The organism is Halopseudomonas sp. (assembly GCF_036961105.1).
In the GTDB taxonomy this organism is placed as follows: Bacteria; Pseudomonadota; Gammaproteobacteria; order Pseudomonadales; family Pseudomonadaceae; genus Halopseudomonas.
Window position 1 is genome coordinate 1 of record NZ_JBALWW010000027.1, and the last position, 42,594, is coordinate 42,594.

The window sequence follows — 42,594 nt, forward strand, 5'->3', positions numbered from 1 at the left end:
ACCACGCGCTTAACGGCAACGAGGATTTTCATGGACGTTAGTCCTCCACAAGTCTTGAGACGCCCGCGGGCGCATGACATTAAAAGGGCTGCATAGGATACCGGGCAGAGTGAGCGCCCGAAAGTGCAAATTGTCGCTTTGCTGGACAAAAATGCCGGGCTGGCGACCGATTGACGCCAGCCCGGCTGTCCGGAAGGAACTTACGCGACGCTCAGTTGCGCAGCATAGGCTTCCAGGTGGTGGTCGTCATCACCGAACTGGTGGCTGATCATGACCAGACGCTTGGCGTAGTGAGCACCGTTGTATTCCCAGGTCATGGCGATACCGCCATGCAGCTGGATGCACTGTTCGGCGACATAACGGCCAGCGCGGTTGATGACGAACTTGGCGGCGGCCAGCTTGGCACTGCGCTCGGCGCTGTCTTCGTCGTCAGCCAGGCAGGCTGCCAGGATCGCCATGGAGGTGGCGCGCTCCAGCTCGCTGATCATGTCGACCATGCGGTGCTGCAGTACCTGGAACTTGCCGATCACCACGCCAAACTGCTTGCGGGTTTTCAGGTAGTCGAGCGTCAGATCGCAGGACGCGCGCATGGCGCCAACGGCTTCGGCACACAGGGCAGCGATGGCGCGGCCGCTCTGGTAGCGAATGGCGTCAAAGGCCTTGCCGGCTTCGCCGAGCAGCTCGCCCTTGGCGTTGTCGAGGAACAGCTCACAGGCCTTGCGGCCGTCAACGGTGGCATACACACGACGGCTGACGCCGGCGCTGGTCGGGTCGACCAGGAACAGGCTGATGCCCTGCTCGTCGCGGCTGTCGCCAGCGGTACGGGCAGACACCAGGATCTTGCCTGCGGTCTGGCCGCCGATGACCACGCCCTTGCGACCACTCAATGTCCACTCGCTACCATCCTGCTTGGCAGTCGTGGTGACGTTGGCCAGGTCGTAATGGCTGTTCAGCTCGTCAAGTGCGACAGCCGCCTGCAGTTCGCCGCTGGCAATGGCGCCCATCAGCTCTTCTTTCTGTGCATCGCTACCCAACTGGCCAATCAGGCCACCCGCCAGAATCACGGATTCCATGTAGGGCTCAAGGCAGATGCCCTTGCCCAGCTGTTCCATGATCAGCATGGTTTCCACGCCGCCGCCGCCAAAGCCGCCCAGCTCTTCGGCGAAGGGGATGGCGGTCAGACCCAGCTCACCCATCTGCTGCCAGAAGGCAGTGCTGAAGCCGGCTTCGCTTTCGCTGAATTTGTTGCGGCTCTCGAAGTCGTACACGTCACGAACCAGGCGCTCGGCAGTTTCCTGCAGCATCTGTTGTTCTTCGGTCAATTTGAAATCCACGGTCGGCCTCCTCAGAGCTCAAGAATCATTTTTGAGACGATGTTCTTCTGGATCTCGTTGGATCCGCCGAAGATCGACAGTTTACGCATGTTGAAGTACTGCGAGGCCGGCGAGGCCGCGTAGTCGTCGACGAGCAGTTCGCCGTCGTAGTCCAGGTCCAGCTCTTCCGGCAGGAAGGGCAGGGCGTAAGGGCCCAGCGCCTTGCGCATCAGGTGCGTGATGGTCTGGCGAATTTCGGTGCCCTGGACTTTCAGGATGGAGCTTTCCGAGCCGGGTACACCGCCCTCGGAGGCCGCTGCGACGATGCGCAGGGTGCTCATTTCCGCCGCCATCAGCGACATTTCGATTTCTGCGATCTGGCTGCGGAACAGGGTATCTTCGATCAGCGGCTTGCCATTCTTCTGCTGCTTGGAAGCAATGCGCTTGAGGTTGCTCATTGCTGCCTTGGAGGCGCCGATGCCGGCCAGGCCGGTACGCTCGTGGGTGAGCAGGTACTTGGCGCAGGTCCAGCCCTTGTTCTCTTCGCCCACCAGGTTCTCGACCGGAACCTTGACGTCATCGAAGAAGACTTCGTTGACTTCGTGGTCGCCGTCCAGGGTCAGGATCGGACGCACGGTGATGCCGGGGGTAGCCATGTCGATCAGCAGGAAGGAAATACCGCGCTGTTGCTGGGCTTCAGGGTCGGTACGCACCAGGCAGAAGATCCAGTTGGCGTGCTGGCCCAGGGTGGTCCAGGTCTTCTGACCGTTGACGATGTAGTGATCGCCATCGCGCACGGCGCGGGTCTTCAGCGAGGCCAGGTCGGAACCGGCGCCCGGCTCGGAGTAGCCCTGACACCACCAGTCGGTGCCATCAAGGATGCGTGGCAGGTAGGTCGCTTTCTGCTCTTCAGAGCCGAACTTTATGATCACCGGCGCCACCATGTTGACGCCGAAGGGCACCAGACGCGGTGCGCCGGCAGCGGCGGACTCTTCGTCAAAGATGTGCTTCTCGATCGGGCCCCAAGTAGTGCCGCCGTGCTCAACCGGCCAGCCCGGCGCGTACCAGCCGCGCTTGGACAGAATCTTCTGCCAGCGCTCGTGGTCTTCCTTGCTCAGGTGCTTGGCCAGTTTGACCTTCTGAGCGATGTCGGCAGGCAGCTCCTGTTTCAGGAATTCACGCACTTCGTCGCGGAAGGCGAGCTGTTCTGGAGAAAAATGAATTTCCATTGTCAGTCCTCGTGGTAATACGGGTAACCGGCAGCCGGTATCGGCGCCGGATGCCCTGATTTATCAAAGATCGGCGAACTTGCGACCTTCTTTGGCCAGTTTTTCCAGCAGGGCGGCGGGTTTCCACCAGGCGCCATGCTGTTCATGAAACTCACAGATTTTTGCGTACACGCGATCCAGGCCCACGGCGTCAGCGTAGAACATGGGACCACCCTGGAAGGCCGGGAAGCCGTAACCATTGAGGTAGATCACGTCGATGTCGCTGGCGCGCTGAGCGATGCCTTCTTCGAGGATCTTGGCACCCTCGTTGATCAGGGCATAGATGGTGCGCTCGATGATGTACTCATCGGACAGTTCGCGGCGCTCGATACCCTGCTCTTTTGAAGCAGCTTCCAGCAGCGCCGGCAGTTCCGGGTTCTCCAACGGGGTACGGGAGCCCGCTTCATAAACATAGAAGCCTTTGCCGGTCTTCTGACCCAGCATACCGGCTTCGGCCATCTTGTCCAAAACCACCGGCAGCTTGAATTCGGCTGGCAGCGTCTGACGCTGGCGGGTGCGAATGCTCAGGCCGATGTCCAGGCCAGAGAGATCACGCATGGCGAAGGGGCCCATGGCCATGCCGAACTTGCGCAGCGCGCCGTCGACCTGCGCCGGCGTGGCGCCTTCTTCGACCAGAAACTCGGCTTCGCGGCCGTACTGAAAAACCATGCGGTTGCCGACAAAACCGTCGCACACGCCGACCGGCACGGCTACTTTCTTCAATTTCTTGCCGATCGCCATGGCGGTAGCCAGCACGTCGTTGGCGGTTTTCTCGCCGCGCACCACTTCCAGCAGGCGCATGACGTTGGCCGGGCTGAAGAAGTGCAGGCCCACGACGTCTTCGGGGCGCTTGGTGAACTGGGCGATTTCGTTCAGGTCGAGCGAGGAGGTGTTGCTGGCCAGGATCGCGCCCGGCTTGCAGTTGGCATCCAGTGCTTCGAAGACTTTCTGTTTGACGCCCATCTCTTCGAATACGGCTTCGATCACCAGATCCACGTCGCCCAGGTCGGCGTAATCGGTCACGCCGCTGATCAGCGCCATGCGCTTTTCCAGTGCCGCTTCGTTCAGGCTGCCGCGCTTGACGCTCATGCCGTAGGTGTCGCGGGCACGTTGCATGGCCTTGTCGCGGGCCTCGGCAGTGATTTCCAGCACCTTGACCGGGATGCCGGCGTTGGCAAAGCACATGGCGATACCCACACCCATGGTGCCCCCACCGATCACGGCGGCGGACTGGATGTCGCGTACGGGGGTGTCCTTGGGCAGATCATCGACCTTGGAGGCCAGACGCTCGGTAAAGAAGGCGTGTACCAAAGCTGCGCGCTGTGGCGAGACCAGGCATTCAGCAAATAGCTCACGCTCGCGCTTCAGACCCTCGGCCAGCGGCAGGGTGAAGGCGGCCTCGACTGCGGAAACGCAGCGCTGCGGCGAGAACAGGCCGGGCATCTTCTTTTCGATCTCGGCGCGCTTGGCCGCGACGGCTGCGGCGTTATCGACGCCTTCGAGCTTGTCTGTACGCTCGCCTGTGCGGCGTGGGCCCTTGCCTTCGGCAAGCAACTGGTCGGCATAGGCCAGGCCAGCGGAGAGCAGGTCGCCTTCAATCAGTTGGTCGACCACGCCCAGCTCCAGCGCTTCGGTCGCGCTGATGGGCGCGCCGCTGACGATCATGTCCAGTGCCTTGGCAACGCCGGTCAGGCGCGGCAGACGCTGGGTGCCACCGGCGCCCGGCAGCAGGCCGAGTTTGACTTCCGGCAGACCGACCTTGGCGTCCTTGCGAGCAATACGGTAATGGCAGCTGACGGCCACTTCCAGACCACCGCCCAGGGCGGTGCCGTGGATCACGGCGACGCTGGGCTTGCTGCCTGCTTCGATGTCATTGACCACCTGGGGCAGGCTCGGCTCCTTCGGCGGCTTGCCGAATTCCTTGATATCCGCGCCGGCGATGAAGGTTGAGCCCTCACAGACCAGCACAATAGCCTTTACTTCGGGGTCGGCTTCAGCCGCCTTGAAGCTGTTCTGCAGGCCTTCACGCACGGCAATGCCGAGTGCATTGACCGGGGGATTATTGACGGTAATAACCGCAATGGCGCCTTTGCGTTCAAGAGTGACCACGTCCGACATGCTTGACCTCCGTAGGTATGGCTAAGTGCGTTTCACTATTTGGCTATTTCGCTGTTTCGCTATGCGAAATAATGAAACCATGTTTCGCTAGGCAAAATACAAAAAAACAAATGCTTTGTCGATGCCCCTTTTGCGCGAAATGGGGGTTTATCAGTAAAGGTGATGAATCGCCACCGCGCTAGGCGCGGGGGCGATTCATCACGGCGGCAAGCCTCAGGCTACAAGCGGCAAGCCAGGATTAAACCAAGGGTGGATGGGCTGAGCGCACGTGTTTAACTTGTCGCTTGCAGCTTGCAGTGAGCGGCTGGGCGCTAAACGCCCAACCGCTCGATGTCTCTGGCCAGCATGGCCAGTTGATGTGCCAGCTGATTCTGGACTTTCTCTTCCGAGACCAGGTAGGAAGGCGCTCCGCAGGTCAGCACCATCAGGCTGCCATCCTGCAGATGCAAGGGTACGCCGGCAGCGTTGACGTTGCGGTCCCAATCGCCGAGCGAGAGACAGAAACCGTGCTTTTCGTACTCGGCGAAGCTTTTCTGCAGTGAGGCTTCCAGCTCGGGCCAGCTTTCCGGATTACGCGCTTTAAGAGCATCCATCACATGGCTGCGCTCTTCGTCCTTCATGGCAGCAAGGTAGGCGCGGCCGGCGGCGGTGGTGGCCAGTGGCAGACGCACGCCGACATCCATGCGCAGGGACGTGGTTTCCGCCGGTCGGCAGTTTTCCACGTAGATCATCGACAGGCGGTCGCGGCAGGTGAGGCCTACCGAGGTATTGGTGGTGCGGGCGAATTCGTCGAGGTAGGGCTTGGCCAGCTGGCGCACGCGTAAATTGGATACATAGGCGTAGCCCAGGGCGAGCACGCCGGAATCAAGCTGATACTTCTCCAGCTGCGTGGAATAGCTCAGGTAGCCCAGCTTGGTCAGGGTGTAGGTCATGCGCGAGACTGTGGGTTTGGGCAGGCCCGTGATGCGGGCGATATCCTGGTTGCCCATGACCACCGCGCCCTGGCTGAATGCGCGCAAGACGTCCAAGCCACGAGACAGCGCCTCTACAAATTTGCGATCCTTCGCGGTGACGGGGGCGTTGCTGTTTTCGTGCTCTTCATTCATTTGCTTGGTTACCTTGCTGGCGCATCCTGGTGTTCTGGCCGATGTACGGCGCTCTTACTGTTCGATGCTTGTCTATTATTGTTGTCGATCAGCCGCGAAACATACCACGATAGGGCGTTCTGCACAGCGAGACTCTCGAGAGATTGTCTCGATCATTGCACACTAAGGCCCGATAGAATAGCATATTTTGGTACTTCATTCCGCTGTGCAAAATATACGTCCGATAAAGCGCGGCTCAAAATAATAGTTCACTAACGAGGTTCAGATGCCAACCGTCCACTACGCCGTCGGCGCCCAGCTGGCTGAGCTGGGTTACACCACCCTTTTCGATGTACTCGACGGCTCCTGTGCGCGGTACGGCGATCGTCCGGCATTCTCCTGTGGTGGCGATACCCTTACCTACAACCAACTGCGCGGCCGCGCTGATGCTTTTGCTCGCTATCTGCGCCATCACGCCCGGCTGGAGCCGGGTGACCGGTTGGCAATCCAGTTGCCCAACCTGCTGCAATACACAGTAGCGCTGTTCGGCGCGTTGCGCGCGGGCCTGGTGATCGTCAATACCAACCCGCAGTACACCGCCTACGAGACGCGCCACCAGTTCGCCGACTCCGGCGCCAAGGCGGTGGTAGTGCTCGACAAGCTGCTACCGCTGGTGCGCAAGATCCAGGGCTCTACGGACGTCGAGCAACTGATTGTCACCAGTGCCGACGACCTGACCAATCCGCGATACGACAGCGCCGAAGCGGACGAAATGCGCTTCATGCAGGCACTGCGCCTGGGTGATGAGCTACCGTCGGTGGAGGCCGAGCGCGGCCTGGATGATCTGGCGATGTTGCAGTACACCGGGGGTACCACGGGCGTTTCCAAGGGTGCGATGCTGACCCACCGAAATATTCTCTGCAACGTGCTGCAGGCGGTCAGCATTCTCAAGGAAGGCGATGTTGAATACGGCAAGGAGGTGCGTATCTCGCCGCTGCCGCTCTACCATATCTTCGCTTTTACGGCGAACTGCATCGCCTCGGTGTTTACCGGTTTCCACAGCGTGCTGATCAGCAACCCGCGCGACCTGGATGGCATGATCAATGATCTCAAGCGCCATTCCTTTACCTTGCTCACGGGCATCAACTCGCTGTTCGTTTCACTGATGAACCATCCCGAATTCGACAATATCGACTTCAGCCGCCTGAAATGGGTCAACTCCGGCGGCGCGCCACTCAATACCGAGATTGCCAAGCGCTGGCAAGCACGCACGGGCAGTGTCATCCGTGAGGGCTATGGCCTGACCGAAACCTCGCCGGTAGTCGTCGCCTCCACCGCCAACACGCCTTACAAGGAGGGCTTCATCGGCCAGCCGGTAATAGACACCGAGCTCAAGACGGTCGATGAAGACGGCGTCGAGACCCCGCGCGGCGAACCCGGTGAGGTGCTGATTCGCGGGCCTCAGGTAATGCAGGGTTATTGGCACCGTCCGGATGAAACCGCGGCCACTTTTACCGAGGATGGCTGGCTGAAAACCGGTGACATAGGCGTGATCGACAACCAGGGCTTCCTCAAACTGGTGGACCGCAAGAAGGACATGATTCTGGTGTCCGGCTTCAATGTGTATCCCAACGATGTGGAGGATGCCCTGATGCGTCACCCCGGCGTGCGCGAGTGTGTGGCGGTGGGCGTGCCGGACGAGCGCACCGGTGAGGCGATCAAGGTCTACGTCAGCCTCAATGATGCCGAGCTAGATGAGGCGGCGATCATCGCCCATTGCCGCGAACATCTGACCGGCTACAAGATTCCCAAGCACGTGGAAATACGCGAGGATCTGCCCAAGTCGTCGGTCGGCAAGCTGCTGCGTCGCGTGCTGCGCGATGAGGCTCGCGGCGAGACCAAGGCGTGAGCGCTCTGACGCTGCAGATAGCCGATGGGGTAGCGCTGATCAGCCTGGATGATGGCAAGGTGAATGCCCTGTCGGAAACCATGCTGGAGCAGTTGTTGGCGGCGATAACCGAGGCGGCTCAGGCCGATGCTGCGCTGCTGGTAACCGGACGCACCGGTTGTTTCAGTGGCGGCTATGATCGCAAGTTGATCGATGCCGGGGGGCCAGCCTGTGACGCCATGCGGGCGGCGGGCGACCGACTGACCCTGGCGCTGCTGGATTATCCAGCGCCGGTGGTGATCGCCAGCAGCGGGCATGCGATGGCCAAGGCCGCGTTCGTGCTCTTGCTGGCTGATTACCGCGTAGGGGCAGAGGGCGCGTTTCGCATCGGGCTGAACGAGGTCGCCATTGGTATGACCATGCCGGACGGCGCCATGGCCCAGGCGCGGGCCAGGTTGGCGCCGCAGTGGCTGAATCGCTGCGCACTGCAGGCCGAGTATCTGAACCCCGAGCAGGCTCTGGCCGCAGGCTTTCTGGATGAGCTGCAGCCAGCCGAGCAACTGCTGGCGTCTGCGATGGAAAAAACCCGTCAGTTGGCCGCGCTGGACCGCCGCGCCTACCGCGAGACGCGCGCGCTGTTGCACGCGCCGCTGCGCAACCAATTGGTTCAGCTGTTCGGCTGAGCCGTGCGCCTGCGCCCCGCCGTTCGGAGCGCAGGCATTTCCGCTTTATTCCTTGTAGTAGGCCACCTGCGTCGAGGTCAGCAGCAAGGTGCCGTCTTCACTCCACAGATGCGCCACCTGATCCGAATAGTTGTTGTGCATGCGGGCGGAGCGCGCCTGTCCAAGCAGTGGCCGATCGCCGCTGGCAGTCAGTTGCGCCGCATCGGCATGGAAGTAATGCGTCATGGATACAGTGCCCGCTGGCGTAAAGCGTTGGCGGCGATGGAAAATGCGCGGTGCAAAAACGTCACCCATCGCGGTCAGCGAGGCGAAATCCAAGGGTCGAGGCGGGTTGTCGCGGGTCCACAGCAAGGTATCGGTACCTTCGCGGCCTTCCTTGATCGGTTCGGACGGGTGGAAAAGACCGGAGACATAGCGGAAGTCATAATGCTGGAACCAGGGCCTTTCGGTGCGGATCTGTTGCGGCAAGCTGTCTGCGGCTGGCGCTGCAGGCATGGGTTCCTGTTGTTCTGACCAGGTGTCGCGGCGGGTGGCAAAGAAGGCCGTACCGCTGGTCACCACTTCGCCCCCCTGTCGTTGCAGCAGAAGCCAGTGCTGGGTAGAACGGTTGGTGCGAATTGGCAGGGCCTCGATTTCAAATGTTCCCGGCTGTACCGGGCCGGCAAAATTGATGGTCAGAGAAATCGGCTCGCCAAGGCGTGCGGGGTGTTGCAGTGCTGCGTTCAGCAGGGTGGCGGCCGTCAGGCCGCCAAAGGGGCCAACCATATTCTGGTACTCATCGCTGGTGGTACCACTGAACAGGTTGGCGGCTTGAGATTGCAAGGTGATGGCCCGATCGAATGCATGGCTGGCGGGCTTGTAAATGTCCATTGGAGTGGTTCCGATCAAGGTAAAAGGGTAGTGGCTGTCAATATGATGGTCATAATAATCAGCGTGCGAGTCAGCCTGCAATCAAGCTTGGCGAGGTGAATCCGCTGTCATGCGCGCGGGCGATGTGCTTCGGCATCAGCCTCAGGGAAGGCGAATTGGGGGTGGGGTAAAGCGGAGCCGGTGCCCCGGCGCAGAAGGGCTGCGCCGGGAACCAAGGGTTTAGCCGCGCTGATAGGTACCGATCAGGCGGTTCATGGCCGTGGCGTTGGGCTCGATCTTTTCCAGTAGTTTCCAGAGGCTGAGGTCGGCTGGCAGGTTCGGCTCTGCATCCAGTGCGATGATCCAGAAGTAGTACTTGTGCTGACCGTGGCCTTCGGGCGGCATGGGACCGTTGTAACCGGGCTTGCCGAAGTTGTTCTTGCCCTGGGTGTAGGCATTGCAGCCTTCTGGCAGTTCGGTAACGTCACTGGGAATGTTGTAGTAGACCCAATGGACGAAGCCATAAGTGCCGTTGGCAGAGATCAGCGGCGCGTCGGGATCGTGGCAGATCACGGCAAAGCTCTTGGTGCCCGCCGGGGCGTTTTTCCAGCTCAGCGCGGGGGATACATCTTCACCCTCGCCGGTGTACTTGCTGGGAATAGCGCCCTCGGCAGCAAAGGCCGCGCTCTCGAGTGTCAGATCGTTGGAAAAGGCAAATCCCATGGTGTTCTCCTTGAATTTGGCGCGAAAGTTGTCTCAATACTACTCAGGGTGCGACAGCATGCAAGGCGCGGCGGTTCACCGCATCAATGCGCTGAGCAACCAGAGGCCAAGCAGTATCCAGATGATGCCGAGAATGATCTTGCGACGAATGAAGGCGCGCACGCCAAGGTAGATCAGGCAGAGCCCGAGAATCACCGCAGCAATGCTGAGCAGGCTACTGTCGATGCCCAGAGCGCGGGCAAAACCGTTGACGAAATCCGAGCTGGCATTGCTCAGCAGGGTAAACAGCCAGACCAGGCTGTCGATGATAAAACGGATGACGGTACCGAAAACCTGGCCCAGCCATTCGAAAACATTTGTGTTGAGCTGCATGCAGGGAGTCGCTGGCTAAGAGTGAAGGCGGTACAGTAGCAAAAAACTCAGCTGCAAGCTGCAAGCTGCAAGCTGCAAGCTACAAGCTGCAAGCTACAAGCTACAAGCTACAAGCTACAAGCTCTGAGCTAGAAGCTAGAAGAAGGAACGGGCGTTCTTTTGATACTTGCGTTTAGTCGCATCAAACAGCCACCCGCACCATTCCTACGCTTGCCGCTTGCCGCTTGCGCGTGCGCTTAGCCCTGCGTGCGCTCAATGACCGCCGCAACACCCTGACCCAGACCGATACACAGGCTGACCAGCGCGTAGCGCTTGCCGGTGCGCTCCAGTTGACGCAGGGCGGTGAGGGTCAGGCGGGCACCGGAGGCGCCAAGCGGGTGACCGACGGCGATGGCGCCGCCGTTGGGGTTAAGGCGCGGATCGTCAAAGGCGATGCCCAGCTGCTTGGCGCAGCCCAGTACCTGGGAGGCAAAGGCTTCGTTGATTTCGATCACGTCCATGTCGTCCAGGGTCAGGCCGGCGCGGCTCAGGGCTTTCTTGCAGGCTTCAACCGGGCCCAGGCCCATGACGCGCGGCGCTACGCCGGCCACGGCACCGGCGAGAATCTTCGCCCGCGGCTTGATGCCGTACTTCTCACCAATCGCGGCATCGCCGATCAGCAGGGCGGCGGCGCCATCGTTGACGCCAGAGGCGTTACCGGCTGTGACCACGCCGTCCTTGAACAGCGGACGCAGGCCGCTGAGGGCGGCCAGATCGCTGCTGGGACGCGGGTGCTCGTCCTGATCGACCACCTTGGCGGGCTTCTTGCGGCCTTGGGATACTTCGATCGGCAGAATCTCGTCGGCAAAGAAGCCGTCGGCGCGGGCTGCTTCATACAGCGCCTGGCTGCGCGCGGCGTAGGCGTCGGCCTCTTCACGGCTGATGCCCAGGTCGGCGGCCACGTTGTCGGCGGTTTGCGGCATGGTGTCGTCACCAAAGGCCTCTTCCACCCGCGGGTTGGGGAAGCGCGCGCCGATAGTGCTGTCGAAGGCGCGGAAGTCACGCGAGTAGGCGCTTTCGCTCTTGGCGATGACAAAGGGCGCACGGCTCATGCTTTCGGCGCCGCCGGCGACAAACAGCTGGCCTTCGCCGGTTTTTACTGCGCGGGCGGCATCCAGGATGGCTGCCAGGCCGGAGCCGCAGAGGCGGTTGACGGTCACACCGGCCACCTCCGGCGGCAGGCCGCTCATCAGGCCAGCGTGGCGCGCGATGTTACGCGCGTCTTCACCTGCCTGGTTGGTGCAGCCCATGACCACGTCTTCGTAGTCCTGGCCATCAAAGGGATTGCGCTGAATCAGTGCGCTCATGACGCTGGCCAGCAGGTCGTCGGGGCGTACGCTGGCCAGAGCGCCGGCGTGGCGACCAAAGGGGGAACGCAGGCCATCATAGATATAGGCAGTCATGGTGTTACTCCTGAAAGTCGGGTGTGGTCAAAGGCAGATCCAGCTGCACGCGGCGACGCAGCCAGGGGCTGGGGCGGTAACGCGGTTCGCCGTAAACGGCCTGCAGGTTATTGAGTACGGCAAGGATGTTGGCTTCGCCATAATGCTCACCGAAGGCCAGCGGGCCCTGGGGGTAGCCCAGAGCCAGTTGAATGGCGCGGTCCAGTGTTTGCGGCGTGGTGATGCCTTTCTGCACGATTTCGCAGCCCAGGTTGACGACGCTGGCGATCAGGCGCTGAATCACGAAGCCGGCGGAATCGTTGATCACTTCGACGGGCACGCCATCGGCGCTCAGGGCCTGGCGAGCCTGCGCTACCACCTCTGCCTTGGCGGCGGGTTGACGCATCAGGGTGCGGCGCTTGTCCCAGTTGGCAAAGCTGTCGAGGGCCAGGGTGCGTTCGGCTGGCAGCCCCAGTTGGGTCAGGGCGGTGCTGCAGTCATCGCCGAGCGGGGTGATCAGGCAAATGGCGTCGTCCGAAGGCTTTGTATCGGTTTCCAATGTGGCGCCTGCGCGGGCCAGGACGTCGCTGACCTGACTGCGTAGCGCGTCGTCATCGGTTTCCAGCCAGAACGGGCGGTTGATCAGCACGGTTTCGGCTTGCGCCTCAACGGGTTCGATTTTCTGGCCGTCTTCGTAGCGGTAGAAGCCCTGACCCGTCTTGCGACCCAGCAAGCCGGCAGCAACCCGCTGCGCGGCAATGAACGAGGGGGTGTAGCGCGGGTCGTGATAGAACTGCTCGTACACCGACTCCATGACCGCGTGGGAGACGTCCAGACCGGTCAGATCAAACAGCTCGAAGGGCCCCATGCGAAAGCCGGGGCCATCACGCAGGATGCGGTCGATCTGCGACGGCGTGGCCACGCCTTCGCTGAGCATGCGCAGGGCTTCAGTGCCAAAGGCGCGACCGGCGTGATTGACCAGAAAACCGGGGGTGTCCGGGGTGATCGCCGGAAAGTGGCCAGCGGTATTGGCCAGCTCGACCAGGCCTTCTATCACGCGCTCATCGGTGCGCTCGCCGCGTACCACTTCGACAATCTTCATCAGCGGCACGGGATTGAAGAAGTGGAAGCCGGCAACCCGGCCCGGGTGTTTGGCGCTGCTGGCGATGCGGGTGACCGAGAGCGAAGAGGTATTGGTCGCCAGCACGCAGTCGTCGCGAACAATGGCTTCGAGATCGGCAAACAGCTGCTGTTTGACCTCCAGCAATTCGACGATGGCTTCAATCACCAGGTCGCAGTCTTTCAGTTCTTCCAACGTCTGTGCCGGCTGCATGCGGGCGAGGGTCGCCTCCAGCTCGGCCTCGGTCATCTTGCCCTTGGCCTGGGCGCGTTGCAGCAGGTTGCGGTTGAATTGCAGGGCGTCCTCGATGGCCTCGGCGCGGGTATCGAACAGCTGAACCTGCTGGCCGCTGCTGGCGAACAGTTGGGCGATGCCGCGGCCCATGGCGCCGGCGCCGATGACGCCAATCCGATTGAACATGCGTGGACTCCTCAGTAGGGGATGTGTTCAGACGTATGTTTCGCACGGCGAAACAGTATTTCGTTTAATGTGCTGCGAGATTAAATCCTGTACCTTGTGAGTGCAAGTTTGGCGACAGTCTTGTGTGTCTCGCCTGTGCCATACTTGCCTGCTTCCAAGACAATTGCCGACGGGTTGGTGTTTTCATCCGGCGGCGCTGCCGTGTCCCATCGAGTGTAGTGAATAAAAGGTGTTGCACCCGTGAATCAAGACAACCGTCAAGCCATCGCCCGCACCGTGACCGGGTTCTTTCAGGAACTGGGTGCGGAGCTTGAAGAGTACAGCCAGGGCCGCGCCGTGGTCGCCCTGACGCTCACCGAAAAGCATCTGAACAACGCCAGCAACCTGCACGGCGGCGTTACTGCCAGCCTGCTGGATATTGCCATGGGCCTGTGCGGCACCTGGGCAGAATCGCCGGAGGAGCGCCGGGTGGCCATCACCCTGTCGCTGAATACCAATTTCTCCGCCACCGCCGCGTTGGGCGCACGCGTGCGCGCCGTGGCTAGCTGCCGCAGTGCCGGGCACAAGGTGTTCATGGCCAGCTGTGACCTGCTGGACCAGAACGACAAACTGCTCGGCTTCGGTGAAGGCGTATTCAAGAAAGGTGCCTTTCGCAAGGACCTGCCGTGAAGCCTGCGGTGCTACTGCCGCTCGGCGTAGCGCTTGAGTTGTTTGGCCTGCTGACGCAGCTGCACTGGTTCAGCTGGGGCGCGGCGGCCTCCTTTGCGCTGTATTTTCTGCTGCACTTCAAGCGCCTGAATCCCTATCCGCGCTGGCTGGGAATAGTCACCCTGTCGATTCTTGTCCCGGCGGTCTGGTTCGCCCGTCCCGAGGCCGAGCTCTGGCCGAAGCTGGCCAGCTCCGTCGCCTATTACACCAGCTTTCTTGGCGCGCTGGGGCTGATGCAGCTGCTGGCGCAGCGCTTGCCGCAACTGCGCGAGCTGCACAAGGCGCTGCTGTCAGGTTCCAAAGTGGTGCTCTATCCGCGCTACGTACTGACCGCCGGCAGTATCGGCTCGATTCTCAATTTCGGCATGATGAATCTGCTGTGCGGCACGCTGACCGAGCATCTGAAGCGTTACCAGCTAACCGATGAGCAGCGTCGCAGCGGGTTGCGCAGCGTCATGGTCACCACGCTACGCGGCTTCGCCCTGGTGCCCTTGCTGGCGCCCACCAGTGTGACCATCGCCATCATCTCTCGCGAGATGCCCGAGCAGTCCTGGAGCACCATGGTGCCCTATGGTGCGGTGGCAGCGCTGATGATGATCATTGTCGGCTGGCGCCGCGAAACCCGAGGATTGCTGGAGCTACGCGACAACATCGGTGATTCGAGCAAGGCTGACGGCATGCTGGAGCTGCTGCTGGGTAGCCTGGTGGGTTTGGGCGCCATTGGTGTGTTGGCCTCGCTATCGAGTCTTACCGCGTCGCAATCGGCCATGGTGCTGGTGCCCTTCGGGGTGATCAGCTATCTGCTGTGGCGGGAGCGCTCGCCCCAGCCGGTATTGCGTGAGGTCACCGAGAACATGGCCAGCATGCATAACGAGATGTTCATCTTCGGCTGCGCCGCACTTCTGGGCGGTGTGCTGGGTGCGGTCGCGCCGCTGGAAGAGATCGCCGCCTGGCTGGCGCAGGATCCCAAATACAACATTCTGCTGGCGGTCGGCAGTCTGTTCAGCACTATTACCCTGGCGGTGCTGGGGTTGGCGCCGATTGTGTCACTCTCGCTGATCGCCGGCCTGCTGGCGCAGTTATCCTTGCTGGGCGTGCCCATCATGACGCCAGCGGTTGGGCTGATGTGTGGGTTCTCATTGGCCATGATCTTCTCGCCGTTTGGCCCCTCAACCCTGATTCTGTCACGCTACAGCGGCGAAACACCGTTCCGGGTGGCCTTCGGTTGGAACGGACGCTTTGTTCTCACCGTGATGCCGCTGTTATTGTTGCTGATCTTCTTTACCTACTGGCAGCAATCCTGAATGCCCGAACTACCTGAAGTCGAAACCACGCGCCGGGGCATTGCCCCGCACCTGGAAGGCCGCACCGTCACCCGGCTGATCGTGCGCGAGCGCCGGCTGCGCTGGCCCATCCCGGAAGACCTGGAGATACAGATCGAAGGGCAGCGCTTCGAGCGCATCGAACGCCGGGCCAAGTATCTGTTGATGCAGATTGGCGGCGGTAGCCTGATTTCCCACCTGGGCATGTCCGGCAATCTCCGCCTGGTCCCGGCGGGCACGCCCGCGGCCAAGCATGAGCACGTGGATATCGAGCTCGATTCCGGCATGGCCCTGCGTTATACCGATCCACGGCGCTTTGGCGCGCTGCTGTGGGCACGGGCCGGCGAGCCGCATCCGCTGCTGGCCAAGCTGGGGCCGGAGCCGCTGTCGGAGGTCTTCGATGGCGAGCGCCTGTATCAACTGTCACGGGGCAAAAGCAGCGCGGTCAAACCCTTCATCATGGACAATGCCGTGGTTGTCGGCGTTGGCAATATCTACGCCAGCGAAGCGCTGTTCGCTGCCGGCATAGATCCGCGCCGTGAGGCTGGCCGAATCAGTCGGGCGCGTTATCTGAAGCTGGCTGTGGAAATCAAGCGCATTCTTGCGCATGCCATCGAGCGCGGCGGTACCACCTTGCGTGACTTTGTCGGTGGCGATGGCCAACCGGGTTACTTCAAGCAGGAATTGTTTGTGTATGGCCGGCCGGGACAGCTGTGCAAGTTGTGTGGCACAACCTTGAGTGAGGTGCGATTGGGGCAGCGCAGTTCGGTTTTCTGCCGGCAATGCCAGCGCTGAAACGCCCGGCAGCTGTCGCAAAGCCCTGTAAAACGGGGCTCCAGACTAATTTCAGTGTGCCACGTTCCGAAATTCGCGGAATGTGCCTACAATGAGGTGTGATACCAGCGATCCACGGGATAACGGGTCGTGTAACAAGATCAACGCCTTTCGGGCCACAACCAGGGATTCAATATGCGCCTGTTACGTCAAACTACCGCTTTAGCCGCCGGCCTGCTGATGAGTGTCAGCGTCATGGCTGCTGATGATTACAACTCCTACAAGGAAGACAAGCCTGGCTACCTGGCCATGGTCGGGGATCTGGTTATTGCCCGCCCCCTGCTGCTGGCCGTGACCGCTGTGGGCGCCGCTGCTTTTGTGGTGAGCCTGCCGTTTTCCGCTGCTGGCGGTAATATCGGCGAGGCGGGCCGCGAACTGGTGGTTCGCCCCGGTGCCGAGACCTTTGTCCGTTGCCTGGGCTGCTCCCGTGCCGGCTACGGCCGCAAGCAGCAGGACGAGAACCTCTAGGTTCCCTTGCGCGAGCGCCAGTCCATGGTGGATCGCGCCGCACTCTGGCAATGCCGCTGCAGTCTGTCTGACCGGATAGGCTAGCGGCCATGCCTGCGGGTCGCTCGTTATCGCTGCGGCTTGTAAAGCTCCAGCCAGCCTGGTTGATCGCCGCGCTGGCTGGTTTCGTATTGCTGTTTTTTGGCAATAGCGCCCTTTCCCTGCTGCTTGCCGGCGTCGCGCTGTTCATTCTGGGCATGCGCTATCTTGAAAGCGGTTTCCGTGCCTTTACGGGTGGCGCACTTGAGCGTTGGCTCGCAGCCTGCACCAACAGGTTGTGGAAGAGCCTGCTGTTTGGCGGTGTGACCACTGCGCTGGTGCAATCCAGCTCCTTGATTACTCTGCTCGGTATCGCTTTTCTCAGCGCCGGGCTGATCAGCCTGACTGCCGGCATCGGCATCGTGTTTGGCGCCAACCTGGGCACGACGACCGGCGCCTGGTTGATTGCGCTCGTCGGGCTGAAGGTCGACCTCTCGCAGATTGCCATGCCAATGCTGGTGTTGGGCGTGATCCTTGAGCGCACCAAGGCGGCCAGCTGGCGAGGCTGGGGGCAGGTGTTGCTCGGTATCGGCCTGCTGTTTCTGGGCATAGATCAGATGAAGCTGGGCTTTACCGGCATGGATGCGGGGCTGGATTTGTCTGCTTATGCCGTCAGCGGTTGGCAAGGTTTGCTGTTCTACGCTGCGCTGGGCACGCTGGCGACGGTGCTGATGCAGTCCAGCCACGCGACGCTGATGATCACCCTGACGGCTCTGGCCAGCGGCCAGCTGGGCTATACCGCTGCACTAGCGCTGGCGGTGGGCGCCAACCTGGGAACCACGGTGACGGCATTGATAGCGGCTTTCTCGGCTAACAACGCGGGCAGGCAACTGGCTGCTGCGCATATTGCGTTCAATCTGGTGACCGCCATTGTCGCCCTGGCAATACTGCCGTCCCTGGCGTTACTGGTCGATACGCTCGCTGGCTGGCTGGGGATCGGTGAGCAGGCGCTGACGCTCAAGCTGGCGCTGTTTCATACACTTTTCAATCTGCTCGGCTTGGTGCTGATGTTGCCGTGCATCCCCCTGCTGGTGCGCCTGTTGCAGCGCTGGCTACCGGTTGAGTGCGAGCCGGATCAGGAGCTTGCTCTGCAGCCGCGCTCGCGGGCACTGTACCTCAATGATGCAGCGCTCGTGCACGCCGATACCGCGTTGCGAGTGCTGCAGCAGGAGCTGGCGCACCTGGCCAGTTTGAGCCACAGGGTGATTGCGGCAGCGCTGTATCTGCCGGCCGAGTTTGCCCGCGACATGGCGGCTAGTCAGAACCTTGATCACCGTCTGTCGATACCGCCTCTGGCCGCGCGTGAAGATGCCGATGCGCTGTACCACCAGCACATCAAAGGCGTGTATGCCGACATTATCGCTTTCCGCAGTCGTCTGGATTGCGAACTGCTGCCTGCACAACAACAGCAGCTGATGGATGACATGCTGTCAGCGCGGGATCTGGTGGAGGCGGTCAAGGCTGCCAAGCATTTGCAGGATAATCTGCGCAAACACATCGATAGCCAGCGGCCCGCGCTGCGTGAGGGGTACCGGCAGTTGCGCGAGCAGGGGCGTGCAACGCTTTCGCTGTTGGCCCGCAGCAGCGCGGACGCCGGTGTGCCAGGTGAGCGATGGTCGGCCGAGCTGGCGCAGGAGCTGCAGATGTTTCGTGCCGGGTTCGAGCGTCGGTTGCATGAGCAGCTACGCAGCCAGGAGCTGGACGGTTGGCAAGCAACATCTCTTTTGAACGACCTTAACTACCTGATGGAAATTGGTAACCACCTGCGCGCTGCGCACGCCATGATCTATACCCGCGCAGCGCTGCGGGCCGCCGAATAGTCCTGACAGCTCGCCTGGAGGCCCGAATCCAGGGCAATAAAAAACGCCCGCTGCGTGAGCAGCGGGCGTTTCGTTGAAACGGCAGCAGGGCCGTTTCGAGGCAGCCAATAATACTTACTTGGCGGCTTTCTTCTCTTTCTCTTTCGCGATCACAGCTTCGGCAACGTTGGCCGGGCATGGAGAGTAGTGCGAGAACTCCATGGAGAACTGGCCACGACCCGAGGTCATGGTACGCAGGGTGCTGATGTAGCCGAACATTTCTGCCAGCGGTACATCAGCCTTGATGCGGACGCCAGTTACACCGGCTTCCTGGCCTGCGATCATGCCGCGACGACGGTTCAGGTCGCCGATAACGTCACCAACGTGGTCTTCAGGAGTGAACACGTCAACCTTCATGATCGGCTCCAGCAGCTGCGGGCCGGCCTTCGGCATGGACTGACGGAACGCACCCTTGGCCGCGATTTCGAACGCGATGGCCGAGGAGTCAACGGCGTGGTAGCCACCGTCGGTCAGTTCGAAGGAAACGTCCAGAACCGGGAAGCCAGCCAGCGGGCCAGTGCCCATCAGAGAGGCGAAGCCCTTCTCGATGGCCGGGAAGTATTCCTTCGGAACGTTACCGCCAACAACGCTGGACTTGAAGGTGAAGCCGGAGTTCGGCTCGCCGGGACGGATGACGTAGTCGATCTTACCGTACTGACCGGAACCACCAGACTGCTTCTTGTGGGTGTAGCTGTCGGCGATTTCGCGAGTGATGGTTTCGCGGTAGGCAACCTGCGGCTGACCAACAACCAGTTCAACGCCGTAGGTACGCTTGAGGATGTCGACCTTGATGTCCAGGTGCAGCTCGCCCATGCCCTTGAGGATGGTTTCGCCGGAATCCGGATCGGTTTCAACGCGGAAGGTCGGATCTTCTGCAACCATCTTGCCGATCGCGATACCCATTTTCTCGGTGGAGCCCTTGTCTTTCGGCTCAACGGAGATGGAAATTACCGGCTCGGGGAAGACCATCGCTTCCAGGGTGCACTCGTTGTTCGGGTCGCACAGGGTGTGACCGGTCTGAACGTTCTTCATGCCGACGATGGCGATGATGTCACCGGCCTGTGCGCTGGTCAGTTCGTTACGCTCGTTAGCCTGCATTTCTACCATGCGGCCGACGCGCTCGGTCTTGCCGGTGAAGGAGTTCAGGATGGTGTCACCCTTGGCCAGCTTACCGGAGTAGATGCGGCAGAAGGTCAGGGCGCCGAAACGGTCGTCCATGATCTTGAACGCCAGGGCGCGGAAGGGCTCGTCCGGAGACACGATGGCGAACTTGCCGGTCGGGTTGCCTTCTTCGTCGGTCAGCGGCTGCGGGTTGACCTCAGTCGGGGACGGCAGGTAATCAACAACGGCGTCGAGAACCAGCTGCATGCCCTTGTTCTTGAACGCGGAGCCGCAGTAGGTCGGGAAGAATGCCAGATCGCGGGTACCCAGGCGGATGCAGCGCTTGATGTCGTCGATGGCCGGCTCTTCGCCTTCCATGTAGGCCATCATCAGGTCGTCGTCCATTTCCACGGCAGTTTCGATCAGTTGCTCGCGGTACATTTCGACGTCGTCGACCATGTCGGCCGGGACTTCCTGGATGCTGTAGTTTTCCGGAATGCCGGTGTCGTCCCAGACGTAAGCCTGGCGGGTCAGCAGGTCAACCACGCCAGTGAAGGTGTCTTCGCGGCCGATTGGCAGGGTCATGATCAGCGGCTTGGCGCCCAGTACGTTCTTGACCTGCTCGGTTACGCGCAGGAAGTCGGCACCGATACGGTCCAGCTTGTTGACGAAGATCAGACGGGAAACTTTGGAGTCGTTCGCGTAGCGCCAGTTGGTTTCGGACTGGGGCTCAACGCCGCCGGAACCACAGAATACGCCGATACCGCCGTCGAGAACCTTCAGCGAGCGATACACTTCTACGGTGAAGTCAACGTGGCCGGGGGTGTCGATGACGTTGAAGCGGTGGCCTTTCCAGAAGCAGCTGACAGCAGCGGACTGAATGGTAATACCGCGCTCGGCTTCCTGTTCCATGAAGTCGGTAGTGGATTCGCCTTCATGCACCTCACCCAGCTTGTGGATGCGGCCGGTGAGCTTGAGGATACGCTCGGTGGTGGTAGTTTTGCCGGCATCAACGTGGGCGAAGATACCAATATTTCGGTAAAGGGATAGGTCGGTCATGGCACTCTCTGATAAGCCGGGTGGAAAAACAGGCGGCCAATATACAGGAATCAGAGAAGAATCTCTCGGCTTTTACGATGAAATGGTGTTAAAGGCTCGGTAATGCCGGCCTTGGCGGCAAGTGGTCACTTCATCTGGCCACCTCAGTCTGCGGTAGCGCCTTGTTGCGTATGCGCTTTTGCCGCCGTTGCGTTGCCAACGCGAGCCTCACCGATTCCGCGCGGGTCGCTGGCCGCGGTGAGCTTGTTGTTGCTTTTGTCCCAGGCCACGGCCTGCATGTTGCCGTAATCGCGGCCAACCGGTTCGATGCGATGCCCCATGGCCTCAAGCGCGCTTTGCTGTTCGGTGCTGAAGGCGCCAGCTTCTACCTGAATGTGATCCGGCAGATATTGGTGGTGAAAGCGCGGACGGCTGACCCAGCGCTCGACGGGTTCGCCCTGCATGGCTTCCAGCGACCCCAGCAGCACCATGGTGATGATGCGACTGCCGCCAGGTGTGCCGAGGATCGCCAGTTGCTGGTCGTTTTCCAGCATGGTCGGAGTCATGCTGGACAGCGGCCGCTTGCCGGGGGCGATGGCATTGGCTTCGCTGCCGGCCAGGCCGTAGGCGTTGACGCCCGCGGGGTCGGCGGCAAAATCGTCCATTTCGTTGTTCAGCAACACCCCGGTGCCGGGCACGGTGAAGGCAGCGCCGAAGGGCAGGTTGACGCTGAGTGTGGCGGCCACCGCATTGCCCTGGGCGTCGATCAGCGAGAAATGCGTGGTGTGATTGCCCTCGACGAAGTCGATCAGCGGGCCCAGCTCGCTGCTGCGGGTGGCGTGCTCAGGGTCGATGCTGGCGGCCAGTTTGTTCGCGTAGTCCGCCGAGGTCAGCTGCTTGACCGGCACTGCGACAAAGTCGTTGTCACCCAGCATGGCGGCGCGGTCACGGTAGGTGCGGCGCATCAGCTCGACCAGTTGATGGGTTTGCTGCACTGAACTGGGCTGCGCGCGGGGCAGCGTATCCAGGCCCTGGAGTATCCCGGCCAGGGCGATACCGCCAGCCGAGGGCAGCGGCGCGCTGATCACCTCAAAGCCATTGGCCGTAAAGCGAATGGGCGAGCGTTCGATAACCTTGTAGTCATCCAGATCAGCCTGCTGCCAGATGCCGCCGGCGCTCCGCACACCGGCCACCAGCAGCTCGCCGACCTTGCCTTTATAGAAGCCATCGCGGCCGTCGGCGGCCATGGCGCGCAGGGTAGCGGCCAGTTCCGGCTGTTTGATCAGGGTGCCGACGGCGGGCAACCGGCTGTCGCGCAGAAAAATGCGGTCGGTTTCCGGGTAGCGATTCATCACTTCCAGGCGATAGCCAGCCAGGGTGCGGTAGTGCTCGCTGATGGCAAAGCCGTTCTCGGCCGCGGCAATGGCCGGCGCCAGCGTCTTGGCCAGGGGCAGCTTGCCGTAGTGTTCGGCCAGATGCGCCAGTGCTGCCGGGACGCCGGGAATGCCGGCGGCCATCGGACCGTTGATGGCCGGGTCGCGCTGCACCACGCCATCGCTGTCGCGGTAGAGGTCGCGGTTGGCGCTCAGGGGTGCCGTTTCGCGGGCGTCGATAAAGCGGTAGGGCTGATCGCGGTTGCCGGGTTGGCGCAGCAGAAAGAAGCCGCCGCCGCCCAGGCCCGAGCTATAGGGCTCGACCACCGCCAGGGTGGAGGCGACAGCGACAGCAGCGTCAAAGGCGTTGCCGCCCTGCTCGAGTATGCTGTGCCCCGCGGCGGTGGCGATGGGGTGCGCGCTGGCGACGGCCTGCTGACCAGGGCCGTCGGCGGCATGCAGCGGGGTAGCAAACACCAGGCCAGCCAGACTGAGGGTGATCAGAAAGTGCCTGTTGCGCCGCTTGCCCATGGTCACGCCTCGCCGGTAAGGATCTTGTACTTGTCCATCAGCTCTTCCTTGCTTTCGACGTGCTCCGGATCAAGCGGGATGCAGTCGACAGGGCAGACCTGCTGGCATTGGGGTTCGTCAAAGTGACCTACGCACTCGGTGCACAGGTTGGGGTCGATCACGTAGATCTCTTCGCCCTGAGAGATGGCCTCGTTGGGGCACTCCGGTTCGCAGACATCGCAGTTGATGCAGTCGTCGGTGATGATCAGTGACATGGTTCAGTGGCTCCGCGGCGCATGGGCTCAGCTATGGTAGCGCTTGAGCAGAGCGGCATTCACGTCAGGATGTACGAACTTGGTCACGTCGCCACCCAGCGCTGCAATTTCGCGCACCAGCGTAGAAGAAATGTAGGAGTAGTGCTCGGACGGGGTGAGGAACAGGCTCTCCACGTCGGGCGCCAGCACCCGGTTCATATTCGCCAGCTGAAACTCGTACTCGAAGTCGGATACTGCGCGCAGGCCGCGCAGCAGCACATTGGCGTTCACATCCTTGACGAAATGCGCCAGCAAGGATGAGAAACCGACTACCTCCACGTTGGGCAGGTGCGCCAGGACCGTTTTTGCCATCTCGACGCGCTGCTCCAGCGTGAACGCGGGGTTCTTCTTGGAGCTGGCCGCGACGGCGACGACGACGCGATCGAACAGGCGCGCGGCGCGCTCAACCAGATCTGTGTGTCCTTTGGTGATGGGGTCGAAGGTGCCGGGGTAGAGTACGGTGTTCATCGTTGGCTGGGTCCTGCGGGCTATGCGGGTGAGAGGCAGATGGTAGCCCAATGACCGCCGAAAACCCAGCCGCGCAGGCGCGCGCCGGGCATTTTCTCAACAACCAGCCCCGCACCGTCGGGGCGGGGCTGCAACCTCAGCTCAACTCGCTGGCCAGCCCGGTGGCCAGTTTGGCAACTATGCCGTAGACCGATAGCTGCGGATTGGCGCCGATACTGGTGGGGAATAGCGAGCCGTCCAGGATCGAGAGGTTTTCCAACTGGTGGTGCCGGCCACGGCTGTCGACCACCGCCTGGGTCGGATCTTCGCCCATGGCGCAACCGCCCATGACGTGCGCACTGGCCAGGCGCACATCATGAATACGGTAGCTGAGCTCGGCCACCTGTTGCTTGAAGTCGGCCCAACTGCTGCTATGCCGGCCGTGCACGTGGGTCGGCATGACGGTTTTCGCGCCGGCGGCAAACTGGATCTCGCCCATGCTCAGATAGGCGCGGCGCGCGCTTTCCCACAGATAGTCGTTCAGCGGGTAGTCCAGCACCGGGTCGCCATTGTCACGCAGGGCTACTGCGCCGCCCTGGCTTTGCTCATGGAAACCGTCGCGCATCAGCGCCAGCATCAGGTTGCTGTGCGACAGGCCGTTCATGCGCTGCAGGCTTTCCTGCCCCAGACCGCCCATCATGGCGGACATAAGGCTCGGCTGCATGGGTGGCACTTCCAGCTTGTAGCCCATCGGGCCTGTGGTGCCTTGATCCCACTGGAAATGGTCGGAGTAGACCGACTGGGGCGCGCCGTAAAAGCCGTTTATCGGGCGATCATAGCTCGCCAGCGTCATGTTGACCGGGTGCAAGAACGTGCGCTTGCCCAATCGGCCGTGGGGATCAGGAGCCTTGGAGCGCAGCAGCAGAGCGGGGCTGTTGATACCGCCACCGGCCAGCACTACGTGCGTGGCACGCAGGCGCAGGATGGCGCCGGTCGCTGCGGTCAGCGTTGAGTTCATGGCGCGACAGCGCACTTCACTGATGCGTTCGCCCTCGAATACCAGGCTTTCGGCGCGCGCGCTGTGAACCAGGGTCGCGCCTTGCTCCAGTGCCGCCGGGATGGTGGTGACCAGCATCGACTGTTTGGCGTTGGCCGGGCAGCCGCTGCCGCAATAGCCCAGGTTCCAGCAGCCCTTCACGTTGCGTGGAATGATCTTCCAGTGATAACCAAGTTTCTCGCAGCCCGTGCGAATGATTTCGTTGTTGGCATTCGGGGGTATCGCCCAGGGCGCCACATTGAGGCGTTCTTCCATGCGCGCAAACCAGGGCGCCATGCTCTGGCTGTCCAGGTTCTTGACGTCATGCTCGCTGGCCCAGTGCGCCAGCGTCTGGTCCGGGGTGCGAAAGCTGCTGGTCCAGTTCACCGTGGTGGTGCCGCCCACCGTGCGGCCCTGCAGTATGCCAATGCCGCCGTCAGCAGTGCCGCGTGCGGCACCTTCCTGGTACAAATCCGCGTAGGCCTTGGCCTCGTCGTTCTTGAAGTCGCTGGAGGTTTTCAGCGAGCCTTCTTCCACCAGCAGCACCTTGAGACCGCTCTGGGCGAGAATTTCAGCGCTGGTGCCACCACCGGCGCCGGTGCCGATGATGATGACGTCGGCTTCGAGTGTGGTATCGGTCGCCAGCTCGGCGGCATCAATCACTTGCCAGCCGCGGGCGACGCCCTGCAGAAAAATATCGGGTACAGGCATGTTAGCTCCGTGAAAGCAGATCCGGGGTCAGATGACGGGTGGGCCGGGATAACCGGTAGTCGCCCAGGATTGCGGCAGCGCATACCAGGACATCAGCAGCAACTGGCTGAGGGTCTTGTGACCCTGACGCAACATATCGAAGCGGCTATCGCGCCAGCGCAACATGAAAGCGTGCAACTGTTCCGGGCTGGCCTTGGCCAGATCGCCCCATACGCCGGTCAACGGGCCGCGGGTCAGCGGCATGCTGAGCATGCCGAGCAGATCCAGTACCGCCTTCTGCACAAAGGGCGAGGTGCGTTCCAGCGTCCAGTCCAGTTGGGCGATGGCCTTGTCGATGACACCAGGGTTTTCGGTAAAGGCCGGATGCGGGCCCACCACTACCGGATAGAGCGCCGCCAGCATGGGTAGATCGGACTCACGCAGTACTTTGAAGTTGGCCGCCGAGCGCTCGGAGGTGCAGCCGGTGAGGCTGGCGGTCAGGCCCACCGTGCTCAGCGCGATGCTGGCGCCAAGGCCCAGCTTGAGCAGGTTACGCCGTCCCAGTTCGGGGTTCAGATTAGGGTCCATACAATCAGGCTCGTATTTTTGTTATGGCCGCAGGCACCAGGGCCTGCGGATCTGCATAGTGCGTTCAGCGGATGAAAAGTTTGTACACCATATTCAGCAGCTTGCCACCGTAGGGCGGATAGATTGGCCGCGAGCCATTGAAGCGCTGCTTGATATACACGCCCTTGGCTTTGCTCAGGGCGAGAAAGCCTTCATGACCGTGATAGTGCCCCATGCCGGAGGGGCCAATGCCGCCGAAGGGCATGTCGTCCTGCGCCACATGGAAGATGGTGTCGTTGATGCACATGCCGCCAGCGTGGGTCTGCTCCATCATGCGTTGCTGCTCGGCCTTGTCGTAGCCGAAGTAGTAGAGCGCCAGCGGGCGTGGGCGATCAGCAATATAATCCAGCGCTTCGTTCAGGCTGTCGTAGGGGACGATCGGCAGCAGCGGGCCGAAGATCTCGTCCTGCATCAGCGTCATCTCGTCGCTGGTGTCCAGTACCAGCGTAGGTGGCAGGATGCGCGTGCCGCTGAGATCCTCGTTGGCCGGATTGATCGGCAGCAGCCGGGCGCCCTTTTCCTCGGCATCGCGCAGGTAGCCCTGCAAGCGCAGATACTGGCGCGGATTGACCACCTGGGTGTAGTCAGGATTGTTGCGCAGCGTAGGGTACATCTTGCTCAATTGCGTGTTGAGCGCCTCGACCAGGCCATCGACCCGCTCGCGCGGGCAGAGAATGTAATCGGGTGCCACGCAGGTCTGGCCGGCGTTCATCGCCTTGCCGAAGGCGATGCGCTCGGCGGCATCCGCCAGCGGTACGTCGGCCGAGATGATGGCCGGCGATTTGCCACCCAGCTCCAGCGTGACCGGTGTCAGGTTGTCTGCAGCGGCGCGCATCACGTGCCGGCCGATGCTGGTGGCGCCGGTGAACAGCAGATGATCAAAGGCCATTTGCGAGAAAGCCACACCCACCTCGGCTTCGCCGGTAACCACCGCGACCTGATTCTCGTGGAACACCTCGGCCAGCACGCGGCCGAGCAGCTCGGCGGTTTCCGGCGTCGATTCGCTCATCTTGATCAGCGCGCGGTTGCCCGCAGCGATGGCTGTCACCAAGGGGCCGATGGCCAGAAACAAGGGGTAGTTCCAGGGCACTATGATGCCGACCACGCCCAGCGGCTGATAAATTACCTGCGCCTTGCCAGGCTGAAAGGCCACGCCGACCTTGCGCTTGGAGGGTTTCATCCAGCGGCGAATGTGCTTGCAGGCGTATTTGATGCCTTCCAGCGAGGGCAGGATTTCGGCCAGGCGGGTTTCATCGGCGGAGCGCCGACCGAAGTCGGCGTTGATGGCGGCGATCAGCGCTTCCTGGTGTTTGATCAGGGCGGCCTTGAGCTCACCGAGTTGGCGGATGCGGCTGTCGGCATCCGGCATGGGCGCGGCCCGGAAGGCAGCGCGCTGCTGCGCGAACAGGTCGTGCATGCGGTTGATCGAGTGCTGCTGGTCCTGCATGTAGGCGATATCGGCTACCATGGGTGACTCCGCAATAGGGCCGCCTTGAAGGCCGGCTCTTGTTGTTGGTTTGAACACGAGCCGGCGCAGGTTCTTCGCTGTTACGTCGGCGTCTTTAAACAAGTCAGGTATTTTTAGAGTATTTGCTCTAAAGTGTCAATTCATTCATCCGACCGGCTATCAGATATGAAAACCCGCGACCGTATCCTTCAGGCCAGCCTGCAACTGTTCAACGAGCAGGGCGAGCGCGCCGTTACCACCAACCATATCGCTGCGCACCTGGGCATGTCGCCGGGCAATCTGTACTACCACTTTCGCAACAAGCAGCAGATCATCGCCGAGCTGGTGGTGCAGTACGAGACCGAGGTCGAGGCGTATCTGCAGGTGCCGCAAGGCCGCGCAATGACTCTGGAGGACAAGGCCAGATACCTCGAATCGATCAGCCAGGGATTGTGGCAGTATCGCTTTCTGCTGCGGGATCTGGAGCACCTGGTCTCCGCTGACCCGGAGATGGCCGAGCGCTACCGACAGTTTTCCCGCCGCTGCCTGCAGAGCGGACAGGCGATTTACCGAGGGGCGGTAGATGCCGGCATCCTCTGTGCCAAGCGCACCAATCCGGAGGTGCTGGCGCTCAACTCCTGGCTGCTGATGAACAGTTGGGTGAGTTTTCTCTGCACTACGGTGGTGGACACGCAGCAGCCGGAGCTGACGCCGGCCATGCTGCGCCGTGGCGTATACCAGGTATTGGCACAGGAGCTGGGGTTGTTGACCGATGAGGCACGGCCGGCAGTTGAGGCCTTGCTGGCCGAGTATTACCTGCCGCTCGATGGGGTGAGCCTGCAGCCGGCTTCCGCCATCTGAGCACTCAGCCACTGCGGAATGCGCCGCTCCAGATAGTAGCGCGGCCGCCAGAGTGGCCCTTCGACAAAACCGACATGGCCGCCGCGCTGGTGCAACTCGAACTCGGTGCTGGGTGACAGCTCGCTCAGTTCGGGCAGGCTGTGCGGGTAGACGAAGGGATCGTCCTGCGCCTGGATGATCAGCGTCGGCACTCTGATACCACTGAGAAAGAAGCGGCTGCTGCAACGCTGGTAATAATCCTGAGCGCTGGCAAAGCCGTGCAGCGGCGCGGTAATGCGGCCATCAAAATCCCAGAAGCTGTCCATGCCGGCGAGCGATCCCAGGGCATCCAGCCGGGCATACTCGGCATCCGGACCCTGATGCTGAAGCAAACGCTTCTTGTTGCTCACGTAAGCCAGCATGTCGCGCATGAAGCGGCTTTGATAAACCCGGGAAAAGCCCACCTGCAGCCGGTCGGCGCACTGGTCCAGACGGAAGGGCACCGAGACTGCCACCGCCGCGCGCAGCGGCGCGTTGGCGCCAGACTCACCCAGGTACTTCAACAGCACATTGCCGCCGAGCGAATAACCCACTGCCAGCAGCGGCCTGTCGGGATGCCGGCTACGCACATGCGCTATGACCTCGGCCAGGTCGTCGCTGGCGCCCGAGTGGTAGGCGCGGGCGCTGTGATTCGGCTCGCCCGAACAGCCACGCCAGTTGACGGCCACGCTATGCCAGCCAAGTGCCGCCAGCGCGCGTTGTTGGCCAAGCATGTACAGCGAGCTGGAGCTGCCGGTGAGCCCGTGCAGCAAGATCACCAGCGGGCTGCGCGCTGCAGCGCTGCCGTGCCAGTCCAGATCCAGATAGTCGCCATCGCTCAGCGTCATGCGTGTGCGCTGTCGCTGCAAGGATGGCGGTCTGCGCAGCAGCGGGCTGAACAGCGTCTGCAGGTGTCCGCCCGCGAGCCAGCGCGTCGGGCGGAAGGCGCTCATGATTGTCGCCGCCAGAGGCTGTACCAGACCTGCCCGGCGCGCTTGTCGCGGTGCAGTTGCCAGTTGGCCGGTAGCGTCAGGCGGCCGGGTGCTAGTTCGCTTTCCACGTAAACCAGAGCCTCGGCGGCAAGCCAGTCGTGCTCCTCCAGCGCCGTGCAGGCAGGCTCCAGCAGGCCCTGATGGAAGGGCGGATCGAGAAACACGATGTCGTAGGCTTCGGCCGGCGGCGTGCCGAGCAACGCCAGGCCGTTTTCCTGGCGTACTTCGGCGTGGCTGCAGCCGAGTGTCGCCAGGTGGCCGCGCAAGGTGGTGACCACGTCGCGATTCAGGTCCACCGCCAGCGCCCAGGCGGCGCCGCGCGACAGCGCCTCAAGCGTGAGTGCACCGCTGCCGGTGAAGGGGTCGAGGCAGCGTGCGCCCTGAATGTCACTGCTGAGCCAGTTGAACAGGGTTTCCCGCACGCGATCGGGCGTCGGCCGCAGGCCGGGCTGCTCGGTAAAGCTGAAGCGCCGGCTGCGCCACTCGCCAGCAATGATGCGCAGCTGGCCGACTTTCGCCTTGGCGGGTTTCATGGCGTGGTCTCCGTGGGTTGTGGCGCGGCGGTGCCGTGCGCATTTTCCTCGCTGCCCTGGCTTTCAGCTTCAGGCTCAGGCCCAGCCGGCGGGCCCACGGTAATGGTCACCCGCTGCGCCGGGTCCAGATGTCTGGCGAAGGCGGCTTTGATCTGCTCGGCGGTTACCGCCTGTATCTGATCCATGAACAGCTGCATGTGATTGAGCGGCAGCTGGTAGAAGCCAATTGCCGCCAGCTGACTGACAATCGCGTGATTGCTCGCGGTGCTGAGCGGAAACTCACCCAGAATCTGCTGTTTGGCGCGCGCCAGCTCGGCGTCGGTCGGCCCTTCGGCGATGAATGTGTCGAGCGTGCTGTTCACCACCTCCAGCGCCAGCGATGTCTGGTCGCTGCGCGTCTGCAGATTGATGCTGAAGGGCCCTGGTGCCTGCATGGGCGTGAAGCCGCTGCTGACCGAATAGGACAAGCCGCGCTTCTCGCGCACCTGCTCCATGAGCCTTGAACCGAAGCCCGAACCGCCAAGAATCTGGTTGCCCAGATAAAGCGCGGCGTAATCGGGGTCGCCCCGTTCGATACCTTGCTGGCCGACGATCACCTGCGTCTGCTCGCTGTTGAAGTCGATCTGCGTATGGCTTGCTGCTACGGGTGCGGGAGACGGCGTGGCCTCCGCCGCCGGCCCCTGCGGCAGCGCATCGGCCAGATGCTGTGCCAGCTGTTCCGCGCGCTCGCGGCTGATCGCGCCCACCAGGGCGATTACCGCATTGCCGGAGCTGTAGTAGCGCTGATGAAAGCCTTGCAGGTCGGCGCGAGTGATCGCCTTGAGACTGTCGATCTGCCCGTCGGGCAGGCTGCCATAGGGATGCTCGGGGTAAAGCGTGGACCAGAAGGCCTCGCTGGCCAATGCGCCAGGGCGCTGGAGACGGTACTGCAGGCCCGCCAGCATTTGCTGGCGCACACGAGCAACAGCGGCGGGTGGAAAGTCCGGCTCTGCCAGTACCTGGGCAAACAGCGCCAGCGCCGGCTCCAGCTTGTCGCTGGCGGTCAGACTGCGCAGCGTAAGCAGGCCCATATCGCGGTAGGCGCCATTGCCGAACTGGGCGCCGAGGCGCTCAAAACCGCTGGCAATGTCGTCGGCACTCAGGCGCTTGGTTCCTTCGTTGAGCAGCGCATTGGTGAGCATGGCCAGGCCCGGCTGCTCAGCATCGCGGCTGGCACCGGCAGCGAACAGGAGCTGCACATCGAGCATTGGCAGCTCGTCGGCACGCATGTAGTAGACGCGAGTGCCCTGGCTGGTAGTCCAGTGCTGCAGATCGAGACCGCGCCGCGCAGGCGGCGTGTCCAGGTCCAGCTGCTCCAGCGATTCCAGGGCCGGCAGGGGCGAGCCAAAGACCTCTTCGGCGATATCCGGCTCGTTGCTGGCTGCCGGCGAATCGGCCACGGGCGCCGTTTCGAGGGGCGGCGCCGGCTCGGGCGACTTGTTCAGCAACACGGCGATCATCAGACCGAGGGCAGCCAAAGCCAGCAGCCAGCGCAGCAGGGATAGCGGCTTGATCGACTTCATGGCTGAGCCTCCTTGTTGGCCAGGGGTAACACAGTGGTGCGGGTCAGGCGCTCGCGTACCAGATAGCGGCGGGCGACTTCACTGACCTGTTCCGGGGTAATGGCTTGCAGGGCCTCGACATCCTGGTCGATCAGCTCCCAGGAGAGCCCGGCGCTTTCCAGCGCGCCAATGCGGTTGGCCTGGTTATTGATGTCATCCTGTGCAAACACCAGACCGGCAACCAGCTGAGCCTGCACGCGCTCCAGCTCGGCGGCGCTGGGTGGCGTCTGCTTGATCAGGTCGATCTGTTTCCAGATAGCGGTTTCCAACTGATCGAGACTGACCTCGCGGGACAGATTGGGGATGCCGCTGACGATGAACAGGCTGTCGCCGCGGGTGAAGGGGTCGTAGTCGGCCCCCACGCTGGTCGCAATGCTGTTGCCGCGTTCCAGGTTGCTCGCCAGCCGTGCGCTGTGACCGCCGTCCAGCACCGCGTTGAGCAGCCGCAGCGCATGCACCTCCCAGGGCGCCGGGCTGGTGCCCAGACTGGGCACATTGAAACCCAGCAGCAGACTGGGCAGCTGCACATCCAGGTGCTGCACCAGGCTGCGCTCGCCACCGCCCGGCAGCTCCAGCGGAGTGCGGATGGGCAGCGGGGTGCGTGTCGGCACTGCGCCGAAGTAGCGCTCAACCAGCGGCTTGACCGTCTCTGGATAAACGTCGCCGACGATCACCAGGGTGGCATTGGCGGGCATGTAGTGGGCGCGGTACCAGGCGCGCAGATCCTCGATCTGCATGCGGTCCAGATCATGCATCCAGCCGATAACCGGTTGGCTGTAGGGGCTGGCCATGTAGGCCTGGGTCAGGAAGCGTTCGTAGGCCAGGCCATTGGGGTTGTCGTCCACGCGCATGCGGCGCTCTTCCTTGATGACTTCGATTTCCTTGAGGAACTCGTCTTCCGGCAATGCCAGTTGATGCATGCGTTCGGCTTCCAGCTCCAGCGCCACAGCCAGTTGATCGCGGCTGAGGGTCTGGTAGTAAGCCGTGTAGTCGCGCGACGTCATGGCATTCTCGCTGGCGCCCAGGCTGCCCAGCAGGCGCGAGGCCTGGCCCGGCTCGAGATTCTTGCTGCCCTTGAACATCATGTGTTCCAGCGCGTGCGACAGTCCGGTCTGACCCGGTGGCTCGTCGCTGCTGCCAACCTTGTACCAGACCTGGGAAACCACGATTGGCGCGCGGTGGTCTTCGCGGATAATGACCTTCAAGCCGTTGTCCAGCGTATAGGTATGGGTGGGTTGCCGTGGGGAAGGCGGCGAGGCCGACTCATCGGCCGTGGCTGCCAACGGCAGCAGAGAAAAGGCAAAACATACAAAGATCAGCCGCAACATGCATTGGATCCTGTGAAGCAGAGTGGTGGGCGACGGCGTGGCGTGATCTGGTAGGCAGACTGCGGCTCGCCGTTGCCCGGGAGTCATACCGCCGATGGCGGAAGTGGGGTAGGATAACCCAACCTTCAATATGGCGAAGCATTCGCCGTCAGACTCAGATAGTGACCCTTCATGTTTGGTTCAAAAGACAAGCCCGAAAGCCCCGAAAACAAAGCCGTTGAACCTGCCGCCAAGGCAGAGAAGAAAGGCCTGTTCGGTTGGGCGCGCCGCAAGGAAGCGCCCGACACGCCGGCCGCCGACAAAGACGCACCGGCCCCGATGAGCCAGCAGCTCGACAGCGTTGAAGCCCGCGAACAGGCCGCGCGCGAAGCTGCTGCCTCCTTGTTCGCCGAACTGGGCCAGAGCGCCGCCGAACCGGTCAGCGAGCCGGCGCCGGTCAGCGAAGAGCCCAAGGGCTTCTTCTCGCGGATGAAGCAGGGCCTGTCCAAAACCAGCGCCAACCTTGGCGAAGGCATGGCCAACCTGTTTCTTGGCGAGAAGGAAATCGACGACGAGCTGCTGGAAGAAATGGAAACCCGCCTGCTGATGGCGGACGTGGGTATCGAGGCCACCACCCTGATCATGGAAAGCCTGCAGGACCGCGTCAGTCGCCGTCAGGTCTCCAGCCGCAAGGCGTTGTACCGCGCCTTGCAGGGCGAGCTGGAAGCACTGCTCAGCCATGTGGCCAAGCCGCTGCAGATCGACGGTAGCAAGAAGCCCTATGTGATTCTGGTGGTCGGCGTGAACGGTGTGGGCAAGACCACCACCATCGGCAAACTGGCCAAGCGGCTGCAGGGCGAGGGCAAGCAGGTCATGCTGGCGGCCGGCGATACCTTCCGCGCCGCTGCCGTGGAGCAGTTGCAGGTGTGGGGCGAGCGCAACGAAATCAGCGTGGTAGCCCAGCACACCGGCGCCGACTCCGCCTCGGTGATCTTCGACGCGCTGCAGGCGGCCAAGTCGCGCGGCGCCGATGTGCTGATTGCCGATACCGCTGGCCGCTTGCACAACAAGGATCACCTGATGGATGAGCTGGCCAAGGTCAAGCGGGTGATGGCCAAGCTCGATGTCGAGGCGCCGCACGAGGTACTGCTGGTGCTGGATGCCGGTACCGGGCAGAACGCCATTTCGCAGACCAAGCTGTTCGATCAGGCAGTTGGCCTGACCGGTCTTGCGCTGACCAAGCTCGATGGCACCGCCAAGGGCGGTGTCATCTTTGCCCTGGCCAAGCAATTTGGTTTGCCTATCCGTTATATCGGCGTGGGCGAGCAGATAGACGATCTGCGCCCCTTTACCGCCCCCGAGTTTGTCGAGGCGCTCTTTGGCAACAAGTAACCGCTTCGGCAGACACCCGGCTGGAATGCATTCCCGATGATTCGCTTCGATCAGGTCAGCAAACGTTACCCTAACGGCCACCAGGGGCTGGACCGGCTCGACTTCCATATTCGAACCGGCGAGATGGTGTTCATCACCGGGCATTCCGGCGCCGGCAAGAGCACCCTGCTCAAGCTGATCATGTGCATGGAGCGGCCCACCTCGGGCGCCGTGCACGTGGGTGGCCAGAACCTGCAGGACCTGAGCAGCGACGACATCCCCTACCTGCGTCGCCAGGTCGGCGTGGTATTCCAGAATCACCAGCTGCTGTTTGATCGCACCGTGTTCGACAACGTCGCCCTGCCGCTGATCATCAACGGTACCCCGGCGGACGAAGTAGGCCGCCGCGTGCGCGCCGCGCTCGACAAGGTCGGGCTGCTGAGCAAGGAAGCGAGCTACCCGATTGCGCTCTCCGGTGGTGAGCAGCAGCGTGTGGGCATTGCCCGCGCCGTGGTGCACAAACCGGCATTGCTGCTGGCCGATGAACCGACCGGTAACCTGGATCCGGCGCTCTCGGCGGAGATCATGGCGTTGTTCGAAGACTTCAACCGCGTGGGCGTGACCGTGCTCATCGCCAGCCACGACCTGCCGCTGATCGCCAAATTGGATCACCGCATGCTGACGCTGGATCAGGGTCGCCTGCTCACGGATGGGGACTGAGCATGGCTGCCGCTAAAGCTAACTCCGAAGCCAAACGCAAGGCGCCCAAGGGCGCCGCCCGCTCCGAGCGCAACTGGCGCCATCCGCTGCGCAGCTGGCTGGGCAGTCACCGTGCCAGCGCCCGGCAGGCGTTGCAACAGGTGGGTCGTTACCCCTTCAGCAGCGCGCTTACCATTCTGGTGATGACCATTGCCCTGGCGCTGCCCATGGGCCTCTCGGTGCTGATCAACCAGGTTGAACAACTGGGTGTGAACTGGCAGGAAGCGGCGCAGATATCGGTCTATCTCAAGGACGACGTCAGTGCCGAACGCCAGCAGGAGCAATTGGCCGCGATCAAGACGCTGTCCGGCGTGGCCAGCGCGCAACTACTCGACAAGGAGCTGGCGCTGGCGGAATTTCAGCAACACTCGGGTATGGGTGATGCGCTGCTGCAGCTGAGCTATAACCCCTTGCCCAGCGTGATCGTGGTCACGCCGGCCAGTATCGAAGGCGGCGCGGCCGCACTGGAGCCGCTGCGTGATCGGCTGGCGGCCGTAGATGGCGTGGACCAGGTGCAGATCGACCTGTTGTGGGTCGAGCGGTTGGCCTCCATTCTCGCCATGCTCGAGCGCTTTACCGGCGGACTCGGCCTGCTGTTGATCATTGCGCTGTTGCTGGTCATGGCCAATACCATCCGCCTGGCCATCGAAAGCCGCCGCGAAGAGATTCTGGTGGTCAAGCTGGTGGGCGGTACCGATGCCTTCGTGCGCCGGCCTTTCCTGTATATCGGCGTACTCTACGGTCTGCTGGCTGGCGTGCTGGCCTGGCTGCTGCTGGCCGCTGGCCTGGCGTGGCTTAACGTCACGGTGCAGCAGGTGGCCAGCCTGTATCAAAGCGATTTTGCGCTGATCGGCATGCCCTGGCGCGACGGCCTGACGCTGGTGTGCGGCGCCATGCTGCTGGGGCTGGTCGGTGCCTGGCTGGCGGTCGGGCAGCATGTGCGGGCGATAGAGCCTAGCTAGCGGCAAGCTACAAGCAGCTCGGAATTTTGGTTTGGTTTTGGTTTGTCTTGCAGCTTGCGGCTTGCCGCTTGAAGCTGGTCCGAGCCTGAACTTTAGTCTGCGTTCCCAGTCTTATTTTGCAGTGATACACTGGGCCGTCATTTTTTGGGAGTTCAAACATGAGCACTGCCTTGCAACCCATCAACAGTTTGGTGCCGGGTGCGAATCTTGAAGCCTATGTTCAGAACGTAAGCAGCATTCCGGTTCTCAGCGCTGAAGAAGAGCGGGAGCTGGCTGACCGTCTGTATTATCAGGAAGACCTGGAAGCTGCCCGTCAGCTGGTCATGTCGCACCTGCGTTTTGTTGTGCACATTGCGCGCAGCTACTCCGGCTATGGTCTGGCGCAGTCCGATCTGGTGCAGGAAGGCAACGTGGGTCTGATGAAGGCGGTCAAGCGTTTCAACCCGGAAATGGGTGTGCGTCTGGTGTCCTTCGCGGTGCACTGGATCCGCGCCGAGATTCACGAGTTTATTTTGCGCAACTGGCGCATCGTCAAGGTGGCCACCACCAAGGCGCAGCGCAAGCTGTTCTTCAACCTGCGTAGCGCCAAGAAGAAGCTGGCCTGGTTGTCGCAGGATGAAGTTGAAGCGGTAGCAGCCGATCTGGGTGTGGCCACGCGTGAAGTGCGCGAGATGGAAAGCCGCCTGTACGGTCAGGATCTGGGCTTTGATGGCGCCCAGGATGAAGACGAGGACGTCGCCTACGCGCCGGTGCACTACCTTGAAGACAAACGCTATGATCCGGCCACCCAGCTGGAGTCCGCTGATTGGTCTGACAGTTCCAGCAGCAGTCTGCTGACCGGGCTCGAAGCGCTGGATGAGCGCAGCCGCGATATTCTCTATCAGCGCTGGCTGGCCGAAGAAAAGGCCACCCTGCACGAGCTGGCGGCCAAGTACCAGGTCTCGGCCGAACGTATTCGTCAGCTGGAAAAGAACGCCATGAACAAGCTGAAGAAGAATCTGGAAACCGAGGTCGCGCTCTGAAGCGCAGATCACGGCAGAGGCAATCCAAGGGCATCCGCAGTGATGCCCTTTTTTATGTGTGCAGCGTTGTACCTGGGGTTTGTACGCAGGTTTTGTACAGAGAGTCATTTTGAATAATAAAAGGAGTGATGCATGACCCGCCAACAAGGGGTTCGTCTGGCCACGCTGCTGAGCGTGCTGATTCTCGGCTTCTTTGCTTTTGGTTTCTGGTTGTCCAAACCGCAGCAAGGCGAGCCCATGCAGTGGCGCGCCGCCTATGAAGAGAGTCTCTGGAAGCCGCTGCAGCGTCAGCAACTGACGCTGGCCGATGCCAGTGCGGCGCTGGGCCATGGCACCCTGTGGATGATCAGCTCCGAGGGTCAGCCGCTGCTGGTCAGCCGCTACACTCTGGAAAGTGATGACCTGAGCTGGCGCGCCCAGGCGGTGCTCAAACTGACCCCGCAGCAGCGCGACTCGCTGGTAGCGGCGCAGGCCTGGGAGCCGGGTTTGCCGGATCAGCCGATCAACTCCTCGGTGGCCGATGCCTTGCAGGATCAGCCGGTACTGCGCATGAGCCTGATTCCCTCCGAACCCTTGCCGCTGAGCGATGTGCAGAACACCCTGGGCAACCCCGAGTTACGCATGCCGGTAGGTGAAGAGGGCGAAGAAGCCTGGGTCTACCCACGCAGCGGCGCGGTGGTCGCTGTGGATGCCGAGCAGGCTTACTCCATCATGTTTGGCCTGCGTGAGGACCTGAAAGGGGAGTGAAAGCGGTGTCGGCTGCTGCTCAGATATCCAGACGGTTGCGCCAGTAGCGCAGGCCCAGCCACTCGGGCCAGTTGCGTCCGGCCTCCATCTCGTCGAGATAATGCCGACCGCCCAGTTGGCGCATCTGTCGCTCTATCCAGATGGCGCGACGCTGGGCGTGGGCCGGCGGCTGAGCGGCGTCCCACTTCAATGGGCTGGGTAATACCGCAGCCAATTGGCTGGCCTGGCGGTTGGACAGGTAGCTGGCGCCGATGTTGAAGTGGTGATGGGCGGCGGCTTCCACACCAAAGACGCCGCGGTCCCACTCGGCGATGTTCAGATACATCTCCAGAATCCGCTGTTTGGGCCAGAGCACCTCTATCCACAGCGTAAACCAGGCCTCCAGCCCCTTGCGCAGATAACTGCGACCGGACCAGAGGAACAGGTTCTTGGAGACCTGCTGGCTCAGGGTGCTGGCGCCGCGCAGATTGCCGCCCTGCATGTTATGTTCTACCGCCGCGCGGATGGCCCTGAAATCGAAGCCGTAGTGCTCGGCAAAGCGCTGGTCTTCGGCGGCAATGACCGCCATTTTCATGCTGTCGGAGATTTCGTCATAGGGGCGCCACTGGTAGGCGATCTGCAACGGCTGGTCGGCGCGTTTGGCGGCAATCCAGCGCTCGGCCATCAGCATGGAGCCCGGCGCCGGCGCCCAGCGCAGCACTATTACCGGCAGCAGGCTGAGCAGCGCGAGTATCAGCAGCCACTTGGCGGCTTTACGTACTATTTTCTTGATCATGTGAGTCCGAATGAGCGATTCGTTCGGAGTATAAACCGGAGGAATCTGTCATGGCCAAATGGCTGTTGTTGTTGGCGTCGTTCAGTGGCTTTACCGGCGTGGCGCTGGGTGCCTTTGCCGCGCACGGCTTGCGCAGCAAATTACCGGAAAATCTGCTCAACGCCTTTCAGACCGGGGTGCACTACCAACTCTGGCACAGCATGGCATTGATAGGCGTGGCGCTGTTGTTGCTGCGCTTTCCGGAGTCGAGCCTGTTCAAGGCGACCGGGGTACTCTTTGCCCTGGGTATTGTGTTGTTCTCCGGCAGCCTTTATCTGCTGGCGCTGAGCGGTGTGAGCAAACTGGGCATGATTACGCCCCTGGGCGGCGTGACCTGGCTGATTGCCTGGTTCTGCCTCGGGCTGGGCGTGTGGCGCGCGCTCTGAGGGCGCTGGCGTGGTCAGCCGGCGGCAAAGCGCGTTATCATAGCGCCCTGGCCCGCTGAGCAAGCGCGCGGCCAGGCGAATTTACCCCTTCACCCGGATACCCTCGAGTCGCGTATGCAGATCCACCTCAACGGCGAGCCCTATTCCCTTGAGCAGGCCATCAGTCTGAGTGAGTTGGTCGAGCAGCTGGGCCTGGCCGGCAAGCGCCTGGCCATCGAGCTGAATCTCGACATTGTGCCCCGCAGTCAGCACGCCGAGACGTTGCTGAGCGACGGCGACCGGGTTGAGATTGTCCACGCCATCGGCGGCGGCTAAACCGCGTACTGGAGACACAGATGACTGACTTTACCCAAGATGCGCTGGAAATTGCCGGCGTTCGCTACCGTTCCCGCCTTTTGGTGGGTACCGGCAAGTACAAGGACATGGACGAGACCGGCCGTGCGATTGAAGCCTCGGGCGCGGAAATCGTGACCGTGGCCATCCGCCGCACCAACATCGGCCAGAACCCGGACGAGCCCAATCTGCTGGATGTAGTGCCGCCGGACCGCTACACCATTTTGCCCAATACCGCCGGCTGCTATAACGCCGAGGAAGCGGTGCGCACCTGCCGTCTGGCGCGCGAGCTGCTCGATGGCCACAAACTGGTCAAGCTGGAAGTGCTGGCCGATCAGAAGACCCTGTTCCCCAACGTGGTAGAAACCCTCAAGGCCGCCGAAGTGCTGGTGAAAGACGGCTTCGACGTCATGGTTTACACCAGTGATGATCCCATCATCGCCCGCGAACTGGCGGCCATGGGCTGCGTGGCCGTCATGCCGCTGGCCGGCCTGATCGGTTCCGGCATGGGCATCTGCAACCCCTGGAACCTGCGCATCATCCTGGAAGAGGCGACCGTGCCGGTACTGGTCGACGCCGGTGTGGGTACTGCCTCCGATGCCGCCATCGCCATGGAGCTGGGCTGCGCCGGGGTATTGATGAACAGCGCCATTGCCCACGCCGACCAGCCGGTGCTCATGGCCCAGGCCATGCACCACGCCGTGCTGGCCGGCCGCGCCGCTTTCCTGGCTGGTCGCATGCCGCGCAGGCTCTACGCTACCGCGTCTTCGCCGCTGGACGGCACCATCCGCTAGTAGCAACCTGGCTATAGCGCCGCCGGCCCAGGCCGGTGGCGATGAACAATCACTTCCGAGCACGCCACTGCCGAGTACCCCATGTCCGATACCTCCATGCCCGACAACCCAGAGCTGCCAGAAAACGCTGAAACCGAGCCCACCTCGCCACCACGCCGCGCGATCCGCAGTTTTGTCATGCGTGCCGGACGGATGACCGAAGGGCAGCAGAAGGGCATCGACCAGGGCTGGCCAAAGTTTGGCCTCACGCTGGATCAGGGCATGCTCGATCTGGACGCCGTGTTCGGTCGTCAGGCCCCGCGCACCCTGGAGATCGGCTTTGGCATGGGCCAATCGCTGCTGGAAATGGCCCAGGCCGCGCCCGAGCAGGATTTTATCGGCATCGAAGTCCACCGCCCCGGCGTCGGCTCCCTGTTGAACGGCCTGGTCACCAGCGCAACCGGCAACGTGCGGGTGTTTGATTGCGACGCCATTGAAGTGCTCAAGCAGTGTATTCCCGACGGCAGCCTCGACCGCCTGCTGCTGTTCTTCCCCGACCCCTGGCACAAGAAGAAGCACAACAAGCGCCGCATCGTGCAACTCAGCTTTGCCGAACTGGTACGCAGCAAACTCAAGCCCGGCGGTGTGCTGCACATGGCCACCGACTGGGAGCACTACGCCGAACAGATGCTGGAAGTGATGAGCGCCGCGCCCGGTTACCGCAACCAGGCCGCCGACGGCACCTACATACCGCGCCCGGAAGAACGCCCGGTGACCAAGTTCGAGCGCCGTGGCGAGCGCTTGGGGCATGGGGTATGGGATCTGAAGTTCGAGAGAGTGGACTGATCAGCTTGATACGGCGCGCATTCGCGCGCCGATCTTCCCGGTAGTGCCGGTCTGCATGATGGCGCTGCCGCCCAGTCGCTCGCCGCTTTCGGCGGGGCGCTCCTTCCTTGCGTTTGCCAGCGTGGCTACTGGGCATCGCCGAGCTGTCAAATCCGTCAAACAGCATTTTATCCGCACGCGCGTGTGGATTATGAATGATAAGAGACATCCTGCTATGTAATCCTCGCGTTCGTGAGGATTTTCTTATTCCCCCTGCGCACTTTGTAATTATCCTCACGTTCATGCGGTTTTCTGTTATTTTGTCAGGACAGACGCGCTATTCCGCATGACCGCGAGGATTAGTTTAGGCTCCCGGTTGTCCAGAACGAGGTAACCATGAAATTCGACATTAGCTCCCCAGAGCAGATCGGCCCGCTTGTCCGCGCGAGCCGCAAGGCCATGCAACTGCGCCAGGACGATGCCGCAGGCAGCATTGGGGTATCCGAGAACTTCCTGGGCAAGGTCGAAAGAGGCGGTGAAACCGTACAGTGGGGCAAACTGTTCCAGGTCATGCAGGAGCTGGGCATGTCCCTCTCGGTTGAGGTGCCGGACCCCTTTGCGGAGGAGGTACGCGCGATTCTGGATGAGGCCAAGGCGAAGAGAGCACGCAGTGCTCGGCCCCATACTCCATTTGCCGACAGGGAGGCTGATTGATGGAGCGGTCCCTCGACGCCTGGATCAACCAGGCCCGCATTGGCACCCTGAGGGAGAACAACGGGCTTTGGGCCTTCCGCTACAGCGCGAACTGGCTGACTGATCCGGCAGCCTACCCGCTTTGCCCCCTGCTGCCATTGCAGGCTGAGGAGCACCGTGATGGCGCCAGCCATCGCCCGGTGCAGTGGTATTTCGACAACCTGCTACCGGAGGAGGGCCAGCGCACGTTGCTTGCCGCAGCAGCTGGGGTAACCATGGCCGACGCCTTTGCCTTGCTGCAGCATTTCGGCGCCGAGTCAGCCGGCTCCATCACCCTTCTGCCGCCGGGCGATGTACCGCCGCCAGGCCGCGTCCAGCCGTTGGCCGTCACGACCCTGTCGCAGCGCATTCAGTCGATGCCCGAGGTGCCGCTGGCCCAGCGCGCTGCCAAGCGCATGTCGCTGGCAGGTGCGCAGCACAAGATGGCGGTCATTTACCGTGACGGCCAACTGCTTGAACCGGTTGGCAGCGAGCCATCAACCCATATCCTCAAGCCGGATCACCCCGGCGCCGACTGGCGTCACTCGGTAATCAATGAATGGTTTGTCATGACGCTGGCCGCGCGCGTGGGTCTGCCGGTGCCGACGGTCGAGCGCCTCTATGTGCCCGAACCCATCTTTCTGATCGAGCGCTTTGACCGCGCCCTGGATGAAGCGAAAAGTGCAGAGCATTACGCTCGCTTGCACTGCATAGACGCCTGCCAGATGGATGGGTTGTCACGCGAGTTCAAATATACCGCCGGGAGTATTGAGCGCTTGGCCGACCTGGCGAACCGCTGCAAACCAGCCGCGCTGGCGAGGCTGCGTCTGTTTGAGTGGCTGGTGTTCAACGTCCTGGTGGGCAACGAAGATGCGCATCTGAAAAACATCAGCTTCCTGCTTACAGCCAAAGGTGTGCGTCTGGCGCCCTTCTACGACCTGCTGTGTACCGCCGTGTACGGCACCAAGGCCTGCAACAAGGACCGCTGGCCCGAGCAGGCCGAATTGGCCTGGCCAATCCTGGGCCGCCAAAGGTTGCCGCAGATAGATGCCGACTTGCTGATCCAGGCCGGCCAGGCCATGGGTATCAAGCCCGCCACGGCAAAGAGCGCCGTGCGAAAACTCGTTGATGCTCTGAGCTCCGCCGCACCGCTGTTGCTGGATGACGTGCTGGCAGAAAATACCCGGCTGGGGCGGTCCAGACCTGAGTTGAAGGCAACATTCGCGGGGGAGGTACGGCTGCTGCGAAGCATCAATGCCATTGTTATTCGCGAGATGTGCGCTCAGGTGGGGAGGGGGCTCTAAGATGCTGTCTGCTTGGATATGCCGATTGGCTGATTTCGGCCGATTCTGTTGAAAAAGTCGGATTTTCAGTTCGGCGGTGCTGAGGCACCGCAACCACCGGAGGACCTAATCACCACATTGAGTGGTTTCTCGGCCCTTCGTT

General features: G+C 62.0%; 40 protein-coding genes. 19 read left to right on the top strand and 21 right to left on the bottom strand.

Going from position 1 to position 42,594, the window contains the following annotated elements; translation table 11 throughout:
• Positions 1 to 200 precede the first annotated feature (200 nt).
• The 4 genes from V7756_RS17475 to V7756_RS17490 all read right to left on the bottom strand — a co-directional run bounded on the left by V7756_RS17475 (position 201) and on the right by V7756_RS17490 (position 5,805).
• Complete coding sequence (locus tag V7756_RS17475) at positions 201 to 1,334, bottom strand: acyl-CoA dehydrogenase family protein (RefSeq protein WP_335611481.1); 1,134 nt, start codon at positions 1,332 to 1,334, stop codon at positions 201 to 203.
• An 11-nt stretch (positions 1,335 to 1,345) separates the two neighbouring features.
• On the bottom strand, positions 1,346 to 2,542 hold the full coding sequence (locus V7756_RS17480) for an acyl-CoA dehydrogenase family protein (RefSeq protein WP_335611482.1): 1,197 nt from the start codon (positions 2,540 to 2,542) through the stop codon (positions 1,346 to 1,348).
• Positions 2,543 to 2,605: 63 nt separating this feature from the next.
• Positions 2,606 to 4,699 carry a 3-hydroxyacyl-CoA dehydrogenase NAD-binding domain-containing protein gene (locus V7756_RS17485; protein WP_335611483.1) on the bottom strand — a complete coding sequence of 698 codons (2,094 nt, stop codon included), beginning with the start codon at positions 4,697 to 4,699 and terminating at the stop codon, positions 2,606 to 2,608.
• A gap of 311 nt (positions 4,700 to 5,010) precedes the next feature.
• On the bottom strand, positions 5,011 to 5,805 hold the full coding sequence (locus tag V7756_RS17490; protein ID WP_335611484.1) for an IclR family transcriptional regulator: 795 nt from the start codon (positions 5,803 to 5,805) through the stop codon (positions 5,011 to 5,013).
• Positions 5,806 to 6,070: 265 nt separating this feature from the next.
• On the opposite strand from V7756_RS17490, the gene V7756_RS17495 reads away from it, so the two are divergent.
• Positions 6,071 to 7,693, top strand: a complete 1,623-nt coding sequence (locus tag V7756_RS17495) for an AMP-binding protein (protein ID WP_335611485.1) — start codon at positions 6,071 to 6,073, stop codon at positions 7,691 to 7,693.
• Entirely contained in the window at positions 7,690 to 8,355 is a 666-nt protein-coding gene (locus V7756_RS17500; protein WP_335611486.1) for a crotonase/enoyl-CoA hydratase family protein, read from the top strand. Before V7756_RS17495 ends, V7756_RS17500 begins: the two co-directional genes overlap by 4 nt.
• A gap of 45 nt (positions 8,356 to 8,400) precedes the next feature.
• Here the strand turns inward: V7756_RS17500 and V7756_RS17505 are convergent, their stop codons facing one another.
• The 5 genes from V7756_RS17505 to V7756_RS17525 all read right to left on the bottom strand — a co-directional run bounded on the left by V7756_RS17505 (position 8,401) and on the right by V7756_RS17525 (position 13,260).
• Complete coding sequence (locus V7756_RS17505; RefSeq protein ID WP_335611487.1) at positions 8,401 to 9,225, bottom strand: acyl-CoA thioesterase; 825 nt, start codon at positions 9,223 to 9,225, stop codon at positions 8,401 to 8,403.
• Between the two features lie 219 nt (positions 9,226 to 9,444).
• A complete protein-coding gene (locus tag V7756_RS17510) occupies positions 9,445 to 9,927 on the bottom strand; it encodes a YbhB/YbcL family Raf kinase inhibitor-like protein (RefSeq protein WP_335611488.1) in 483 nt (160 codons plus the stop codon).
• Positions 9,928 to 10,002: 75 nt separating this feature from the next.
• Positions 10,003 to 10,299 carry a hypothetical protein gene (locus tag V7756_RS17515; protein ID WP_335611489.1) on the bottom strand — a complete coding sequence of 99 codons (297 nt, stop codon included), beginning with the start codon at positions 10,297 to 10,299 and terminating at the stop codon, positions 10,003 to 10,005.
• Between the two features lie 236 nt (positions 10,300 to 10,535).
• A complete protein-coding gene (locus V7756_RS17520; protein WP_335611490.1) occupies positions 10,536 to 11,741 on the bottom strand; it encodes a 3-oxoadipyl-CoA thiolase in 1,206 nt (401 codons plus the stop codon).
• 4 nt (positions 11,742 to 11,745) lie between these two features.
• Positions 11,746 to 13,260, bottom strand: a complete 1,515-nt coding sequence (locus V7756_RS17525) for a 3-hydroxyacyl-CoA dehydrogenase (RefSeq protein WP_335611491.1) — start codon at positions 13,258 to 13,260, stop codon at positions 11,746 to 11,748.
• Between the two features lie 240 nt (positions 13,261 to 13,500).
• Here V7756_RS17525 and V7756_RS17530 point away from each other — a divergent pair, with 240 nt between their 5' ends.
• The 5 genes from V7756_RS17530 (at position 13,501) to V7756_RS17550 (ending at position 18,490) form a co-directional block, all read left to right on the top strand.
• Positions 13,501 to 13,929 carry a PaaI family thioesterase gene (locus V7756_RS17530; protein WP_335611492.1) on the top strand — a complete coding sequence of 143 codons (429 nt, stop codon included), beginning with the start codon at positions 13,501 to 13,503 and terminating at the stop codon, positions 13,927 to 13,929.
• On the top strand, positions 13,926 to 15,272 hold the full coding sequence (locus V7756_RS17535) for a hypothetical protein (RefSeq protein WP_335611493.1): 1,347 nt from the start codon (positions 13,926 to 13,928) through the stop codon (positions 15,270 to 15,272). Before V7756_RS17530 ends, V7756_RS17535 begins: the two co-directional genes overlap by 4 nt.
• Entirely contained in the window at positions 15,273 to 16,085 is an 813-nt protein-coding gene (gene mutM, locus V7756_RS17540) for a bifunctional DNA-formamidopyrimidine glycosylase/DNA-(apurinic or apyrimidinic site) lyase (protein WP_335611494.1), read from the top strand.
• 174 nt (positions 16,086 to 16,259) lie between these two features.
• Positions 16,260 to 16,592: a multidrug transporter gene (locus V7756_RS17545; RefSeq protein WP_442909023.1), complete on the top strand. Its 333-nt coding sequence runs from the start codon at positions 16,260 to 16,262 to the stop codon at positions 16,590 to 16,592.
• 89 nt (positions 16,593 to 16,681) lie between these two features.
• A complete protein-coding gene (locus V7756_RS17550) occupies positions 16,682 to 18,490 on the top strand; it encodes a Na/Pi cotransporter family protein (RefSeq protein ID WP_335611495.1) in 1,809 nt (602 codons plus the stop codon).
• A gap of 114 nt (positions 18,491 to 18,604) precedes the next feature.
• On the opposite strand, the gene fusA is transcribed toward V7756_RS17550, so the two are convergent.
• From fusA to V7756_RS17585, 7 genes are all read right to left on the bottom strand, one after another.
• Entirely contained in the window at positions 18,605 to 20,689 is a 2,085-nt protein-coding gene (fusA, locus tag V7756_RS17555; protein WP_335611496.1) for an elongation factor G, read from the bottom strand.
• A 143-nt stretch (positions 20,690 to 20,832) separates the two neighbouring features.
• Positions 20,833 to 22,572, bottom strand: coding sequence for a gamma-glutamyltransferase (ggt, locus tag V7756_RS17560; protein WP_335611497.1), 1,740 nt, complete (start codon positions 22,570 to 22,572; stop codon positions 20,833 to 20,835).
• 2 nt (positions 22,573 to 22,574) lie between these two features.
• Positions 22,575 to 22,826, bottom strand: coding sequence for a YfhL family 4Fe-4S dicluster ferredoxin (locus tag V7756_RS17565; protein WP_335611498.1), 252 nt, complete (start codon positions 22,824 to 22,826; stop codon positions 22,575 to 22,577).
• 27 nt (positions 22,827 to 22,853) lie between these two features.
• Complete coding sequence (gene coaD, locus V7756_RS17570) at positions 22,854 to 23,333, bottom strand: pantetheine-phosphate adenylyltransferase (RefSeq protein WP_335611499.1); 480 nt, start codon at positions 23,331 to 23,333, stop codon at positions 22,854 to 22,856.
• 136 nt (positions 23,334 to 23,469) lie between these two features.
• Positions 23,470 to 25,059 carry a GMC family oxidoreductase gene (locus V7756_RS17575; protein ID WP_335611500.1) on the bottom strand — a complete coding sequence of 530 codons (1,590 nt, stop codon included), beginning with the start codon at positions 25,057 to 25,059 and terminating at the stop codon, positions 23,470 to 23,472.
• Between the two features lie 27 nt (positions 25,060 to 25,086).
• On the bottom strand, positions 25,087 to 25,626 hold the full coding sequence (locus V7756_RS17580; protein WP_335611501.1) for a twin-arginine translocation pathway signal protein: 540 nt from the start codon (positions 25,624 to 25,626) through the stop codon (positions 25,087 to 25,089).
• 64 nt (positions 25,627 to 25,690) lie between these two features.
• A complete protein-coding gene (locus tag V7756_RS17585; protein WP_335611502.1) occupies positions 25,691 to 27,133 on the bottom strand; it encodes a coniferyl aldehyde dehydrogenase in 1,443 nt (480 codons plus the stop codon).
• Between the two features lie 165 nt (positions 27,134 to 27,298).
• On the opposite strand from V7756_RS17585, the gene V7756_RS17590 reads away from it, so the two are divergent.
• Positions 27,299 to 27,973, top strand: a complete 675-nt coding sequence (locus V7756_RS17590; protein ID WP_335611503.1) for a TetR/AcrR family transcriptional regulator — start codon at positions 27,299 to 27,301, stop codon at positions 27,971 to 27,973.
• On the opposite strand, the gene V7756_RS17595 is transcribed toward V7756_RS17590, so the two are convergent.
• The 4 genes from V7756_RS17595 to V7756_RS17610 are packed head-to-tail and all read right to left on the bottom strand — an operon-like array spanning position 27,925 to position 32,445.
• Positions 27,925 to 28,947: a hydrolase gene (locus V7756_RS17595; RefSeq protein WP_335611519.1), complete on the bottom strand. Its 1,023-nt coding sequence runs from the start codon at positions 28,945 to 28,947 to the stop codon at positions 27,925 to 27,927. The genes V7756_RS17590 and V7756_RS17595 overlap by 49 nt on opposite strands.
• Entirely contained in the window at positions 28,941 to 29,516 is a 576-nt protein-coding gene (gene rsmD, locus V7756_RS17600) for a 16S rRNA (guanine(966)-N(2))-methyltransferase RsmD (protein ID WP_335611504.1), read from the bottom strand. The genes V7756_RS17595 and rsmD overlap by 7 nt, the downstream gene beginning before the upstream one ends.
• Complete coding sequence (locus V7756_RS17605; protein ID WP_335611505.1) at positions 29,513 to 31,078, bottom strand: M16 family metallopeptidase; 1,566 nt, start codon at positions 31,076 to 31,078, stop codon at positions 29,513 to 29,515. Before V7756_RS17605 ends, rsmD begins: the two co-directional genes overlap by 4 nt.
• Positions 31,075 to 32,445 carry a M16 family metallopeptidase gene (locus tag V7756_RS17610; RefSeq protein WP_335611506.1) on the bottom strand — a complete coding sequence of 457 codons (1,371 nt, stop codon included), beginning with the start codon at positions 32,443 to 32,445 and terminating at the stop codon, positions 31,075 to 31,077. The genes V7756_RS17605 and V7756_RS17610 overlap by 4 nt, the downstream gene beginning before the upstream one ends.
• 171 nt (positions 32,446 to 32,616) lie before the next feature.
• Here V7756_RS17610 and ftsY point away from each other — a divergent pair, with 171 nt between their 5' ends.
• From ftsY to V7756_RS17635, 5 genes are all read left to right on the top strand, one after another.
• Positions 32,617 to 33,816 (top strand): signal recognition particle-docking protein FtsY, encoded by a 1,200-nt coding sequence (gene ftsY / locus V7756_RS17615; RefSeq protein ID WP_335611507.1) that lies wholly within the window; start codon positions 32,617 to 32,619, stop codon positions 33,814 to 33,816.
• A gap of 36 nt (positions 33,817 to 33,852) precedes the next feature.
• Entirely contained in the window at positions 33,853 to 34,515 is a 663-nt protein-coding gene (gene ftsE, locus V7756_RS17620; protein WP_335611508.1) for a cell division ATP-binding protein FtsE, read from the top strand.
• A gap of 2 nt (positions 34,516 to 34,517) precedes the next feature.
• Positions 34,518 to 35,516: a permease-like cell division protein FtsX gene (gene ftsX, locus V7756_RS17625; protein WP_335611509.1), complete on the top strand. Its 999-nt coding sequence runs from the start codon at positions 34,518 to 34,520 to the stop codon at positions 35,514 to 35,516.
• A 158-nt stretch (positions 35,517 to 35,674) separates the two neighbouring features.
• On the top strand, positions 35,675 to 36,538 hold the full coding sequence (gene rpoH, locus V7756_RS17630) for an RNA polymerase sigma factor RpoH (RefSeq protein WP_335611510.1): 864 nt from the start codon (positions 35,675 to 35,677) through the stop codon (positions 36,536 to 36,538).
• Positions 36,539 to 36,670: 132 nt separating this feature from the next.
• Entirely contained in the window at positions 36,671 to 37,285 is a 615-nt protein-coding gene (locus V7756_RS17635) for a hypothetical protein (protein WP_335611511.1), read from the top strand.
• A gap of 19 nt (positions 37,286 to 37,304) precedes the next feature.
• Here V7756_RS17635 and mtgA read toward each other — a convergent pair whose 3' ends face one another.
• On the bottom strand, positions 37,305 to 38,060 hold the full coding sequence (mtgA, locus tag V7756_RS17640) for a monofunctional biosynthetic peptidoglycan transglycosylase (RefSeq protein ID WP_335611512.1): 756 nt from the start codon (positions 38,058 to 38,060) through the stop codon (positions 37,305 to 37,307).
• A 50-nt stretch (positions 38,061 to 38,110) separates the two neighbouring features.
• On the opposite strand from mtgA, the gene V7756_RS17645 reads away from it, so the two are divergent.
• The 6 genes from V7756_RS17645 to V7756_RS17670 all read left to right on the top strand — a co-directional run bounded on the left by V7756_RS17645 (position 38,111) and on the right by V7756_RS17670 (position 42,452).
• The gene (locus V7756_RS17645; RefSeq protein WP_335611513.1) at positions 38,111 to 38,485 is read left to right on the top strand and encodes a DUF423 domain-containing protein; all 375 of its coding nucleotides are present in this window, start codon (positions 38,111 to 38,113) and stop codon (positions 38,483 to 38,485) included.
• A gap of 114 nt (positions 38,486 to 38,599) precedes the next feature.
• The gene (thiS, locus tag V7756_RS17650) at positions 38,600 to 38,800 is read left to right on the top strand and encodes a sulfur carrier protein ThiS (protein ID WP_335611514.1); all 201 of its coding nucleotides are present in this window, start codon (positions 38,600 to 38,602) and stop codon (positions 38,798 to 38,800) included.
• A 20-nt stretch (positions 38,801 to 38,820) separates the two neighbouring features.
• Positions 38,821 to 39,612 (top strand): thiazole synthase, encoded by a 792-nt coding sequence (locus tag V7756_RS17655; protein WP_335611515.1) that lies wholly within the window; start codon positions 38,821 to 38,823, stop codon positions 39,610 to 39,612.
• Between the two features lie 96 nt (positions 39,613 to 39,708).
• A complete protein-coding gene (gene trmB, locus V7756_RS17660) occupies positions 39,709 to 40,437 on the top strand; it encodes a tRNA (guanosine(46)-N7)-methyltransferase TrmB (protein ID WP_335611520.1) in 729 nt (242 codons plus the stop codon).
• Positions 40,438 to 40,812: 375 nt separating this feature from the next.
• Positions 40,813 to 41,130 (top strand): transcriptional regulator, encoded by a 318-nt coding sequence (locus tag V7756_RS17665; protein WP_335611516.1) that lies wholly within the window; start codon positions 40,813 to 40,815, stop codon positions 41,128 to 41,130.
• On the top strand, positions 41,130 to 42,452 hold the full coding sequence (locus tag V7756_RS17670; RefSeq protein ID WP_335611517.1) for a HipA domain-containing protein: 1,323 nt from the start codon (positions 41,130 to 41,132) through the stop codon (positions 42,450 to 42,452). The genes V7756_RS17665 and V7756_RS17670 overlap by 1 nt, the downstream gene beginning before the upstream one ends.
• The last annotated feature ends 142 nt before the right edge of the window (positions 42,453 to 42,594 follow it).

Coding starts and splice junctions, on each gene's coding strand:
- V7756_RS17480 (WP_335611482.1), bottom strand. CDS start 2,542: ATGGAAATTCATTTTTCTCCAGAACAGCTCGCCTTCCGCGACGAAGTG.
- V7756_RS17485 (WP_335611483.1), bottom strand. CDS start 4,699: ATGTCGGACGTGGTCACTCTTGAACGCAAAGGCGCCATTGCGGTTATT.
- V7756_RS17490 (WP_335611484.1), bottom strand. CDS start 5,805: ATGAATGAAGAGCACGAAAACAGCAACGCCCCCGTCACCGCGAAGGAT.
- V7756_RS17495 (WP_335611485.1), top strand. CDS start 6,071: ATGCCAACCGTCCACTACGCCGTCGGCGCCCAGCTGGCTGAGCTGGGT.
- V7756_RS17505 (WP_335611487.1), bottom strand. CDS start 9,225: ATGGACATTTACAAGCCCGCCAGCCATGCATTCGATCGGGCCATCACC.
- V7756_RS17510 (WP_335611488.1), bottom strand. CDS start 9,927: ATGGGATTTGCCTTTTCCAACGATCTGACACTCGAGAGCGCGGCCTTT.
- V7756_RS17515 (WP_335611489.1), bottom strand. CDS start 10,299: ATGCAGCTCAACACAAATGTTTTCGAATGGCTGGGCCAGGTTTTCGGT.
- V7756_RS17520 (WP_335611490.1), bottom strand. CDS start 11,741: ATGACTGCCTATATCTATGATGGCCTGCGTTCCCCCTTTGGTCGCCAC.
- V7756_RS17525 (WP_335611491.1), bottom strand. CDS start 13,260: ATGTTCAATCGGATTGGCGTCATCGGCGCCGGCGCCATGGGCCGCGGC.
- mutM (WP_335611494.1), top strand. CDS start 15,273: ATGCCCGAACTACCTGAAGTCGAAACCACGCGCCGGGGCATTGCCCCG.
- V7756_RS17545 (WP_442909023.1), top strand. CDS start 16,260: ATGCGCCTGTTACGTCAAACTACCGCTTTAGCCGCCGGCCTGCTGATG.
- V7756_RS17550 (WP_335611495.1), top strand. CDS start 16,682: ATGCCTGCGGGTCGCTCGTTATCGCTGCGGCTTGTAAAGCTCCAGCCA.
- fusA (WP_335611496.1), bottom strand. CDS start 20,689: ATGACCGACCTATCCCTTTACCGAAATATTGGTATCTTCGCCCACGTT.
- ggt (WP_335611497.1), bottom strand. CDS start 22,572: ATGGGCAAGCGGCGCAACAGGCACTTTCTGATCACCCTCAGTCTGGCT.
- V7756_RS17565 (WP_335611498.1), bottom strand. CDS start 22,826: ATGTCACTGATCATCACCGACGACTGCATCAACTGCGATGTCTGCGAA.
- coaD (WP_335611499.1), bottom strand. CDS start 23,333: ATGAACACCGTACTCTACCCCGGCACCTTCGACCCCATCACCAAAGGA.
- V7756_RS17575 (WP_335611500.1), bottom strand. CDS start 25,059: ATGCCTGTACCCGATATTTTTCTGCAGGGCGTCGCCCGCGGCTGGCAA.
- V7756_RS17580 (WP_335611501.1), bottom strand. CDS start 25,626: ATGGACCCTAATCTGAACCCCGAACTGGGACGGCGTAACCTGCTCAAG.
- V7756_RS17585 (WP_335611502.1), bottom strand. CDS start 27,133: ATGGTAGCCGATATCGCCTACATGCAGGACCAGCAGCACTCGATCAAC.
- V7756_RS17590 (WP_335611503.1), top strand. CDS start 27,299: ATGAAAACCCGCGACCGTATCCTTCAGGCCAGCCTGCAACTGTTCAAC.
- rsmD (WP_335611504.1), bottom strand. CDS start 29,516: ATGAAACCCGCCAAGGCGAAAGTCGGCCAGCTGCGCATCATTGCTGGC.
- V7756_RS17605 (WP_335611505.1), bottom strand. CDS start 31,078: ATGAAGTCGATCAAGCCGCTATCCCTGCTGCGCTGGCTGCTGGCTTTG.
- V7756_RS17610 (WP_335611506.1), bottom strand. CDS start 32,445: ATGTTGCGGCTGATCTTTGTATGTTTTGCCTTTTCTCTGCTGCCGTTG.
- ftsY (WP_335611507.1), top strand. CDS start 32,617: ATGTTTGGTTCAAAAGACAAGCCCGAAAGCCCCGAAAACAAAGCCGTT.
- ftsE (WP_335611508.1), top strand. CDS start 33,853: ATGATTCGCTTCGATCAGGTCAGCAAACGTTACCCTAACGGCCACCAG.
- ftsX (WP_335611509.1), top strand. CDS start 34,518: ATGGCTGCCGCTAAAGCTAACTCCGAAGCCAAACGCAAGGCGCCCAAG.
- rpoH (WP_335611510.1), top strand. CDS start 35,675: ATGAGCACTGCCTTGCAACCCATCAACAGTTTGGTGCCGGGTGCGAAT.
- V7756_RS17635 (WP_335611511.1), top strand. CDS start 36,671: ATGACCCGCCAACAAGGGGTTCGTCTGGCCACGCTGCTGAGCGTGCTG.
- mtgA (WP_335611512.1), bottom strand. CDS start 38,060: ATGATCAAGAAAATAGTACGTAAAGCCGCCAAGTGGCTGCTGATACTC.
- V7756_RS17645 (WP_335611513.1), top strand. CDS start 38,111: ATGGCCAAATGGCTGTTGTTGTTGGCGTCGTTCAGTGGCTTTACCGGC.
- thiS (WP_335611514.1), top strand. CDS start 38,600: ATGCAGATCCACCTCAACGGCGAGCCCTATTCCCTTGAGCAGGCCATC.
- V7756_RS17655 (WP_335611515.1), top strand. CDS start 38,821: ATGACTGACTTTACCCAAGATGCGCTGGAAATTGCCGGCGTTCGCTAC.
- trmB (WP_335611520.1), top strand. CDS start 39,709: ATGCCCGACAACCCAGAGCTGCCAGAAAACGCTGAAACCGAGCCCACC.
- V7756_RS17665 (WP_335611516.1), top strand. CDS start 40,813: ATGAAATTCGACATTAGCTCCCCAGAGCAGATCGGCCCGCTTGTCCGC.
- V7756_RS17670 (WP_335611517.1), top strand. CDS start 41,130: ATGGAGCGGTCCCTCGACGCCTGGATCAACCAGGCCCGCATTGGCACC.